Source organism: Pantoea sp. Fr+CA_20, from assembly GCF_024520835.1.
Taxonomy (GTDB): Bacteria; Pseudomonadota; Gammaproteobacteria; order Enterobacterales; family Enterobacteriaceae; genus Pantoea; species Pantoea allii.
This window is the reverse complement of the sequence record NZ_JALNPN010000003.1, coordinates 56,956-114,626: the sequence shown is the minus strand read 5'-3', so window position 1 is coordinate 114,626 and position 57,671 is coordinate 56,956. Positions and strand designations below refer to the sequence as shown.

50 protein-coding genes and 2 pseudogenes (1 of these 52 running past the window's edge) are annotated in these 57,671 nt (G+C 55.0%); 17 read left to right on the top strand and 35 right to left on the bottom strand.

Going from position 1 to position 57,671, the window contains the following annotated elements; all coding sequences use genetic code 11:
- A protein-coding gene (locus NR177_RS05385) for a dipeptide ABC transporter ATP-binding protein (RefSeq protein ID WP_372340330.1) crosses the window boundary here: on the bottom strand, positions 1 to 522 show its 5' end (the start). It extends 1,386 nt beyond the left edge of the window; 522 of the gene's 1,908 nt are visible here — the first part of the coding sequence; the start codon lies at positions 520 to 522; its stop codon lies off the left edge, out of view.
- Positions 485 to 1,444, bottom strand: coding sequence for an isoaspartyl peptidase/L-asparaginase family protein (locus tag NR177_RS05380; protein ID WP_256852430.1), 960 nt, complete (start codon positions 1,442 to 1,444; stop codon positions 485 to 487). The genes NR177_RS05385 and NR177_RS05380 overlap by 38 nt, the downstream gene beginning before the upstream one ends.
- Before the next feature lie 216 nt (positions 1,445 to 1,660).
- On the opposite strand from NR177_RS05380, the gene moeA reads away from it, so the two are divergent.
- Together moeA and moeB are read left to right on the top strand one after the other, a co-directional pair.
- A complete protein-coding gene (moeA, locus tag NR177_RS05375) occupies positions 1,661 to 2,896 on the top strand; it encodes a molybdopterin molybdotransferase MoeA (RefSeq protein ID WP_256852429.1) in 1,236 nt (411 codons plus the stop codon).
- Entirely contained in the window at positions 2,896 to 3,654 is a 759-nt protein-coding gene (gene moeB, locus NR177_RS05370; RefSeq protein ID WP_172897763.1) for a molybdopterin-synthase adenylyltransferase MoeB, read from the top strand. The genes moeA and moeB overlap by 1 nt, the downstream gene beginning before the upstream one ends.
- A 145-nt stretch (positions 3,655 to 3,799) precedes the next feature.
- Here the strand turns inward: moeB and NR177_RS05365 are convergent, their stop codons facing one another.
- From NR177_RS05365 to mntR, 7 genes are all read right to left on the bottom strand, one after another.
- On the bottom strand, positions 3,800 to 5,392 hold the full coding sequence (locus tag NR177_RS05365) for an ABC-F family ATPase (protein ID WP_063878894.1): 1,593 nt from the start codon (positions 5,390 to 5,392) through the stop codon (positions 3,800 to 3,802).
- A gap of 332 nt (positions 5,393 to 5,724) precedes the next feature.
- Positions 5,725 to 6,126: an H-NS family nucleoid-associated regulatory protein gene (locus NR177_RS05360; RefSeq protein WP_014606234.1), complete on the bottom strand. Its 402-nt coding sequence runs from the start codon at positions 6,124 to 6,126 to the stop codon at positions 5,725 to 5,727.
- A 709-nt stretch (positions 6,127 to 6,835) separates the two neighbouring features.
- Positions 6,836 to 8,362, bottom strand: a complete 1,527-nt coding sequence (locus NR177_RS05355) for an efflux transporter outer membrane subunit (RefSeq protein WP_096012191.1) — start codon at positions 8,360 to 8,362, stop codon at positions 6,836 to 6,838.
- 1 nt (position 8,363) lies between these two features.
- Entirely contained in the window at positions 8,364 to 9,932 is a 1,569-nt protein-coding gene (locus NR177_RS05350) for a DHA2 family efflux MFS transporter permease subunit (protein ID WP_063878891.1), read from the bottom strand.
- The gene (locus tag NR177_RS05345) at positions 9,929 to 11,074 is read right to left on the bottom strand and encodes an HlyD family secretion protein (protein ID WP_256852428.1); all 1,146 of its coding nucleotides are present in this window, start codon (positions 11,072 to 11,074) and stop codon (positions 9,929 to 9,931) included. The genes NR177_RS05350 and NR177_RS05345 overlap by 4 nt, the downstream gene beginning before the upstream one ends.
- Positions 11,075 to 11,216: 142 nt before the next feature.
- Complete coding sequence (locus NR177_RS05340) at positions 11,217 to 12,326, bottom strand: SLC13 family permease (protein ID WP_063878889.1); 1,110 nt, start codon at positions 12,324 to 12,326, stop codon at positions 11,217 to 11,219.
- 24 nt (positions 12,327 to 12,350) lie between these two features.
- A complete protein-coding gene (mntR, locus tag NR177_RS05335; RefSeq protein WP_013025174.1) occupies positions 12,351 to 12,809 on the bottom strand; it encodes a manganese-binding transcriptional regulator MntR in 459 nt (152 codons plus the stop codon).
- A gap of 219 nt (positions 12,810 to 13,028) precedes the next feature.
- Here mntR and NR177_RS05330 point away from each other — a divergent pair, with 219 nt between their 5' ends.
- Positions 13,029 to 13,217, top strand: coding sequence for a hypothetical protein (locus tag NR177_RS05330; RefSeq protein ID WP_063878888.1), 189 nt, complete (start codon positions 13,029 to 13,031; stop codon positions 13,215 to 13,217).
- 480 nt (positions 13,218 to 13,697) lie between these two features.
- On the opposite strand, the gene ompX is transcribed toward NR177_RS05330, so the two are convergent.
- Entirely contained in the window at positions 13,698 to 14,210 is a 513-nt protein-coding gene (gene ompX, locus NR177_RS05325) for an outer membrane protein OmpX (protein WP_033737684.1), read from the bottom strand.
- Between the two features lie 370 nt (positions 14,211 to 14,580).
- Between ompX and rhtA the strand changes: the two genes are divergently transcribed.
- From rhtA to glnQ, 5 genes are all read left to right on the top strand, one after another.
- On the top strand, positions 14,581 to 15,492 hold the full coding sequence (rhtA, locus tag NR177_RS05320) for a threonine/homoserine exporter RhtA (RefSeq protein ID WP_096012189.1): 912 nt from the start codon (positions 14,581 to 14,583) through the stop codon (positions 15,490 to 15,492).
- A gap of 322 nt (positions 15,493 to 15,814) precedes the next feature.
- Entirely contained in the window at positions 15,815 to 16,318 is a 504-nt protein-coding gene (gene dps, locus NR177_RS05315) for a DNA starvation/stationary phase protection protein Dps (RefSeq protein ID WP_063878886.1), read from the top strand.
- A 321-nt stretch (positions 16,319 to 16,639) separates the two neighbouring features.
- Entirely contained in the window at positions 16,640 to 17,386 is a 747-nt protein-coding gene (gene glnH, locus NR177_RS05310; protein WP_063878885.1) for a glutamine ABC transporter substrate-binding protein GlnH, read from the top strand.
- Between the two features lie 77 nt (positions 17,387 to 17,463).
- The gene (glnP, locus tag NR177_RS05305) at positions 17,464 to 18,123 is read left to right on the top strand and encodes a glutamine ABC transporter permease GlnP (RefSeq protein WP_014593272.1); all 660 of its coding nucleotides are present in this window, start codon (positions 17,464 to 17,466) and stop codon (positions 18,121 to 18,123) included.
- Entirely contained in the window at positions 18,120 to 18,842 is a 723-nt protein-coding gene (gene glnQ / locus NR177_RS05300; protein ID WP_096012188.1) for a glutamine ABC transporter ATP-binding protein GlnQ, read from the top strand. The genes glnP and glnQ overlap by 4 nt, the downstream gene beginning before the upstream one ends.
- A 35-nt stretch (positions 18,843 to 18,877) precedes the next feature.
- Here the strand turns inward: glnQ and rlmF are convergent, their stop codons facing one another.
- Together rlmF and NR177_RS05290 are read right to left on the bottom strand one after the other, a co-directional pair.
- The gene (rlmF, locus tag NR177_RS05295; protein ID WP_167385757.1) at positions 18,878 to 19,801 is read right to left on the bottom strand and encodes a 23S rRNA (adenine(1618)-N(6))-methyltransferase RlmF; all 924 of its coding nucleotides are present in this window, start codon (positions 19,799 to 19,801) and stop codon (positions 18,878 to 18,880) included.
- A 239-nt stretch (positions 19,802 to 20,040) separates the two neighbouring features.
- A complete protein-coding gene (locus NR177_RS05290; protein ID WP_109717210.1) occupies positions 20,041 to 21,147 on the bottom strand; it encodes an SDR family oxidoreductase in 1,107 nt (368 codons plus the stop codon).
- Between the two features lie 329 nt (positions 21,148 to 21,476).
- On the opposite strand from NR177_RS05290, the gene NR177_RS05285 reads away from it, so the two are divergent.
- On the top strand, positions 21,477 to 22,106 hold the full coding sequence (locus NR177_RS05285; RefSeq protein ID WP_256852427.1) for a flavin reductase family protein: 630 nt from the start codon (positions 21,477 to 21,479) through the stop codon (positions 22,104 to 22,106).
- Between the two features lie 3 nt (positions 22,107 to 22,109).
- Here NR177_RS05285 and hutH (NR177_RS05280) read toward each other — a convergent pair whose 3' ends face one another.
- The 8 genes from hutH (NR177_RS05280) to hutI form a co-directional block, all read right to left on the bottom strand.
- Positions 22,110 to 23,609: a histidine ammonia-lyase gene (hutH, locus tag NR177_RS05280; protein ID WP_256852426.1), complete on the bottom strand. Its 1,500-nt coding sequence runs from the start codon at positions 23,607 to 23,609 to the stop codon at positions 22,110 to 22,112.
- Positions 23,606 to 24,400, bottom strand: coding sequence for an ABC transporter ATP-binding protein (locus NR177_RS05275; RefSeq protein WP_256852425.1), 795 nt, complete (start codon positions 24,398 to 24,400; stop codon positions 23,606 to 23,608). Before NR177_RS05275 ends, hutH (NR177_RS05280) begins: the two co-directional genes overlap by 4 nt.
- Before the next feature lies 1 nt (position 24,401).
- Complete coding sequence (locus tag NR177_RS05270) at positions 24,402 to 25,133, bottom strand: ABC transporter permease (protein WP_063878880.1); 732 nt, start codon at positions 25,131 to 25,133, stop codon at positions 24,402 to 24,404.
- A gap of 11 nt (positions 25,134 to 25,144) precedes the next feature.
- Positions 25,145 to 25,864, bottom strand: coding sequence for an ABC transporter permease (locus tag NR177_RS05265; protein ID WP_109717208.1), 720 nt, complete (start codon positions 25,862 to 25,864; stop codon positions 25,145 to 25,147).
- A 12-nt stretch (positions 25,865 to 25,876) separates the two neighbouring features.
- Positions 25,877 to 26,725, bottom strand: coding sequence for a transporter substrate-binding domain-containing protein (locus NR177_RS05260; RefSeq protein WP_256852424.1), 849 nt, complete (start codon positions 26,723 to 26,725; stop codon positions 25,877 to 25,879).
- A 400-nt stretch (positions 26,726 to 27,125) separates the two neighbouring features.
- Positions 27,126 to 27,323: a hypothetical protein gene (locus tag NR177_RS05255; protein ID WP_256852423.1), complete on the bottom strand. Its 198-nt coding sequence runs from the start codon at positions 27,321 to 27,323 to the stop codon at positions 27,126 to 27,128.
- 67 nt (positions 27,324 to 27,390) lie between these two features.
- Complete coding sequence (hutG, locus tag NR177_RS05250; protein ID WP_256852422.1) at positions 27,391 to 28,182, bottom strand: N-formylglutamate deformylase; 792 nt, start codon at positions 28,180 to 28,182, stop codon at positions 27,391 to 27,393.
- Positions 28,179 to 29,396 carry an imidazolonepropionase gene (gene hutI / locus NR177_RS05245; protein WP_256852421.1) on the bottom strand — a complete coding sequence of 406 codons (1,218 nt, stop codon included), beginning with the start codon at positions 29,394 to 29,396 and terminating at the stop codon, positions 28,179 to 28,181. The genes hutG and hutI overlap by 4 nt, the downstream gene beginning before the upstream one ends.
- An 84-nt stretch (positions 29,397 to 29,480) precedes the next feature.
- On the opposite strand from hutI, the gene NR177_RS05240 reads away from it, so the two are divergent.
- Both NR177_RS05240 and NR177_RS05235 read left to right on the top strand, forming a co-directional pair.
- Positions 29,481 to 30,836, top strand: coding sequence for a formimidoylglutamate deiminase (locus NR177_RS05240; protein WP_256852420.1), 1,356 nt, complete (start codon positions 29,481 to 29,483; stop codon positions 30,834 to 30,836).
- The gene (locus NR177_RS05235) at positions 30,833 to 31,378 is read left to right on the top strand and encodes a HutD family protein (RefSeq protein ID WP_241536838.1); all 546 of its coding nucleotides are present in this window, start codon (positions 30,833 to 30,835) and stop codon (positions 31,376 to 31,378) included. Before NR177_RS05240 ends, NR177_RS05235 begins: the two co-directional genes overlap by 4 nt.
- On the opposite strand, the gene hutC is transcribed toward NR177_RS05235, so the two are convergent.
- A complete protein-coding gene (gene hutC / locus NR177_RS05230) occupies positions 31,362 to 32,117 on the bottom strand; it encodes a histidine utilization repressor (RefSeq protein ID WP_063878873.1) in 756 nt (251 codons plus the stop codon). The two genes, NR177_RS05235 and hutC, sit on opposite strands and share 17 nt — an antisense overlap.
- A 303-nt stretch (positions 32,118 to 32,420) precedes the next feature.
- Here hutC and hutH (NR177_RS05225) point away from each other — a divergent pair, with 303 nt between their 5' ends.
- Positions 32,421 to 33,977 carry a histidine ammonia-lyase gene (gene hutH, locus NR177_RS05225; RefSeq protein WP_256852419.1) on the top strand — a complete coding sequence of 519 codons (1,557 nt, stop codon included), beginning with the start codon at positions 32,421 to 32,423 and terminating at the stop codon, positions 33,975 to 33,977.
- Positions 33,978 to 33,987: 10 nt separating this feature from the next.
- Complete coding sequence (hutU, locus tag NR177_RS05220) at positions 33,988 to 35,670, top strand: urocanate hydratase (RefSeq protein ID WP_172897773.1); 1,683 nt, start codon at positions 33,988 to 33,990, stop codon at positions 35,668 to 35,670.
- 144 nt (positions 35,671 to 35,814) lie between these two features.
- Here the strand turns inward: hutU and NR177_RS05215 are convergent.
- A pseudogene (locus NR177_RS05215) lies at positions 35,815 to 35,982 on the bottom strand (MFS transporter); the annotation flags it as partial.
- Here NR177_RS05215 and NR177_RS05210 point away from each other — a divergent pair.
- Together NR177_RS05210 and NR177_RS05205 are read left to right on the top strand one after the other, a co-directional pair.
- Positions 35,953 to 36,114: pseudogene (locus NR177_RS05210) on the top strand (substrate-binding domain-containing protein); the annotation flags it as partial. The pseudogenes NR177_RS05215 and NR177_RS05210 sit on opposite strands and share 30 nt — an antisense overlap.
- 142 nt (positions 36,115 to 36,256) lie before the next feature.
- The gene (locus NR177_RS05205) at positions 36,257 to 37,420 is read left to right on the top strand and encodes a M20 aminoacylase family protein (protein ID WP_096012175.1); all 1,164 of its coding nucleotides are present in this window, start codon (positions 36,257 to 36,259) and stop codon (positions 37,418 to 37,420) included.
- Here NR177_RS05205 and ybiB read toward each other — a convergent pair.
- The 4 genes from ybiB to NR177_RS05185 all read right to left on the bottom strand — a co-directional run bounded on the left by ybiB (position 37,417) and on the right by NR177_RS05185 (position 41,855).
- Entirely contained in the window at positions 37,417 to 38,385 is a 969-nt protein-coding gene (gene ybiB / locus NR177_RS05200; RefSeq protein ID WP_256852418.1) for a DNA-binding protein YbiB, read from the bottom strand. The two genes, NR177_RS05205 and ybiB, sit on opposite strands and share 4 nt — an antisense overlap.
- A 27-nt stretch (positions 38,386 to 38,412) precedes the next feature.
- Complete coding sequence (gene dinG / locus NR177_RS05195) at positions 38,413 to 40,575, bottom strand: ATP-dependent DNA helicase DinG (protein WP_256852417.1); 2,163 nt, start codon at positions 40,573 to 40,575, stop codon at positions 38,413 to 38,415.
- A 201-nt stretch (positions 40,576 to 40,776) separates the two neighbouring features.
- Positions 40,777 to 41,295 carry a GNAT family N-acetyltransferase gene (locus tag NR177_RS05190; protein ID WP_256852416.1) on the bottom strand — a complete coding sequence of 173 codons (519 nt, stop codon included), beginning with the start codon at positions 41,293 to 41,295 and terminating at the stop codon, positions 40,777 to 40,779.
- On the bottom strand, positions 41,292 to 41,855 hold the full coding sequence (locus NR177_RS05185) for a helix-turn-helix domain-containing protein (RefSeq protein ID WP_256852415.1): 564 nt from the start codon (positions 41,853 to 41,855) through the stop codon (positions 41,292 to 41,294). The genes NR177_RS05190 and NR177_RS05185 overlap by 4 nt, the downstream gene beginning before the upstream one ends.
- 147 nt (positions 41,856 to 42,002) lie before the next feature.
- On the opposite strand from NR177_RS05185, the gene NR177_RS05180 reads away from it, so the two are divergent.
- A complete protein-coding gene (locus NR177_RS05180; protein WP_063881135.1) occupies positions 42,003 to 42,737 on the top strand; it encodes a MerR family transcriptional regulator in 735 nt (244 codons plus the stop codon).
- A gap of 172 nt (positions 42,738 to 42,909) precedes the next feature.
- Here NR177_RS05180 and NR177_RS05170 read toward each other — a convergent pair whose 3' ends face one another.
- The 8 genes from NR177_RS05170 to bglX all read right to left on the bottom strand — a co-directional run bounded on the left by NR177_RS05170 (position 42,910) and on the right by bglX (position 53,219).
- Positions 42,910 to 43,641, bottom strand: coding sequence for an ABC transporter permease (locus NR177_RS05170; protein ID WP_096012171.1), 732 nt, complete (start codon positions 43,639 to 43,641; stop codon positions 42,910 to 42,912).
- The gene (locus NR177_RS05165; RefSeq protein WP_063878863.1) at positions 43,641 to 44,576 is read right to left on the bottom strand and encodes an ABC transporter ATP-binding protein; all 936 of its coding nucleotides are present in this window, start codon (positions 44,574 to 44,576) and stop codon (positions 43,641 to 43,643) included. The genes NR177_RS05170 and NR177_RS05165 overlap by 1 nt, the downstream gene beginning before the upstream one ends.
- Positions 44,563 to 45,744 (bottom strand): ABC transporter permease, encoded by a 1,182-nt coding sequence (locus NR177_RS05160; RefSeq protein ID WP_256852414.1) that lies wholly within the window; start codon positions 45,742 to 45,744, stop codon positions 44,563 to 44,565. The genes NR177_RS05165 and NR177_RS05160 overlap by 14 nt, the downstream gene beginning before the upstream one ends.
- Positions 45,745 to 45,747: 3 nt before the next feature.
- Positions 45,748 to 46,650, bottom strand: coding sequence for an ABC transporter substrate-binding protein (locus NR177_RS05155; protein WP_256852525.1), 903 nt, complete (start codon positions 46,648 to 46,650; stop codon positions 45,748 to 45,750).
- 208 nt (positions 46,651 to 46,858) lie between these two features.
- A complete protein-coding gene (idi, locus tag NR177_RS05150) occupies positions 46,859 to 47,392 on the bottom strand; it encodes an isopentenyl-diphosphate Delta-isomerase (protein ID WP_256852413.1) in 534 nt (177 codons plus the stop codon).
- A gap of 148 nt (positions 47,393 to 47,540) precedes the next feature.
- The gene (locus tag NR177_RS05145) at positions 47,541 to 49,436 is read right to left on the bottom strand and encodes a methyl-accepting chemotaxis protein (protein WP_063878859.1); all 1,896 of its coding nucleotides are present in this window, start codon (positions 49,434 to 49,436) and stop codon (positions 47,541 to 47,543) included.
- A gap of 181 nt (positions 49,437 to 49,617) precedes the next feature.
- Entirely contained in the window at positions 49,618 to 50,724 is a 1,107-nt protein-coding gene (locus tag NR177_RS05140; protein WP_096012167.1) for a suppressor of fused domain protein, read from the bottom strand.
- A gap of 197 nt (positions 50,725 to 50,921) precedes the next feature.
- A complete protein-coding gene (bglX, locus tag NR177_RS05135; protein ID WP_256852412.1) occupies positions 50,922 to 53,219 on the bottom strand; it encodes a beta-glucosidase BglX in 2,298 nt (765 codons plus the stop codon).
- 151 nt (positions 53,220 to 53,370) lie between these two features.
- On the opposite strand from bglX, the gene dld reads away from it, so the two are divergent.
- Positions 53,371 to 55,074, top strand: a complete 1,704-nt coding sequence (gene dld, locus NR177_RS05130; protein ID WP_096012165.1) for a D-lactate dehydrogenase — start codon at positions 53,371 to 53,373, stop codon at positions 55,072 to 55,074.
- Positions 55,075 to 55,138: 64 nt separating this feature from the next.
- On the opposite strand, the gene NR177_RS05125 is transcribed toward dld, so the two are convergent.
- Positions 55,139 to 57,604, bottom strand: coding sequence for a DUF3772 domain-containing protein (locus NR177_RS05125; RefSeq protein WP_256852411.1), 2,466 nt, complete (start codon positions 57,602 to 57,604; stop codon positions 55,139 to 55,141).
- Positions 57,605 to 57,671: the final 67 nt, after the last annotated feature.

The following is a 57,671-nucleotide window of genomic DNA, read 5'->3' as shown; positions in this document are numbered from 1 at the left end:
GATGCGCACCCGATCAAGCATGCGCCGCGCTTCTGCCAGCGCCCCGGCGTGGGTTTGGCCTTGATGTAAACGAATGGATTCGGCGATCTGTTCACCCACCGAGAACACCGGATTCAGCGAGGTCATGGGTTCCTGAAAGATCATCGCCATATCGGCCCCGCGCACCTGGCGCATCTGGCCGCGTGGCAGACGCATCAGATCCCGTACCTCGCCGTTGCGGCGACGCAGCATAATCTCGCCACTCACCTCACCGCCGGCCTGCTCAATCAGGCGCATCAACGCCAGCGAGGTCACGGACTTGCCCGAGCCGGACTCTCCCACCAGAGCCAGTGTCTTTCCCCGGTAAACGTCGAGTGAAAGGTGGCGCACCGCCTCCGTCACGATGCCATCGTTCTGAAAACGCACGTTGAGATCGCGTACGGCCAGTACCTGATCGTCAGTTAACGGTGTTGCGCCGGGCGGCGTGTTCTGGACGGTCTCGCGGTCAGCTTTCACGGTAAATTGCCACCTCTGCGGCCTCATCTGCGCGGGCGAAAGCCCGGTACATGCCTTCACTGTTGAAGGGCAGCGCCACGTTGCCATCACGATCGATAGCAATCAACCCACCGCTGCCGCCCAACTCCAGCACACTGTCGTGAATAACATTCACGCTGGCCTGTTGTAACGAGCGCCCGCCATAACGCATTTGTGCCGCCACATCGTAGGCGGCCAGCGTGCGAATAAACACTTCACCGGTGCCGGTACAGGATACGGCCACGCTGTCGTTGCTGGCATAACAACCTGCACCGGGTAACGGCGAGTCGCCAATCCGGCCCACGTGTTTATTGGTCATACCGCCGGTTGAGGTGGCGGCGGCAAGGTTACCCTCATTGTCCAGGGCGACGGCTCCCACCGTGCCGAACTTACGATCCGGATCAAGCGGATCGCCACTTTGCGCCGCGCCATCATGATCCAGCAGCGCGGTGTCGCTGCCGAGCGCGCGCTGCAGCTGCTCCCAGCGTTCGGGCGTAGAAAAGAAATCAGGTTCAACCTGTTCAAGGCCTTGCGCGCGGGCAAAATCTTCAGCGCCCGTCCCCGTTAACAGGACATGAGGGCTGTTATCTAACAGCGCACGTGCCGCCAGTATTGGATTACGAATACGGGAAACGCCTGCGACGGCTCCGGCCTGTAACGTCCTGCCATCCATGATGCTGGCATCCAGCTCATGCGTCCCCTGCTGCGTAAACACCGCGCCTTTACCGGCATTGAATAATGGGCACTCTTCAAGCCGACGTACCGCCTCCGTCACCGTATCCAGCGCAGATGCGCCTTGAGCCAGCATGTTCTGCCCATGCGTTACAATCTCGTAAAGCGCCTGACGGTATGCCTGCTCTTTTTCTGCGCTCATCGCCGCACGGGTTATTGCCCCCGCACCACCATGAATGGCGATCGCTGCTTTAGCCATAGCGTTACCCTGTGGTTGCATCAGAAGGAAAAACACTGATTTTGAATGGTTTTAAGTCAATTTAGACCATTTTTGAATATAGAAAGCCCGCTAAAGGTTGTAAAGCGGAAACTGACATTGCGCTAATAACCTTTCGTTGTGGCTTATGCCGATGTGACTCTGAAAGGAAAAGTCACCATAATAGACAGCCATTGCAACAGACAGGCTAAGAATAGAATGGAAAGCTTTACTGCCGGACTGATTTCCCTTGAGGACGCGCAACATAAGATGCTGGCGCAGCTGACGCCCATCACAGAGTCGCTTGAGCTGACCCTGCCAGAAGCCGCCGGGCGCATCACAGCCTGCGCGATCACCTCACCGATAGACGTACCGCCCTTTAACAACGCCGCTATGGACGGTTACGCCGTCAGGCTGGCGGAGGTTGCCAGCGGACAGCCTTTGCGGGTGGCCGGTAAGGCTTTTGCCGGCGCGCCGTTTAGCGGAGAGTGGCCAGCGGAAAGCGTCATCAGAATTATGACAGGCGCGCCTGTTCCTGCCGGTTGTGACGCGGTCGTCATGCAGGAGGAAACCCGCCTGCAGGACAATAATATTGTCATCACCGCGCCGGTCAACGCCGGACAAAATATTCGACTGACGGGTGATGATATCCGTGCCGGTCATCAGGTTCTGGCGGCAGGCGTGCGCCTGGGCGCGGCCGAACTGCCCCTGCTGGCTTCGCTGGGCATCGCCACGGTAAAGGTTTTGCGTAAACTGCGCGTCGCTATTTTTTCAACTGGGGACGAGCTGCAACCTGTGGGCCAGCCCTTAGCGGCCGGGCAGATCTACGACACCAACCGCTTTGCGATTTCGCTGATGTTGCACAAGCTGGGATGCGAGGTCATCGATCTCGGCATTATTAAAGACGATCCCACTGCACTGCGTAGCGCCTTTACTGAAGCCGATCGCCAGGCTGATGTGGTCATCAGCACCGGCGGCGTCTCGGTGGGTGAAGCCGACTTTACCAAATCGATGCTGGAAGAGCTGGGGGTGATTAGCTTCTGGAAGCTGGCGATGAAACCCGGTAAACCTTTTGCTTTTGGTCGCCTGGCGAACAGTTGGTTCTGCGGCCTTCCCGGCAATCCGGTTTCTGCCGTCGTGACCTTTTATCAACTGGTGCAACCGCTGCTGGCCACCCTGACGGGGCAAACCGCCTCCGCTCTGCCCGCTCGCCTGCGCGTACGTACGGCAACCGCGTTGAAAAAATCGCCCGGTCGACTGGATTTTCAGCGCGGCGTTCTGCGTCAGAATAGCCAGGGTGAGCCAGAGGTGATCAGCACCGGTGCGCAGGGCTCCCACGTTTACAGTTCTTTTTCTCAGGCCAATTGCTTTATTGTACTGGAACGCGAGCGCGGCCCGGTTGCAGCAGGTGAATGGGTGGACGTCGAACCCTTTAACCCGCTGCTGGAGGGATAATGTTGCCCGAACTGAGCCACGACGAGATGCTGCGCTACAACCGACAGATTGTGTTGCGTGGTTTTGACTTTGACGGTCAGGAAACCTTAAAAGCCAGCCACGTGCTGGTCGTGGGGCTGGGCGGTTTAGGCTGTGCAGCCTCGCCCTATCTGGCAGCGGCGGGCGTAGGAAATCTTTCGCTACTGGACTTTGATACGGTATCACTCTCTAATTTGCAGCGACAGATTTTGCATCATGATGCGGATATTGGTCGCAACAAGGTGGAATCGGCCCGTGAAAGCCTGGCGGCCATTAATCCTCACTGTCAGTTGCATCCGGTGCACGGCCAACTGGACGATGAGGCACTCAAGGCGCTTATCGCCCAGCAGCAGGTGGTCGTGGACTGTACGGACAATGTGGTGGTGCGCGAGCAAATCAACCGGTTGTGTTATCAGTTGAAAGTGCCGCTGGTATCGGGTGCGGCAATCCGTATGGAAGGTCAGCTCAGCGTGTTTGACTGGCAACCCGGTGCGCCCTGTTACCGCTGCATCAGCCGTTTGTTTGGATCTCAGGTGCTGAGCTGTGTGGAAGCGGGCGTCATGGCGCCGCTGGTGGGCGTGGTGGGTGCGATGCAGGCGATGGAAACCCTCAAGCTGCTGACGCACTTCGGCTCTCCTGCTCGCTCACGTTTGCTGATGTACGATGCGTTGAGCGCTGAGTTTCGCACCATGAAGGTATCGCAGGACCCCGAGTGTGAAGTGTGCGGTCATCATGATTGAGCCGTTAATTGATAGAGTTCATGCGTAAAGCGGAGGGGGCTGCAGGTCAGGTAAAGAAAGGATGTTAAGCCGGATCGTCGCAGGCAATCCAACCTGACGCACAGACCCAAACGATAATGGGGTAGCTATCGCTACCCCATTATGTTTATACGATGCCCTGACTGCGCAGGTAATCTTCGTAATTACCGGTGAAGTCCACAATACGATCGGCTTTCATCTCTATCACGCGCGTCGCCAGTGAACTCACGAACTCACGGTCGTGAGAAACGAAAATCAACGTTCCTTCATACATTTCCAGCGCCATATTTAATGACTCAATGGATTCCATATCAAGGTGGTTGGTTGGTTCGTCCATAATCAGGATATTGGGCTTTTCCATCATCAGCTTGCCAAACAGCATGCGCCCTTTCTCACCCCCGGACAGCACTTTGGCGGGCTTTTTAATATCGTCCTGTGAAAACAACAGACGGCCAAGGATGCCACGTACGGCCTGCTCATCATCGCCCTGCTGTTTCCACTGGCTCATCCAGTCAAATACCGTCAGGTCGTCGGCAAAATCGTCTGCGTGATCCTGGGCGTAATAACCAATCTTGGCATTTTCAGACCATTTAACGCTGCCGCTTTCCGGCGTCAGTTCGCCGACCAGGGTTTTTAACAGGGTGGATTTACCAATACCGTTAGCCCCTAATATCGCCAGTTTTTCACCGACTTCCAGCAGCAGATTTAAATTTTTAAACAGTGGACCATTATCAAACCCTTTGGTGATCGCTTCGACTTCCAGCGCATTACGGAACAGTTTCTTGTCCTGCTCAAATCGAATAAAGGGGTTCTGACGACTGGAGGCTTTGACCTCTTCCAGCTTTATTTTGTCCATCTGTTTGGCACGTGATGTCGCCTGGCGCGATTTAGAGGCGTTAGCACTAAAACGGCTGACAAAGGATTGCAGATCGGCAATTTGTGCTTTTTTCTTGGCATTGTCCGATAACAGTCGCTCGCGCGCCTGGGTGGCAGCGGTCATATATTCATCATAATTACCGGAATAAACACGCAGCTCACCGTAGTCCAAATCGGCCATGTGGGTACAGACCATATTGAGGAAGTGACGGTCATGCGAAATGATAATCATGGTGCTGTCGCGTTCGTTTAACACCTGCTCCAGCCAACGAATAGTATCGATATCCAGGTTGTTGGTCGGTTCGTCCAGCAGCAAAATATCAGGATTAGAGAACAATGCCTGTGCCAGAAGAACACGTAATTTAAAGCCCGGTGCAATTTCGCTCATCGGGCCATAATGCTGCTCTACCGGAATACCCACACCAAGTAATAACTCACCCGCACGCGGTTCAGCACTGTAACCATCCATTTCACCATACAGGACTTCAAGGTCAGCGACTTTGTAGCCTTCCTCTTCCGTCATTTCGGGTAACGAATAAATACGGTCACGTTCCTGCTTCACTTCCCATAATTCATGGTGCCCCATGATTACCGTATCCAGCACGCTATATTCTTCGAAGGCAAACTGATCCTGGCGTAATTTACCGATACGTTCATTGGGATCGTAAGAGACATTGCCGCCCGATGGCACCAAATCGCCACCCAAAATCTTCATGAAGGTGGATTTTCCGCTGCCGTTCGCACCGATTAAACCGTAACGATTACCGCCGCCAAATTTTACGGAGATATTTTCGAACAGTGGCTTGCTGCCAAACTGCATGGTGATATTGCTGCTAACTAACACGGCATTGACCTTAGTGAAGAGAGTGGATGGAAAAACGGCGGCTATTATGCCAGATGTGATGTAGCGCACGCCAGCCTCCGGCAAGGATTGCCTGAATGCCCCTTGAAAACGCGACGCTTTTAATTATTGCCCCTGCCGATTTTCGCCTGCTCAGCACCGCGCAAACGCAAGCCGCGGTGGCATTCGCTAACGGCACGGCTTCTGCCTGACCCAACAGGCGATTAATTAACAGGCCGATGCCAGAAATAGTCAGAGAGTACAAAGGGGTTTTTTAAATAAAAAAAGCCGGAGACATAAATGTCTCCGGCTACCGCTTACAAGGATTGTGTCGATTAATCGATCAGGAAACTGTCCAGGCTTTTACCTTCATCCAGCGCTTTTTTAATTGCTGCTGGGGTACGGCCCTGGCCGGTCCATGATTTCTTCTCACCGTTTTCATCGGTATAAGAATATTTAGCCGGACGTGGCGCACGCTTAGTGCGTTTTTTACCCTGCTCCAGGGCACCTAATAATTCATTAGGATCGATGCCGTCAGCCAGCAGCATTTCGCGATATTTAGATAACTTCTCTTCTTTTTCACGATTCTGTTGTTCTTCAGCATGGGCTTCTTCACGGCGTTCAGTTACAACGACCGTCAATTTCTCAAGAATTTCTTCCAGATCGCTCAGTGGCAGTTCACGAGCCTGGGCACGTAATGTGCGAATGTTGTTTAGAACTTTAAATGCGTCACTCATCACAATATCCTTGATTAAGGGGGTTTAATTAAACTGTAGCGACAAGATTACCTAATTCAAATAAAAAAATAAATTAATTTATTACTACAGATAATTCCGATAGGTTTTTTAAATGCCCGTGAAGTATTCAGGATGCTTATGTGGAGAGATTATTAACCACGAATTAACACTAAATAGCGGCTATCCTCGCACAATGTAAACGATTTCATTGATTACGCTTACTGCATGAATCATGCCTCAGATTTTATAACGTTCTTGCCGGTTATTTTTATCATCCTCAACGAATTTGGATTAAATGCCTTGTCCGGCTGCCCGTTTTTCTTGCCGTCGCCAGAGTGAATTCCACTGAAATAGCCAGCGTGTAACGGGGGATTTATCCCGTGGCTTGCGGATAACAGCGGGGTTAATTTTTCTAACCACGTTGATTATGCCGCCCTTCTCTGGCGTGTAGCTGACGTAAAAGCACGCGGGCGCGTCAGAAAGAGGATAAAGGGCTGGCAGGCCTGGCACTCACACCCGCCGCGCATTTTTTTGCTGGGTAATGTTGGAAAGATAAATAGCAGAGGCTATTTCAGATGCGGGTTATCACGGGACTGCACAGGGAAGTTTGATGATTTTTATTTGACGATGTAACGCATAAATAATACATCGCGGGTATCAGTACGGTTTTTTCCGGCCGTGTCCCGTTACAGGGCCACGGCCAGACCGGTTAATTCACCTGCGTTGCCGGACCAAATACGTCGTACTGCGGCAGTTGCACGTTCTGGTAGGTTTCCCAGCCACCGCCTAAGGCTTTGTAGAGGGCGACAAGATCCAGTCCACTTTGCATGCGCGCCTGAGTAGCCTGTTCCTGCGCCTGCGCCAGTTGACGCTGGGCATCAAGTACTTCAAGGAAAGTCGATAATCCCTGGCGATAGCTGTCACTGGCGAGATCGAAGGTGCGTTGCAGCGCGCCAGTGGTTTCATCCAGTGCGGTGACGCGCTGCTGGTCGGCACGGTAACTGACCAAGGCATTTTCCACATCCTGCAGAGCCGTCAGCACCGTCTGACGATAGTTGAGTGCCGCGTTGGCCTGCTGAGCACGCGCCAGCTTCACGCTTGAAACCAATCTTCCACCCTGGAAAATGGGAATGGATAACGACGGCCCCACGCTGTAGAAATGGCTGCTCCAGTCGTCAAGGTAACTGACGTCAGTGTTACGGACACCCAACTGGCCGGTCAGCGACAGACTGGGGAACAGCTGGGCGACAGAAACGCCAATCTCGGCGGTTTGAGCATGAAGTGTGGCTTCTGCCTGACGAATATCGGGACGACGTCGTGCCAGCGTAGAGGGAATGCCGACAGAGACAAACGCGGGTAATGTGGGCAGCGCTTTCGGCTCACTCAGTTCGGCATCCAGCGCACCCGGCGTTTTACCCAGCAGTACAGCGAGACCGTTCATCGCCTGGCGCGTTTGGGCCTGATACTGCGGCAACTGCGCCTGCAGGCTGCTTAACTGCGCGCGGGCATTTTCCACATTGGTCACCGGTGCCAGGCCGTTACGCTGCTGGCTTTCCGTCAACTGCCAGGTCTGATCGGCCACGGCAATCTGTTGTTGCAGCGTATTTACCGTTGCCTGCGCGCCGCGCAGCTGAAGCCATGCGCGCACCACTTCCGCTTCGAGCGACACCAGTGCGTCGTTGCGCTGCTCAATAGCTGCCTGCTGCTGGGCATTGGCTGACTCCACCTGGCGCCGCACTTTGCCCCACAGATCCAGTTCCCAACTGGCGTCGAAACTGCCCTGATACAAGGTGACCGGTTGCGTCAGACCGTTCAGCTGGCTGGCAACGTTGCTGTCGAGCTGGTCGGCACCGTTCGCTTTCAGCAGCCCTTCCAGCCCCAGTTGCTGTCGCGTGACCTTGGCTGAACCGTTAAGGCTGGGAAATAATCCGCCCTGCGCCTGCGATAGTTGCTCACGCGCGCCGGCAATCCGCAATACCGTCTGTTGTAAGGACAGATTACCTTCGATAGCGCGTGCAATCAGGCTGTCGAGTTGCGGGTCCTTAAAGTTATGCCACCAGCGTGAATCCACCGCTGACGTTTGTGGCTTCGAATTTTCCTGCGAATCCAGGGCGTGATAGCTGCCCGGCATCTGGGGCTTAGGTGCCTGATAGTCCGGGCCGACGCTGCAGCCCGCCAGCGCTAACACCAGCATCAGGTTGAGCGGATTCAGGCGATGCGTACTCATAACTTTCATGTCAGTGTGCTCCTGCACTGCCTTCGCTTTTGACAGGCGACAGCAGCCAACAAAATGGAATCAAAATCAGGGCAACGATACTTAAGCCTGAAAAGACGTCGATATAAGCCAGAATGCGTGACTGGACAATCATCTCTTTATAGAGCTGACCGGTTGCCAACGTGACGGGATCGCCCACTGCAGAGGTGAAGTCGCGGATCGCCTGTGCCCAGTGCTGAACCGTAATATTGAACTGTTCATTCAGCGGCGTCATGTTGTGCACCATATGGGCCGAGCGCGCCTGCTCTCGCTCTGTAATCGCCGCCGTGGACAACGAGATGCCAATCGACCCCGCGACATTACGGAACATGGTAAACAGCGCCGAGGCGTCCGCATTTAACCGTTGGGGGATCGTAATAAAGGCAATGGTGGTCAGCGGCACAAACAGGAAACCCAGGCCAATGGATTGTGCACTGCGCATCAGCACCAGCGTGGTGAAGTCCACATTCGGCGTTAAGGATGCCGAATAGAAAAAGGCTAATGCCAGGCAGCTAAAACCAAAGGCAATAATATAGCGGGTCTGCACCACCGGCATCAGTTTCAAGACCAGCGGAATGGTCAGGACAATCAACACCGCGCCAGGGGACAGCACCAGTCCCGACCAGGTGGCGGTATAACCAAGATCCTGCTGTGCCAACTGCGGCAAGACCACCGAGCTGCCGTACAGTATCATCGCCATCCCGGCCATTAATAAGCCTGCGACCCAGAAATTGCGATCCTTCATCACCAGAATGTCGACCACGGGCTTACGGGCATACATCAACCAGTAAATAGCCCCGACGATGCCAACAAGCGCCAGCACGGCAAACAAAACGATAAAGTGCGAGGCGAACCAGTCTTCGTCTTCACCGCGATCCAGCATGACCTGCAAACAGCCCAGGCCCAGCGTAATCAGGCTGATGCCGATATAGTCGATCTTGAGTTTACCCTTGGCCCATTTACGCTCCCACGGCGGATCTTCCAGCAAAGGTAAAATGGCCATGATGGTCAGCACGCCGACCGGGATATTGATAAAGAAAACCCAGCGCCAGCTGTAATTATCCGTAATCCAGCCGCCCAGCGTCGGGCCAATAACCGGTGCCACGATGATGGCGATAGAGGAAAGGCCGAAGGCTTTGCCCCGATCTTCCGGTTTGAAATAGTCGAGCAGGACCGACTGTTGTACAGGCTGAAGGCCACCGCCAAAAAAGCCCTGCAGGATGCGAAACAGAATGATCTGCCAGAGTTCAGTGGCGATACCACACAGGAATGAACAGATGGTAAACATCACGATGCAGATTAAAAAAAACTGTTTACGGCCAAACAGACGGCTGAAAAAGGCAGAGATGGGCAGCACGATACCGTTCGCCACCAGATACGACGTCAACACCCAGGTCGATTCATCGTAACTGGAGGAGAGTGAACCCGCGATATGCGGCAGGGCCACGTTTACGATGGTGGTATCGAGGATTTCCATAAATACCGCCAGCGTGACCGTAATGGCCACTAGCCAGGGATTACTGGCGGGTTTCCAGCTCTGCGATTCGCTCATTCCACGGTTACCTTCGGTTCAACCGATAATCCCAGTGGCAGTGGCCGGTTTGGATCAAGTCCTTTATCAATCACGATTTTTACCGGTACGCGCTGAACAATTTTCACGTAGTTCCCGGTGGCATTCTCAGACGGGAAGGTTGAGAAACGCGATCCTGTGCCCATCTGAACGCTGTCGACGTGGCCTTCCAGCTTCATATCCGGCCAGGCATCAACGCTGATCGTCACTTTGTCACCCGGATTCATCCGCTCCAACTGCGACTCTTTAAAGTTGGCGGTAATCCAGATATCCGGAGAAACCAGCGAGAACAAGGCGCTGCCTGCCTGCACCAGGGTGCCCATCTGCACGTTGCGCTTCGTCACAAAGCCATCATAAGGCGCACGAACCTGGGTATAAGAGAGGTTTAGCTCCGCCACGTTGAGCTGGGCTTTTGCCTGCTCAACCTGTTCCTGACGTGCTTCAACATTGGTTTCCTGCTGGCGGATTTGCAGCGCAACCTGCGAGGCAACTTCCACCTGCGCTTTGGCACTTTGCAACTGGGCCTGCGCAGAACGCAACTGAGCAGAAGCAGCGTCAATATTGCGTTGGCTGGTAGCGCGAGGATCAACGCCACGCTGACGACGGTAGTCAGCCTGCGCATTCAGGTAATTTGCTTCGGCTTTCGCCTGGTCTGCCAGAGCCTGATCGCGCTGGGCCGGATACTGAACACGTGAGAGCGCGAGCTGCGCCTGGGCCTGGTGCAGTTGTGCCATTGCCAGACCAAGTTGAGCTTTAGCCTGGGCGCGCTGGGCTTCGTTGTCGCTGGGGTCGATTTCTACCAGTAAATCGCCCTTCTTCACCCGTTGGTTATCTTTCACCAGTAACTTGACGACATAGCCAGACGCTTTAGCGGCGATAGTTACCGCATTGCCTTCAGTGAAAGCATCGTCAGTGATTTCTTCGTTACGGGTGGTAAACCAAAAGAAAAAGGCCACGATCACCATCACCACCACGATAACGGCCAAAATAATTAACGGTTTTTTACCGGGGCGTTTACGCGGTTTTTCATCGTTATTACTCGGGTTATCGTGGGACTGGCTGTTGTTATCCGGCGCGTGTTCTGCGTCTTCCTGATGTGAATCGCGGTTGTTGTTCTCGCTCATAGTTTCCGTCGCTGGCTAAGGCCCTCTATCCTGGGCGTAGAAAGTCCACTAAACATTAGATCGAAAACTGACAAAATCCAGTACAACTTTACGTAACTTGAGAAAGGCAGCACATCCTGCACCGTGGCAGGATGTGTCTGGATCAGGCGACGAGTTTTAGCAACAGCCAGCCGGTGAGCATGGACCAGGCGAGTAACGGAACGGAGAACAGGTGGAAACGCCACCAGATGGCGCGATCTTTGGCCATACGTAACGCAATAAGGTTAGCAAGTGAGCCGGGTAACAAACCGAACCCACCGATATTAACTGCCCAGGCGAGCGCTTCCGTTGGCGGCACTTTTTGCAACAGCAGGATCGTCGCAGGGACATTACTGATGATCTGCGACAAGCCGATAGCCAGCAGATAGAGTTCCCCTTTGCCAAGATGGGTAATGGCATCGAAATGTGCCTGCATCACCGGTAAACGCGTCAGCAGGAAGACATCCAGGAACATCACGATGAAGACCACCAGCAGGCTCCAGTCGATATTCAGCAATACCTGACGTGCCATAATCAGGAAACACACCAGAATCAGCAACAGCGCCCAGCCGGTGACATGCCATTCCAGCGCGGCAATAAACAGCAGATACAACACCACACTCACGGCAAACAGGGGTTTATGCCAGCTGTGCTGTTCACTGTTGTCATGCTTTTCAATGGTGCGTTTGGCAAAGCTGAACCAGGTGACGACCAGCAGGCTCAGCAGAAGCCACACCGCCAGCGGTGTCATTTGCAAAATAAAACCGCCCACGCTCAGTGAGCCGTGGCTCCACAACAGAATATTTTGTGGATTGCCCACCGGCGTCAGCAGCGATCCGGCGTTTACCGCCAGGGCTTCAAAGATAATCAAGCGCGAGATAGGTAAATGCGAAAATTTGCGTAACGTCAACGTGAGTGGCACCAGAATAAACAGCGCCACATCGTTGGTTAAAAAGGTCGACAGCAGGGCCGCCGCCAGCACCATAAACAGCGCCAGCGTACGTTCATGCTTGAAGCCCGCAATTAATCGGCCACCCAACACATCAAAATAACCGCTGGTTTCCAACCCCTTCGTCAGGATAAGTAATCCACTCAGGGTAATGATGGTATGCCAGTCCACCGCGGCGGGAAGATCCGGCCAGCGATAATCAGCAAGAAACAGCAGAACAACCCCAACAACGACTAACAAGTGCAATATATGGTCATGCAAAAATGAGCGAAGCACGATGGGCATGATGTCCGGCGCCTTAACTGAGGGTTAATTGTTTTCGTAAAATTTCTGGAATACAGCCAGCGTTTCATCACTCACGTGATGTTCAATGCCTTCTGAATCGCGACGGGCCGTTTCCGGACTGATACCAAGCGCTAACAGGAAGGTTTCAACAATATGATGGCGGGCACGGCTCTCTTCAGCCAGCTTTTCCCCCTCACGTGTTAAAAAGACACCACGATAAGGCACCTGCTCAACCAGTCCGGCAGTACCTAATCGCTTTAACATTTTTGCTACGGTAGGTTGCGAAACACCTAAACGTGCGGCCATGTCGACCTGACGTGCTTCACCAAATTCACCAATTAAATCAGAGATTAGCTCAACATAGTCATCAATTAGCTCACGACGATGCGCCTCGCGCACCTGCCGAAAACCTTCGACATGCTCTTCAATATCTTTCAGTGGTCCTTGCGGGGCAGAAACCACGCTTTTGGCACGACGACTCATTCAGCTTCCTCTTTATTTTTTCCACACCAGGCCTGCCATGTGGTTTTAGCTGCGCTCATTGTAAACCAGGCGCAAATAAGCTCAAATTTTTCGTCGTTAGCCTTGGCTAAATGATATAGCCAATGCTATATTTGTCGATAATGTAAACAGAGTGATGCATTAAAGCACGATTAAGCCGCTCTGCTTACCGTTGCGTTAAATTTATTGGGAGGTGATGTTATGAGCACCCTGAAAAGCTGTGTTGACTGCAGCAAATGCTTCCAGGCAGAAAAATCAACATCAGGTATGAAATCCTGGTGGTGCCTGCTGACCCGTTCCCCTTTTACACTGCGCCTGATGTTGATAAACAAACTTCTGGGTAATGAACCGGAAGAACGTCACTGTCAAAAACTGATCTGGCGCGGCTGATAGCTGATATCGCCTTTTGGCTGACCGCCTGAAGGCGCGGGCTTCTTCTGTTGCCGCGCTGACCACGCCTGCCGTTTATCTGTGCTCCCCATGTACGTCTGTACTGCTTCCGTCCCCTGAATCATCACTTATCTGCGCCCTTTATAACAGGCAGAGACCGTCGCCTGCGGTAGCGCGCCCTTCTCTGGCATCGGCGAAGTCCAGTTGCGGATGACGGTTGCGCCAGCGGCAGATTTCTCCGACGGGGCAGCACTCATGGGCAGGCAATCAGCCACTATGATGCTGTGGCATCTGCGCGCAGGTCTTTACGCCATATTCGTGCCCTAAGGCTACTGTGGTGCTGTAGCATCTGCACTCAGCTCTTCACACCCGATCTGGCATTGCCCTAAGGCCACCCAAATGCTGTATGACGAGTTATTTTTCGTTACCAATAAAAACGGCCCTGAAAAGGGCCGTTTTTTAAAACTCGACTACGCTAACTTAGAAGCTGTAACCTACGCCAGCGATCCAGGTGCCAACGTCAACGCTACGGATGCGGCTCTGCTCATAGCCAACGTCCAGTGCAACGTTTTCCATTGGGTTGAACTGCATACCCGCGCCGTAAGAGAAACCGTAATCGCTGGTGTCTGCTTTGTCGCGTGACGTGGTGTCGTTAGCCTGGTATTTACCGTAGCCAACACCAACCACACCGTAGATGCTTGCCCAGTCATTCAGACGGAATGCTGGACCACCGGTGATACCGTAGTACTGGCCTTTATTGTAGATGCCATCTTCGGTACGATCTTTCTCGGTGTAGGTGAATGAGCCGATCCAACCCAGTGGGTTAGAACCGTCTTCATAACGATATTTCAGGTTGAAGCCGTTTGCTTTGTTAGCAACGCCCTGGTAGTCGCTCTGTGCGTAGCCACCGGTTACGGTGCTCTGTGCCATGGCGGAACCTGTTGCTACTGCTAACACACAGGCTAATGCTGAAAGACATGCAATTTTTTTCATAACCACCTCAAATGTGAAAGTACTTCTCTCCTGACAACGCTGAAAATATAACAAAAAATAGCGAGAAACTCTGCCCGCATTTTGTTGTCTAACACATAGTTTGGTGTAACAGGAAGTTAATGAAGTATCCTATGTCATTCTTTTTTCTTATAAAATACGTCATATGATTGCAACAAACCTCTTAAACAAATTTTCATGCTTTAAGTTAATTCCTAAAAAATCCTGACATTAATTTACTTATCTGCCCGTAATTTTGCTCAAAAACCAACCAAACAGAAAAAATTAAAATCACTTTGCGCCCTCTTTTTGACCTGCATTTCCATTACACTGGTCATCTTGTTAGCTAAATTGATCGGGAAGCGCCTACAGGATGTCAGCCACTTCGTTAAAGTCATTTACGCCAGTCTTCATTCCTGTCGTCGTTCTGCTCATCTCTATGCTGTCACTCCAGGGCGGCGCTTCACTGGCGAAAACCCTGTTTCCCACTGTCGGTGCCACCGGCATTACTGCCCTGCGTCTGGGATTTGGCACGCTCATCCTGTGCGTCATATTTAAACCCTGGCGGTTGCGTTTTAGCCGGGAACAACGCACGCCACTCATTATTTATGGCTTGTCGCTGGGTGCAATGAACTTCCTGTTTTATCTCTCTATCCGCACCGTCCCGCTGGGCATTGCCGTGGGGCTGGAGTTTGTTGGTCCATTGACGCTGGCGCTGCTCGGCTCACGCCGTGCGCTGGACTTTATCTGGGTCATCCTTGCCGTGGCAGGACTCTGGTTTTTGCTGCCGTTTAGTACCGGCATTGCCTCCGTTGATCCGGTGGGCGCGCTGTTTGCGCTGGGTGCGGGTGCCTGTTGGGCGTGCTATATCTTATCGGGACAGCGGGCAGGCGCAGAGCACGGTGCTGCCACCGTTGCCATCGGCTCCTTGATTGCCTCCCTGGTGTTTGTCCCCGTCGGGTTGACGTTTGCGGCAAGTGGCATCTGGCAGTGGAGCGTCATTCCCGTCGCGGTTCTGGTGGCGTTTCTTTCCACGGCGCTGCCCTATTCGCTGGAGATGATTGCGCTAACGCGCCTGCCAGCGCGGATCTTTGGCACGCTGATGAGCCTTGAACCCGCAGTGGCGGCCCTGTCGGGCATGATGTATTTGAACGAGAGTCTGTCGGGAACGCAGTGCCTGGCGTTACTGGCAATTATCCTGGCGTCTGCAGGTGCAACCCTGACGATGCGTCCCAGAAAGAGCCAGCTGAATGAGATTGCAGTGGCGGATAACGCCAAGAAATAATGCGCGCCAGCCTGTTGAAAAACAGGCTAAATAACACTAAAAATCATCCTGATAATTATTTTCATCTAAAATGTAATAGAAAGTTAATATTTAGAACATCTACAACCTGCTCATTGAATAATTATTTAACCTTATGATTTTATAATACTTTTACTTGCTGGTGAATTTAACACCTTATTAACTCATTTACACACTGTCTGACCGTTGCAAAGGCGAATACTATTTCAGCCATTGATTAAGCCAATCCTGCAAAGCCCTGAATCACTGCTATACTCAATCTCGTACTTGATTAGGACAACCATTGAAAGAGAGGACCGAAACAATGAGTACCGCTAAACTGGTTAAAACAAAATCTTCTGATCTACTTTACACCCGTAATGACGTGGCAGATGACGAAAAGAGAGCCACCATTGAGGTGCTCAATCGCCTGGTAGTGGAGTTCATTGATCTGTCACTGATCACTAAGCAAGCCCACTGGAACATGCGTGGCGCAAACTTTATCGGTGTGCACGAAATGCTGGACGGCTTCCGCACCGCGATTACCGATCACCAGGATACCATCGCAGAGCGCGTGGTACAGCTGGGTGGCGTCGCACTGGGTACAACCCAGGTGGTGAACGACAAGACGCCACTGAAAAGCTATCCGCTGAATATTCACAGCGTTCAGGATCACCTGAAAGCGCTGGCCGATCGCTACAGCGTTGTCGCTAACGACACGCGCAAAGCCATTTCTGAAGTGAAAGATGAAGATACCGCAGATATTTTCACTGCCGCATCGCGTGATCTTGATAAATTCCTGTGGTTTATCGAGTCCAATATTGAATAATGTCAGACAGTAGACTGTAAACAGGCGGGGAAACCCGCCTTTTTTACGTCTGTGTTATTATAATTTTATGACTTTGTTAACAGTTTTCACTTCCTGCTCTTCCTGTTTTTCCCTTCTGATGCACACTACCTCTGCACCACCGTAGCACTATGCACCACCATGAAGCACCCAATTAGTGCAAACTCACTTCCCCGTGCAGAATCGTGTCAGCGATTTTGTGTCAGGCAGTCGATTTTATGTATTTTGCAAAGTTGGCATATTTTTTTCATATGATAGCTCGCAAACCTGGGCCTTGACGCCTGGTCGTAATAAGGAAAAATGATGAAATCGTTGTTTAACATCTCTGTGGCCGCGCTGGCGCTGGCCTTCTCCCTCTCTGCTACCGCCGCCGAAAAGAAACTCATCGTCGCCACCGATACTGCATTTGTCCCTTTTGAATTTAAACAGGGTGATAAGTATGTTGGTTTTGATGTGGATTTGTGGGATGCAATCGCAAAACAATTGAAACTGGATTATACCCTGAAACCGATGGACTTCAGTGGCATCATCCCTGCACTACAAACGCGCAACGTTGACCTGGCGTTAGCCGGTATCACCATTACGGATGAGCGTAAAAAAGCGATCGAATTTTCTGATGGCTACTATAAAAGTGGTCTGCTGGTAATGGTTCGCAACAATGAAAATGACATCAAAAGCATTAACGACCTGAATGGTAAAGTGGTCGCAGTGAAGAGCGGTACGGGTTCAGTGGATTACGCTAAGAGCCACATCAAAACGAAAGACCTGCGTCAGTTCCCTAATATTGATAACGCCTATATGGAACTGGGTACCAACCGTGCTGACGCGGTACTGCATGATACGCCAAACATCCTTTACTTCATTAATACTGCCGGTAAAGGCCGCTTCAAAGCGGTAGGCGAATCGATTGAAGCACAACAGTACGGTATTGCCTTCCCGAAAGGCAGTGACGAACTGCGTGAAAAAGTAAACGGCGCGCTGAAAACACTGAAAGAAAACGGAACCTACAACACGCTTTATAAAAAGTGGTTTGGCACCGATCCTAAATAATAACTGAGTCTGCGTTCATTTTTCAGCAGGGAATATTTCCCTGCTTTTTTCCATCGCAACACAAGTGGAGTTTCACCATGGAGTTTGACTGGAGCGTCATTTGGCCAGCCATGCCAGCGCTGCTCGAAGGCGCGAAAATGACCTTAATTATTTCCATCATTGGCCTGGTGGGCGGGTTAATTATCGGTCTGGTCGCGGGTTTTGCGCGCGCGTACGGCGGCTGGATAAGCAATCATATTGCCCTAGTCTTTATTGAAATTATTCGCGGCACGCCTATCGTTGTGCAGGTGATGTTTATTTACTTCGCCCTGCCAATGGCCTTCCCGGATTTGCGTATCGATCCTTTCACCGCCGCCGTGGTGACCATCATGATTAACTCTGGCGCTTATATTGCCGAAATTACGCGCGGTGCGGTGCTGTCGATCAATAAAGGTTTTCGCGAAGCCGGACTGGCGCTGGGCCTGTCGAGCCGTGAAACCCTGCGCTATGTGATTATGCCCTTAGCGCTGCGCCGTATGCTGCCCCCGCTTGGCAACCAGTGGATTGTCAGTATTAAAGATACGTCCCTGTTCATTGTGATTGGTGTGGCCGAACTGACGCGTCAGGGCCAGGAAATTATTGCCGGTAACTTCCGTGCACTGGAAATCTGGAGTGCGGTCGCGATTATTTATCTTGTGATTACGCTGGTGTTGAGCTTTGTGCTGCGCCGCATTGAGAAAAGGGTGAAAATCCTGTGATTGAATTTAAAGACGTCTCAAAGCATTTTGGCAAAACCCAGGTGCTACACAATATCGACCTGAATATTAAGCAGGGCGAAGTGGTGGTGATTATTGGTCCATCCGGTTCCGGTAAGTCTACCCTGCTGCGCTGTATCAATAAATTAGAAGAGATTACCAGCGGCGAGCTGATTGTTGATGGATTGAAAGTTAACGATCCTAAAGTCGACGACCGTCTGATTCGTCAGGAAGCAGGCATGGTGTTCCAGCAGTTTCACCTCTTCCCACAGATGAGTGCCCTGGATAACGTTGCATTCGGCCCGATTCGGGTGCGCGGTGCCAGCAAAGAAGAGGCGCATAAACTGGCGCAGAGCCTGCTGGCTAAAGTAGGCCTGGCCGAGCGCGCCCATCACTTTCCTTCAGAGCTATCCGGCGGCCAACAGCAGCGTGTGGCGATCGCGCGCGCGCTGGCGGTTAAGCCCAAAATGATGCTGTTCGATGAGCCGACCTCGGCACTGGACCCGGAACTTCGTCATGAAGTATTGAAAGTGATGCAGGACCTGGCTGAAGAAGGCATGACGATGGTTATCGTCACGCATGAAGTCGGCTTTGCGCAGAAAGTGGCATCACGGCTGATCTTTATCGATAAAGGCCGTATTGCCGAAGACGGTGATCCTGACAGCCTGATCAGTCACCCTCCCAGCGAACGTCTGCGCGAATTTTTACAGCACGTCTCCTGAGTGATTAACACAGCAGCCCGTTGCGGGCTGCTGTGTTAGCGAGACAGCCGTTGTGCGCGCTGGGCGGCGGGCATAAAGCTCCACGCCAGAAAACGGCTCTGCTTCTGCCCCTGCGCCATATTCACCACGCGCACGACTTCGGTGTCCAGTGCTTTTAGTTGTTTTTCCAGGGCAGGCAAATGCTCTTTACGCGACACCAGCGAGGTAAACCACACCACCTGGTTCGCCATGCCGGCGCTTTCCGCAATCATTTTCCCCACGAAGGCTTTTTCACCGCCTTCACACCACAGCTCATTGTGCTGACCGCCAAAGTTAAGCGGTGCGGCAGGCTGTAAACCCAGATTACGCGATTTGCGCTGTGAACCTGCCGCCGCCTCTTCGGCCGACGCATGAAACGGCGGGTTACAGATGACCGCATGGAAAAACGCATCTTTATTCACCACGCCATTCAGCACCGCCTGCGGATTTTTTTGTCGGCGTAAGCGGATCAGGCGCTGCATACCGGCGTTGGCGGCAACAATTTTACCGGCAGCTTTCAGCGCGGCTTCATCAATTTCGGTCCCGGTAAAACGCCAGCCATATTCAGCAGCCCCAATCAGCGGATAAATGCAGTTTGCCCCGCACCCAATATCCAACACGTCCGCCGAAGGGATCTTGCCTTGGTTATCCAGTGCCAGTAAATCTGCCAGATAATGCAGGTAGTCAGCACGTCCCGGCACGGGTGGACAAAGCGATCCCGGGGCCAGTTGCCAGTCAAGTCCGTAGAAAAGTTTGAGCAGCGCCTGGTTCAGCAACATCACCGCCTCAGGATCGGCAAAATCAACCGACATCACGCCGTAACCATTAGGCCGGACTTTTGCGGCCAGCGGCGGATGTGCCGCCGTGAGGGCAGCAAAATCATATTCACCTTGATGGCGGTTTCGGGCGTGGAATAGCGACGGGCTGGCTGACTTTTTCATACGTTCTCTCATGTTTTCAGGCGCGCGTACAATACGCTGTGGCTGGCAGAAAATAAACAGCATTCTCGGCTGCATGAAGACAGGGTGGCGGATAAGCCAATGTGCCCTGTGCGGTATAACCCCCTGTTTGCGGTATTAATGAGGGAATAAAAGCGCAGGCGAAGGAGAAAGACGTTAGCTTAGCAATAAAAAATGCGCCACCAGCAAACGTGCTGGCGGCGCATCATAAGCCTGCGGGATTATTTAAAATCGACGCGCATTAAATCCTGGATTGGCATGCCTTTCGTGGTTTCTACGCAACGATCGATATAACTGGTAAAGCCTGGCGGTGAACTCATACCCAGGCGCAGCAATTTGTCGTTAGAGAACACCACATTCAGGCGGGCGAACTCACCGTACAGGCGCATTGCGCGCAGCATCAGGCGTTCATTACAAGGCCCGTAAATCTTTTTGAAGTTCTTGCGCTCTTTAACGATCTCGCTGAAATCAACCTGCAGATAGTTAGGTGCCAGCGGTGCACTTTTTTCTGCTGTGGCAAACGCCGAATCAATTTCAGAGAAGGTATTGCTGCTGCGCTCACCGGCAGAAATGTGATAAACCATCTCTTTGGTACAGCCATGATCCAGCAGGAAAACCAATGATTTAGCACAGTAGTCCACGGGGATCACATCGACGCGGTCGTCGAGTGAGCAGAGGAATTTTTCCAGCTTCATCACCATCTTGAATACCCAGAAAATACTGCCTGACGGCGTACAACCTTCCTGAGAATGACCAACCACGATGGATGGACGGGCAATGACCAGCGGCAGGTGAGGCAGTTCCTGCTTGATCTTGTTTTCAATGTAGGATTTGGAATAGGTGTAATCGACAATGTGATCTTCACGGGAAGACAGCACCAGATCCTCTTTTACGATTTCACCCTGATCCGGCGCGGAAGACATGGCCGTACCAACGTGGACAAATTTCACGAACGCAGGCAGTGCTGCCATTCTGGCGGCCAGTTTGAAGGTTCCTTCAACGTTAACCCGCCAGATATCGTTATTTTCACCAAATGACGCAATCGCCGCGCAGTTAATGACGTGGCTGACCTGATCGATGCGCGCATCATCCAGAAACAGTTCAGGCGCCAGGAGATCGCCGACCAGAATCTGATCTACGGTCAGGCGCTGAATAGCCTGTGCCGAACATGAAAACTTAGATAAATTATCTTTAACCCTCTCCAGTCCCTGGGTAGCATCGCTGGCTCTGATAAGCAGCAGCAACTCAACATCCTGGCGCATCAGCAATTCTGCCACGACTGCACCACCAACGAATCCAGAAGATCCTGTAACAAGAATTTTTTTCATATCGACCACGAGAACAATTGATGAGGTTGTATATTGCGCTATTTTCGTTAAACAAATACGAAACCTTTGCTAGCACGAAATGTATAAAATGTACTCGTTTACTTTTCGTTTACTTTTCGTTTACTTTTGCACCACCTGTTTTCAGTAGCAAAATCGGTAAATAACATTTAACTAACTGATATAAATAAAAATTCACCCGTTAGCACAGAAAGTAACGGCTGTTATTATTCAGGAATAATCCGGTGCCTGATCGAGGCCTTTTTACAGGTTTGCCACGGCAACAGCCATTTACCCACTACGCTTGAATCAGCTTTTACAGGGAGACAACCATGAACAAACGTTATTCTTATCAGCCTCGCGCCGGACATGGGCTGCCGCACGATCCACTCAACGCCATTATCGGCCCACGTCCCATTGGCTGGATTAGCTCCATCAGCGCCAAAGGCATCCGCAATCTTGCGCCTTACAGTTTTTTTAACTGTTTCAATTACCAGCCACCCATTATTGGTTTCGCCAGTAGCGGCTGGAAAGACAGTGTGCAAAATATTGCTGAAACCAAAGCGTTTGTCTGGAATCTGGCAACCCGGCCGCTGGCCGACGCCATGAACGAAAGTTCCATTTCTGCACCCGCCGATCAGGATGAGTTTGCCCTTGCCGGTTTAACGCCCCTTGCCGCCTCGCAGGTTGAAGCCAGTCTGGTGCAGGAAAGTCCGGTGAATTTTGAGTGTAAACTGACGCAGCTTATTCAGTTGCAGGATGCGCAGGGCAACGCCCTCGACAGCTGGCTGGTGCTGGGTGAAGCCGTCGCCATCCACATTGATGAAACGCTACTGGAAAACGGCATTTATCAGACGGCGAAAGCCGAACCGATTTTACGCGCTGGCGGCCCCAGCGCTTATTACGGTATCAGTGAGGCGCAGCGCTTTGATTTGGTGCGCCCGGATGCGCGTCGGGGGTAAGCATCAGAGTGCATCCGCGGGATGCGCGCGGATGACATTTACTGCGCGGGCAATCTCTGGTGCCAGCCAGCGATCGTCCTGCCAGCTCGGCACCACCTGACGCAGTTGGCACCAGGCCTGAAGGGTTCTGCGTGCCAGCTGTGCTTCACCATGAAACTCCAGCGCCTGGGCGGCCAGCAGGTATTCAATCGCCAGAATTTGATAAACGTTATTCACGGTCTTGAGCAATTTCAGTGCCGCACCGGTCCCCAGACTCAGGTGATCTTCCTGTAGCCCGGACGTAATGTAGTTATCCAGCACGGCGGGCTGCGCCAGCTGGCGGTTCTCAGCACAGAGCGAGGCTGCCACGTATTGCGCAATCATCATGCCGGAGTTGACGCCGGGTTGGGCAACCAGAAAAGGCGGTAAGCCGCTGACCAGTGGATTCACCAGACGGTCCAGACGTCGCTCCGCAATACTGCCCAGCTCCGCCAGCGCAATCGCCAGCAGATCGCAGGCCATGGCAACGGATTCGCCATGTGGATTGGCTTGTGAGACCACGCGCCAGGCCTGCGGTGTGCCCAGTACCAGTGGATTATCGGTGCAGGCGTTCAGTTCGGTTTCTATCTGACGCTCTGCATGTGCAAACTGATCGCGACAGGCACCGTGTACCTGCGGCATGGATCGCAGGCTGAGTGCATCCTGCGTCCGAATGCCACTGCTTACCTTTAACAGCGGGCTGTCGCCCAGTAACCGCCGTAACCGCTCGCCGCTGCGCTGGATACCCGGGCTGGCTTTCAGGGACAGCACCTCTTCGTCAAAAGCCACCAGTTGCCCTCTTAACGCTTCAAAACTCATGGCGCCCGTGACATCGGCCCAGTCCAGCAAACGCCGCGCATCGTCCAGCGCCAGGCAGGCCAGTCCGGTCATGCACGGCGTACCATTTACCAGGCTGAGTCCCTCTTTTGCTCCGGGTCGATAAGGCGTAAGTCCGGCGCGCGTCAGGGCCTCGCTGGCGGGCAGGATCTGCCCTTCGCATTCCGCCTCACCAACGCCAATCAGCGTCAGGCTAATGTGTGCCATATGGGTCAAATACCCCACCGACCCCTGTGAGGGCACCTGAGGAGTAATGTGCTGGTTCAGCAACGCCAACAGCCGTCGCACCAGTTTAACCGACACGCCGGATTTCCCGTGACTGTAATTCGCTATCGCGGCGCATACGATAGCGCGGACTTCCTGCTTCGCCAGCAGCGGCCCGACGCCGCAGGCATGACTTAATAAGGTATTGCGCGACAGCTGACTTAATTCTTCTTCCGCCAGCATGATATTGCACAGCGCACCCAGCCCTGTGTTAATGCCGTAGGCTATCTGACCACTCGCGACAATGTGTGTCACAATCTCCCGGCCCTGGGCAATGCGCTGCCAGGCATGCTCGCTCAGCACCAGTTCGGCATCATGGCGGGCCACCGCGACCACCTCCTGCCAGGTTACGGGTGCATCCCCCCAGGTAACAACGCGACTCATAACACAGACTCCGGTGTATGGTGGCTGGAGATAAACTGCCTGAAGCGCGCCGAGCCGCCCTCGCCGAACATCTCATCTGGCGTGCCCTGGCAGTCAATGGTGCCCTGATGCATAAACACCACACGGTTAGACACGTGACGGGCAAACCCCATTTCATGCGTCACCACTAACATGGTGCGCCCCTCTTCTGCCAGACTGCGCATAACCTTCAGCACTTCCCCCACCAGCTCCGGGTCAAGCGCCGAGGTCGGCTCATCAAACAGCATCACTTCCGGGTCCATGGCTAGCGCGCGGGCAATGGCGACGCGCTGCTGTTGCCCGCCTGACAGTTGGGCCGGATAAAAGCCTTTGCGATTAAGCAGGCCGACGCGATCCAGTAATTGCTCGGCCTGAGCGATGCAGGTTTTCTTATCGCGTTTCAGGACATAGTGCGGCCCTTCAATCACATTTTGCAGCACGGTCATATGCGACCAGAGATTGAAGCTCTGAAACACCATGCCAATGCGTGAGCGCAAACGTTCGACCTGTTTGGGATTAGCGGCCAGTTGATGCCCGCGCGCATGGCGCTTCATTTCAATGGTTTCCCCGCCGACGCTTACCACGCCGGAATCGGGCGTTTCCAACAGGTTAATGCAGCGCAGCAAGGTGCTTTTTCCCGATCCACTGGCCCCGAGAATAGAAATCACATCACCTTTATGGGCCTGTAATGAAATCCCTTTCAGCACCTCCATGGTGCCGAATGATTTATGAATATCGCTGGCGGACAGCGTAACGGTGGATGAATCCTGCATCTCATTCCCCTCCAGTGATGGGCTTAACGGCCGCTAACGGCTTCTTTGCGGGCTGATGAACCGGCGTCAGACGACGCTCCAGCAGGGCATACAGCTGCACGATAATAAAATTAAGGATCAGATAAATCGCGGCGGCACACAGGAACACTTCCATCGTGCGGTAGGTGCGCTGAATAATCTGCTGTGCCACCCCGGTGACATCCCACACGGTGACCAGGCTGGCAAGTGCGGTGGATTTGACCAGCAGAATGGCTTCCGTCGAATAGGCGGGCAAGGCATAGCGCAACATGACCGGTGCAATAATGCGCCTCAGTAGCAGCCAGCGCGACATACCACATGCCATACCGGCTTCCACCTGCCCGGCTGGCACCGCCAGCAACGCACCACGCAATATTTCTGCCGTATACGCTGCGGTACAAAGCGATAGCGCCAGCACGGCACAGCTGAACGGCTCTCGTAAAAATGGCCAGACAAAACTGTGCCGAATCACGCCAAACTGCCCCAGGCCGTAATAGATTAAAAACAGCTGGATCATTAAGGGCGAGCCCCGAAATACCAAAATATAGCCACGGGCAAAACCGCTCAGGATACGCCAGCGGCTCATCCGCAGTGCCAGAATGCCCACCGCCAGCACGCCGCCGCACAGGAATGAACTGATAAACAGGCCGAGCGTGACCGGCAGTGCGGCGCTTAACCTAAGAAAGGTATCAGCAAGAAAGGCAAAATCGATCATGGTGCAGTTCCTTAATGCTGTGCCGCTGTACGGCTTTGCCAGGCACGGCCCAGCCGGGCTTCCGCGCGCAGAAAAGCCCGATTCGACAGTATGGTTAACAACAGATAGCATCCCCCGCCGATCAGGTAAAAGGTGAAGTAGTCACGCGTCGACCCGGCCGCTATCTGACTGGCGCGCATCAGTTCCACGATGCCGGTCACCGAGACCAACGCAGAGTCTTTCAGGCTCATTTGCCAGACATTGGATAAGCCCGGCAGCGCATAGCGCGCCACCTGAGGCAGCAGGATGCGCTGGCGAAGACGCCAGCGCGACATGCCTATCGCCAGCGCCGCTTCCACTTCACCGTGGGAGAGCGCCAGCCGAGCCGCACGATAGACTTCTGCCTGATAGGAGCCTGAAATAAGCCCGATCGCCAGGGCACCAATCAGAAACGGCGGCGCTTCAATAAACCCTTCCGCACCGAATAACTGACCGATCTGCGTGATCAGGCCCGATCCACCGAAGTAGAACAGGTAGATCACTAACAGCTCCGGGATGCCGCGAAAAATCACCGAATAGCCCTCGCCTAACCAGCGTAAAGGGCGATGAGACGACAGTTTCGCGGCGGCGATGGCTGAGCCCACGATGGCACCGACCATTAGCGCGACCAGCGACAACAGCAACGTGGTAAGCGTTGCGCTGACAATCAGCCATCCCCAGCCCTCTGCGCCAAAACCCAGCAGGTTCATCATGCTCGACCTCACTTATGGCGTAACGTCAGTTTTAAACCATTTTTCGCTAAGTTCTTTTACCGTGCCGTCAGCCAGCGCAGCCTTAATCGCGTCGTCCAGTTTGGTCTTCAGGTCGTTGTCCGCCATGCGCACACCCATGGCTTCGCCTTCACCCCAGATGGGACCGCCGAGCTGTGGACCGCTGAAGGTCAGGTTGCTGTTGTCTTTGCGTGTCAGCATCGATTTGGCAAAGGTCACGTCATCAAACACCGCGTCAATACGTCCGGCCTGCAAATCCAGAATGGCATCGGCGGAGGTGGTGTACTCGCGTATGTCAGCCACGCCCTTGAAATATTTGTCGATAAAAGGCGTATATACCGTGCCGGAAGCAATACCGATGGTTTTGCCTTTCAGCGCGGCTTTTAACGGTGCCAGCGCAGCTTCAATCTCTTTCTCATCGTCGTGCAACTTCGTCACGCCCTTGCCCGGCGGCAACAGCGTGCCTTTGACGGTAATAAAGGTCGCGGGAGTGGAGGCGTAAGGCAGGGTGAAGTTGACCACTTTTTTACGATCCGGCGTGATCACGATGGCATCCATGATGACGTCATATTTGCCGGCATTCAGCCCGGCAATCATGCCATCCCAGTTCTGAACCACCAGCTTGCACTCGATGCCCATACGTTTGCACAGGTTGGCCATCAGCTCAGGCTCAAAACCCCCAAGTTTGCCGCCGGGCAGCGTCAGGTTCCAGGGTTCATAGCTGCCTTCCGTGGCTATCGTGATCGATTTCAACTCTTTAGCCTGCACCGCAACGGTGCTGAGCAGCAGGCTGGAAAACAGGGTCGTGAGGCAAAAACGGCGAAACGCTACGTGGTGCTTCATACGGCTTCTCCTGGATGAAAAAGGTTTTAACAGCATCGATGTTGTTTTAACAAAAAACTCACAAGATGATGAGTCATGTATATACAAGTTAACGTTATCGAGTTCATTGTCGGCTTGATGTTTTTGTGAGCCAGACACGATAAATAACAACGGGGTTTCGTTCAGAGGTTACTTGTACATACAAGCTAGCAAAGGCCGTGCCATATTGGTCGTTATTCTCCCCAGCAGCACAAGGGTTGTGTGTTGCAACAGCCGACAGAGGGATGCACAACAAACGTGCAAAGGCTGCACAAATTTAGCGCAAAAACCGTCTGGCGGCAGGTTGTGGGTTCATGTTAAGTGGCGCGGATAAGCACCCTGGGTTTCTGTCAGCACTTCTTAGGTTTTTTGGGGAACCGTCTCAGGGTTTAACCTGCCCGCTCAGGCCACCCGCCACCTGCGGACAGCACCTGAACGGGCGGTATCCCACGTGCAGCACGCTGTGCTGAGCGTCATCGTTCCGCGTTATCGGGAAAGGCGTAAAAAGCGGCTGCCGGTAGGCGCGCGTCACGCCCGGCGAGGCAATGCCATGACAATGGGACTGGCGTGACAGACACACATCACGCCCATTTGTCTCATGTCGCCGAAACAACCCGCCTGGCTGTTTCGGTTGATCGGATTACGTCTCAGCCCATTTTTCCCTGTTCGAGAAAGCTATGCAGCAGCGGCTTTAACACCTTCTTCAGCTGCGCAGCGCGCGCTTCATGCCAGGTAAACGGCGGGCTTTCATCCATATAGTTGATTTGCGACAGCTCCAGTTGCACAGCATGAACCTGCTGCTGTGGCTGGCCGTAGGCGCGCGTGATATAGCCACCTTTGAAACGGCCGTTCACCACCCAACTGAACTGATCCTGCGCGCTGCACACCGAGGTCAGTCCGTTAATAACGGCGCTGCTGCAGCTGGCCCCGTCGTTCGTGCCGATATTGAGATCCGGCAGTCGGCCCTCAAACAGACGCTGGATTTCACTGGCAATGGAATGCGCATCAAACAGTAAGGCGTAACCAAACTGCGCTTTCATTTGCGCCAGCGTCTGCTGGATCTGCTGATGGTAAGGCTGCCAGATAGTCTGAACGTAGCCCTGGCGCTGCGCCTGCGTGGGGGTTTTACCTTCAGCAAAGGTGGGCGTACCGTCGAACAGGGTTTCGGGAAAGAGCCCGGTCGTGGCGGTGGTATAGAGCGGTTGATTATCGGACGGGCGATTGAGGTCGATAACAAATCGTGAGTAGCGGCCAATGATAATACTTGCCCCCATATCACGGACAAAATCATAAAGTTGAGGTATGTGCCAGTCGGTGTCAGGTAAACTGCGGGCAGCCTCGCTCAGTCCGTTCTCAACGTCCGGCGTCAACAGCGTACCGGCATGGGGAATGCTGACCAGTAAGGGAATGCTGCCCTGCGTGAAATGAAAAGGGGTCATTGTGTTTCTCCGCGATAGATGACGGTACAAGGCAGTTCGCCGCCCAGCCAGTAAACGAGTTCCGCCGGACGTGCCAGCGGCCAGTGGACAAAACTGGCCACTTTGCCCGCTTCGAGCGAGCCGTGACTCGCCTCCAGTCCCAGTGCCTTCGCCCCCCACAAGGTGACGCCTGCCAGCGCCTCTTCCGGTGTCATGCCAAACAGGGTGCAGCCCATATTCAGCATTAAACGCAGCGACAAGGCCGGAGAGGTACCCGGATTGGCATCACTCGCCAGCGCCATGGGCACGCCATAGTGTCGAAACAGCGCCACAGGCGGACGCTGCGTTTCCCGCAACAGGTAAAATGCACCGGGCAACAGCACCGCGACAGTATCCTGTTCAGCCATCGCCTGAACATCCTCTTCGGTGGCATATTCCAGATGATCGGCTGAGAGTGCGCCATAGCGCGCGGCCAGCGCCGCACCACCCAGTGCAGACAACTGCTCCGCGTGAAGTTTTACCGGTATCCCCAATGCCTTAGCCCGCTCAAACACCTGCGCAACCTGCTGAGGTGAAAAAGCCAGATGTTCGCAAAAAGCATCCACCGCATCAGCCAGGCCTTCGGCTTTGACCTGAGGCAGAAGGCGTTCGCAGATAATCGCGATCCAGCCATCAGGATTCTGTTTAAATTCCGGCGGGAAAGCGTGCGCGGCAAGGCAGGTTGCCTGCACATCTGCGGCCACCGTGTTACGCAACTGACGAATAGCGCGCAGCATGCGTAATTCACTCTCTTCATCCAGACCGTAGCCGGATTTGATTTCGACGGTGGTCACGCCCTCGGCCAGTAAGCGATTCAGCCGCCAGCGGGCCGATGTGACCAGTTCCGCTTCACTGGCTGCGCGCGTGGCCCGAACGGTAGAGAGAATCCCTCCGCCCTGTGCCGCAATGTCCGCATAACTGACTCCGTTGAGACGTTGTTCAAATTCCTGACTGCGGTCCCCACCAAAAACCAGGTGAGTATGGCAATCGACCAGTCCCGGTGTGATGATACCGCCCGCCAGCCGGTGATGTTTTTGCGCGATAAAGGCAGGCATATCGGCTGCGGCCCCTACCCACACCAGCTTGTCTGCCTTCACCGCCAGCGCGCCCTGTTCAATAATCGCGTAGCGGCCGCCGCGCATGGTCACCACATCGGCACCGGTCCACACACTGTCTACCTGGAGTTCTTCTGCCATTCCTGCCTCTCGTTGCTCTCGCCGTTTACAGTCTGTTTTAAAGTATGTATATGTATATACAACTACATCCCTTGAGGATCAACTATGGCAATTTTTTTTGCGCCCCGCGCACTGCTGGCGGATGGCTGGCATAAACAGGTCCGCATCAGCGTCAGTCCCGCTGGATTAATTGATGCCATCACGCCCGACAGTGATGACAGCCAGGCAACACGTCTGGACGGCGAGGTGATCCCCGCTATCGCGAATCTGCACTCCCATGCGTTTCAGCGCGCCATGGCCGGGCTGGCGGAAGTGGCGGGCGATCTGCAGGACAGCTTCTGGACCTGGCGTGACCTAATGTATCGCATGGTACAGCGCCTGACGCCACAACAGGTCGGCGATATTGCCGCCCTGCTGTACATCGATATGTTAAAAGGTGGCTACTGCCAGGTCGCAGAGTTTCACTACCTGCATCACGACGTTAACGGCCAGCCCTATGCGGATGATGCGATGCTGCAGCACCTGATTGCCGCCGCCGATATCGCAGGGATTGGTCAGACGCTACTTCCGGTGCTTTACAGCTACAGCGGTTTTGGCGCGCAGCCTCCTGTGGCGGGACAGAAACGCTTTATTCAGCAGACCGACCGCTACCTGCAACAGCAGTCGCGCCTGCAGGCATGGGTGAAAGACAAGCCGCTGCACAACGTGGGCCTCTGTTTCCACTCGCTGCGGGCAGTGAGCGAGGCGCAAATGCACGAGGTGTTAACCGCCAGCGATCGCTCGCTACCGGTTCACATTCACATTGCCGAGCAGGAAAAAGAGGTGAACGACAGCCTGGCCTGGAGCGGCGAGCGTCCGGTGAGCTGGCTGATGAATCGTTTTGAGGTCGATGCACGCTGGTGCCTGATTCACGCCACGCATCTTGATGACAGCGAAGTCACGCGCCTCGCTGACAGCGGTGCGGTAGCCGGGTTGTGCCCGACCACCGAAGCCAATCTTGGCGACGGTATTTTCCCGGCGGTGGACTATATCGCCCAGGGCGGCCGCTGGGGAATTGGCTCTGACAGCCATGTTTCGCTCAGCGTCCAGGAGGAGCTGCGCTGGCTTGAATACGCACAGCGTCTGCGCGACCGCCGCCGCAACCGCATTACGCTGGCAAACCAGCCCTCGGTTGGCGATCTGCTGTGGCAGCAGGCGGCGGCGGGCGGCGCTCAGGCCTGCGGGATTAAGAGTGGTTCCCTGGCCGTCGGGCAGCGCGCCGACTGGCTGGTATTACGTGATGCGGCCTGGCTGGGCAGCGTGGATGAACGCGCCCTGCTCAACCGATGGTTGTTTGCGGGCCAGCGCGATCAGATTCGCGACGTGTATGTGGCGGGCAACCGGGTGATTAGCGACGGGCATCATGCTGCAGAAGACGCCTGCGCGGCTCGTTTCGCCCAGGCAATGGCGGCCCTGCGATGAGACATGTTTTTTCCCTGCAAAGTTTACCCGTTAGCCGCTGGCGCAACGGCGGGGGCGAAACACGCGAAATTATCCGCTTTCCCCCTGATGCCGCCGACTTCGCCTGGCGAGCCAGTATCGCGACCATTGCCTGCGACGGCCCGTTTTCGACGTTCAACGGGGTGGATCGCACTATTACGCTGCTAAACGGCAGCCCGGTCCTGCTTCACGGCGCGACATGCGAGCACCGCTTGCTGCCTGAAGCCCCTTGGGCTTTCGCGGGTGAATGGGCGCTGGAGGCCAGTCTGCAAGGCAACGAGCCGAGTCAGGATTTTAACGTGATGACGCGGCGGGGTGAATGGCGGGCGCAGGCCGACGTCGTGACGGAAGCCGTGGTGAGCGAGCACGGCGTGGCATGGGTTTTAGCCGGAAAATGGCACATCGCAGGTGACACGCGGTTAGACGCACAGCAGGGTGCATGGTGGGTGGATCACACCACCCTGTTACAACCCGACAGCAGCGATGCCAGGCTGTTGTTCGTACGCCTTACCCGTGTGCTTTGAAGCGCCCAAGCAGCTTGTAACGCGAGCCTGGATAAAGCAAGCGCGCGTAGGTCACAATCTTATTGTCGCTCCAGGTCTGGCGACGGATCAGGAGGCACGGCTCATGCTCATCAATCGCCAGGTGTTTACGTTGACGCGCATCTGGCATCACCGCCTCAACAATGTGTTCGCCTGCCGTTAACGGTGCAGCCCGCATGAGGTAGGTATAAGGCGTGAGCGTATGGTAATCCTGGGCCAGATAGTCCGGGGCCAGCTGTGGATTGACCAGACGGTCCTCTAACTGCACCGGCAACTCGTTTTCGTAATGCACGATGAGCGAATGAAACAGCGTCTGCCCGGTGGTCAGCCCCAGCAAAGAGGCCTGCTCAGGATCGGCTTTGTTCTGGCCCATCGTCAGGATTTTGCAACTGTGCTGATGGCCGCGCTGGGCAATTTCATCGGCGATGTTGTGGACTTCGAGCATCGCCGTATAGCCTTTCATTTCGGCGACAAACGTCCCCACGCCCTGCATACGCACCAAAAACCCTTCGCTGGTCAGCTCACGTAAAGCACGATTAATGGTCATTCGGCTTACGCCAAGCTCATTGACCAACTCGCTTTCGGAGGGGACCCGCTGATTGGCTTTCCAGTGTCCTTCACGAATCTGGCTGACGATGGCCTGCTTGACCCGCTGATAAATGGGCGCCGGTTCATCGCTCATGGCGGCCGCCAGTTGTGCAATTGCCGTATGCTCGGCCATAACGTCTTCCTTTCACTGATAATGCTCAGAGTTTACTGCCTGAAGGGCTGGATGTATATACATCCAGGCGCGTCATCAGCACTTTATCCGTGCACCTGTTGCCTGATAAAGGTGCAGGAATAACGGTGATCGTTTGTCCTCCCCAGAACTGACGCCCGATCATTTTTGTGATCGGTTTGGCACGCCGCTTGCAACTTGTATAGACAAGAATAGACAGTTATGTTTCACTCGCTTTATTCAGTTGATCAGGGTCAATAAAGATGCCCTGTGGCAACCCAACCCTTGTATAGACAGGAGCAGGTTATGTCAGGTTCGACTCAGGTATTACACCTGGTTCCAGGTAACGTCGATCTCGCGACGTTACGCGCAATTTATCAGGGCAACGTCACCCTCAGCCTTGACGATGATGCCCGCCGCGCCATTGCCGAGGCGCACCGTACCGTCGAAGCGATCGTTGCCTCCGGCAGTGTGGTTTACGGCATTAATACCGGTTTTGGCAAACTGGCACAGACACAAATCCCTGCGGCTCGTCTTGCAGACCTGCAACGTAACCTGGTGCTGTCTCACAGCGTGGGGTTAGGGAATTTACTGCCCGATAGTGTGACGCGGCTGGTTGTGGCCAGTAAAATTATCAGCCTTTCGCGGGGCCATTCCGGCGTGCGCATTGAACTGGTCGACGCCCTGTTGGCTCTGTTTAATGCCGGCATCATGCCCTGCATTCCGGAAAAGGGCTCGGTGGGCGCCTCGGGCGATCTCGCGCCGCTGGCACATATGTCGCTGATGTTGCTTGGTGAAGGTCAGGTGCGGGTCAAGGGCGAACTGATCCCCGCCACAGAGGGCCTGGCCAGCGTCGGCCTGACGCCTTTTGTACTTGGCCCTAAAGAAGGCCTGGCATTGCTTAATGGCACCCAGGTTTCTACGGCCCTGGCGCTGCGTGGCCTGTTTGAAGCCGAGAACCTGTTTGCCGCAGGCTTAATGGCGGGCGCGCTATCGTTAGAAGCCATCAAGGGGTCGTTAAAGCCTTTCGATGCGCGTATCCATCAGGCGCGCGGCCAGCAAGGCCAGATTGCCGTCGCCGCCGCGGTCACCCACCTGATTGAAGGAAGTGAGATCCTGGGATCACATACACACTGTGGCCGCGTACAGGACCCCTACTCTATCCGCTGCGTACCGCAGGTGATGGGCGCCTGCCTGGATAATCTCACGCATGCCGCCCGCGTCCTGCAAATTGAAGCCAATGCCGCCTCTGATAATCCGCTGGTTTTCAGCGAAACCGGCGAGGTGATCTCCGGTGGCAACTTCCATGCTGAACCGGTGGCGTTTGCGGCTGACATTATTGCGTTAGCCATTGCCGAGGTTGGGGCGATTTCTGAACGTCGGCTGGCCCTGCTGCTGGATACTGGCCTGTCCGGGCTGCCGCCTTTCCTGGTGCGCGACGGAGGAGTCAACTCCGGCTTTATGATTGCCCAGGTTACCGCAGCGGCGCTGGCATCCGAAAACAAATCACTGGCCCATCCCGGCAGCGTAGACAGCTTACCGACCTCGGCCAACCAGGAAGATCACGTTTCCATGGCGACCTATGCCGCTCGCCGTCTGGGCGAGATGTGCTTTAACAGCGCCGCCGTGGTGGGCATTGAAGCGATGGCGGCCGCACAGGGCATTGAGTTTCATCGTCCCTTGCAAAGTTCTGCCCTGATAGAGCAGGCCATCGACAGCATCCGCGAACGCGTGGCCTTCCTTGAGGAAGACCGCCTGCTGGCTCCGGACATCGAGGCGATGCGTCAGTGGGCAAGCCGCTGCGACTGGCCGCAGGCACTCACCGCATTGTTACCCAGCATGGGCACACATTCAGTTAAATAAGGAATCCGTAATGAGCGAAACCCTGACAAAAGCGGTGGCACGCGAGATTCGTGCGCCGCATGGAAATGAACTGCACTGCGCCAACTGGTTAATTGAAGCGGCTTACCGCATGATCCAGAACAACCTGGACCCCGACGTGGCAGAACGCCCGGAAGACCTGGTGGTGTACGGCGGTATCGGAAAAGCCGCGCGCAACTGGGAATGTTTTGAGCAAATTTTACGCTCGCTCCAGCTGCTGCAGCCGGACGAAACCCTGTTGATCCAGTCGGGCAAACCCGTGGGTGTATTCCGTACCCATGCCGATGCGCCCCGCGTCCTGCTGGCCAACTCCAATCTGGTTCCCCACTGGGCCAACTGGGATCACTTCCATGAGCTGGATAAAGCCGGGCTGATGATGTACGGCCAGATGACCGCAGGCTCCTGGATTTACATCGGTGCCCAGGGAATTGTTCAGGGTACTTATGAGACCTTTGTCGAGGCAGGACGTCAGCATTACAACAATGATTTAAGCGGACGCTGGATCCTGACCGCCGGTTTAGGCGGCATGGGCGGCGCACAACCCCTGGCAGGCGTGCTGGCGGGTGCCTGCGTGCTGGCGATAGAGTGCCAGGAGTCGCGTATCGATTTCCGTTTACGTACGCGTTACGTCGATCATAAAGCCACCTCGCTGGATGAGGCGCTGGCCCTGATTGACGCCGCCACCCAAGCGAAAAAAGCGATCTCCGTTGGCCTGCTGGGCAACGCCGCAGAGATTCTGCCAGAACTGGTGAAACGCGCGAAAGCTGGCGGACCTAAGCCCGATATCGTCACCGACCAAACTTCGGCCCACGATCCCATCAATGGCTACCTGCCACTGGGCTGGGACGTTGCACGCTGGCAGCAGGAGCGGGAAACCCATCCCAAAGCCGTAGAAAAGGCTGCTCGCGCGTCCATGGCGGTACATGTACAGGCGATGCTCGACTTTTGTCATATGGGCATTCCTACTGTGGATTACGGCAATAACATTCGCCAGGTCGCGCTGGATGAAGGCGTCAGCAACGCGTTTGACTTCCCCGGCTTTGTGCCTGCCTATATCCGCCCTCTGTTTTGCGAAGGCAAAGGGCCGTTCCGCTGGGTGGCGCTGTCTGGCGATCCTGAAGATATCTACAAAACGGATGCCAAACTCAAAGAACTCTTTCCTGAGCATAAGACGCTGCATCGCTGGCTGGATATGGCGCAGGAACGCATCGCCTTTCAGGGCTTACCGGCTCGCATCTGCTGGCTGGGGCTGGGTGAGCGCCATCTTGCCGCGCTGGCGTTTAATGAAATGGTACGCACTGGCGAGCTGAAAGCGCCGATCGTGATTGGTCGCGATCACCTGGACTGTGGCTCCGTCGCTTCGCCAAACCGTGAAACCGAGGCCATGAAAGATGGGTCGGATGCGGTGTCAGACTGGCCGCTGCTCAACGCTCTGCTCAATACGGCGGGCGGCGCGACCTGGGTGAGCCTGCATCATGGTGGTGGCGTGGGCATGGGATTCTCACAGCACTCCGGTGTGGTCATTGTGTGCGACGGTACGGAAGCGGCTGATGCCCGCCTTGGCCGCGTACTGTGGAACGATCCCGCGACTGGCGTGATGCGTCATGCCGACGCGGGCTACGAGCTGGCACAGAATTGTGCGACAAAACATGGTCTGAACTTACCCATGCAATAAACCACAACGCCGGTATTTTTAGATACCGTTAAGCTGAAAAACGCTGTTCCGGGGCATGCATGTCCGGAACAGCGGAGTAAAACGCATGAACAGGTTTACTCAGACTTAGCGGAGTTCAGCGTAATACGATCTAAAGGCCCGACAATAAAGGTAGGTGGGGAACCAGGTCAGAAAGAACCCGGTAAGTGAGGTTACGCAGAACGGCCCAATATCACCCCCTATCATCATGCGGTTGACACAAACGTTTTTGAACTGGGCCAGCGTGATTTTCTCTGAGACTTTTTTGCCGCCAGCAACCGGCCTGCCATCACCACCATTAGCGTCGATCCGATGGCTATGGGTCAACGCGCCGCGACTCTACTGGCTGACCGTATCGAGCAGCGCCCGGTTGAAGAGAGCATTATTGATATCGGCTTTCATTTAATAAAACGCGCGTCGGCATAAAATCTGCCACGCCTGCACGCTTGTTTATTACTTATTCCTTTTTGATTTAGCGCATTGTCCATTTTATCGCTTCTGGCGATAGACGCGCTGTCGCGCGGCCTCTAAAGTGAAGCTTCCTGAATGATATGGAGCGCGATACTGCATGACTCTTTCCTCTGCCCTACTCGATGATGCGCTGCGCTGGCGCCACCAGTTTCACCGCGAACCCGAACTGGGCTATCAGGAACATCAGACCAGCGACAAAGTTGCTCATGAACTTGAGCAGGCGGGCTTACAGGTGTTTCGCGGTCTTGCGGGTACGGGTGTGATTGGCACGCTGGAAAATGGCACCGGGCCGGTTATCGGCCTGCGGGCGGATATGGACGCACTGCCGATTAACGAAAAAGGCGATACCGCCTGGCGCTCCAGTAAACCCGGCGTGATGCATGCCTGCGGGCATGATGGTCACACCGCCATTTTGCTGGCGGCGGCGAAACAACTGGCTGCCACGCGCCAGTTTAGCGGCACGGTTCATTTTATCTTTCAGCCAGCGGAAGAGAACCTTGGCGGTGCCCGCAAGATGGTTGAAGAGGGGTTGTTCACACGTTTCCCTATGGATGCCGTTTACGCCATGCACAACTGGCCGGGCTTACCGCTGGGTTCGCTGGCGGTGAACGCCGGTGCGATGATGGCCTCGCTGGACGCCTTTGAAATTACCCTGAGTGGTAAAAGTTGCCATGCTGCTATGCCGGAAAGCGGTGCCGATCCGATGGTGGTAGCAGCTGAGCTGATCCTGGCCCTGCAAACCATTCCGTCACGTCGCCTGTCGCCCCTGTCTTCTGCCGTGGTGAGCGTCACCCAGATTCACGGCGGCGAAGCGATTAACGTCATTCCAGAACAGATTGTTCTGCGCGGCACCGTGCGTTGTTTGCAAGACGATGTACGCAATCGGGTTCATACGCTTATCGATGATTTTGTGACGACGCTACCGAAACCCTTTGGCGTTTGCGGGGCGATTCGCTGGCTGCCTGGCTATCCGGTGACCACCAATCATGCCGGCCCGGCTCAGCAGGTGCATGACGTCGCCGTCAGGACTTTGGGCGAAGAACAGGCACGCTGGCAGGTGAATCCCTCTATGGCTTCGGAAGATTTTGCCTGCATGCTGGAGGCCTGCCCCGGTGCCTATTTCTGGCTTGGCGCAGATGGTGCCACCCCATCCGCACCGCTACACAATGCCCACTACGATTTCAACGATGCGCTGATTCCCACCGGTATTCGCTTTTGGCAAAACCTGGTGGAACACGCACTGCCGCAGGATCGCGGTTAAAAACCGGCCGCCGTCAGTCTTTCCAGACCCGCGTCCAGCGACGCACACTGAGCGCTGGCGCGCAGGCAGCAGGCAATTTGCAGTCGGAGAGCCTCAGGAAGAGGACGCTGATGATTCAGCACCTCTTGCGTCCAGCGGGCCGTTTCGGCTGCGGATTTGTCAGTTGGCAACGACACGGCGACTTCCGGCTGTCTCTCCACCCAGACTTCGGCCTGCTGCCCGTCGCCACCCACATAGCTGATGGCCGGGCAGCGCTGCGGATTAGCATAAACCTCGCCTTCTGTCCCGTTCAGCAGAATCGCCGGGGCATCAATCGCGCTAAAAAAGGTTGCGACGCGCGGTACATACTCCGGGTGAGACACGCTCGACAGGCGCAGTGCCTCGCGTTCAGCAAACGGCGTTGCCAGCTTCGCCAGCGTATGGGCGCTGTTACGTACGCCCATCCGCCAACGTAACGACAGCTGTTTTGCCATGGGCGGACAGAGGTTATCGATGGTGATAAAGACCAGCTCACCGTTGTCGAGTTTTGACTGGGCCTGCCCGGCCGTGGCGACCGGCGCGATGCCCAGCGCCGCAAAGACGGCTTCACTGGTGACACGCGTTGCATCCTCACTCACACCGTGAACCAGCACGGGAAAACCGAGCCTGTTCAGCACCAGCGCCAGTAATGGCGTCAAGTTGCCCTGACGCCGCGCGCCGTTATAGCTGGGGATGACGATGGGCATCGGCCGACCGGCTGGCGCATGCAGGCGCATCACCCGCGACTGCATCGCCTGATAAAACCCGCGCATTTCCGCTTCGCCTTCGCCCTTGATTCGCAGAGCGATTAAAATGCTGCCCATTTCAAGATCCGGCACTTCGCCGTCCAGCATCGCGCCGTAGAGTGCCACAGCACTGTCGAAATCAATATCACGGGCGTGATTCTTACCCCGCCCCACTTCTTTGATAATTTTATTCAGTTCCATCACGCATTTCCGGTCAGTGGCAACGACTTAACGCCGCTTCGCACGCGGTTTACGCGTGCCGGTATGGGGTTTGGTGCTTATGGCCTCGGGTTCGGGCGTTACCGGCTGCTCAATCGAAAACACCGGCAGCGCCGCTAACAGTCGGCTCCCGTAAGCTTTACTCAACAGGCGGCGATCGTAAATAACGATCTCACCGAAACACTGATGGCTGCGGATCAAACGTCCTACCTGCTGAATCAACGTAAAAGAGGCGCTGGGTAAACTTTGCACCTCAAACGGATAACGCTTTAGGCTCTTCAGCCATTCACCCTCGGTTAAAATTACCGGACTGTCTATGGGTGGAAAAGCAATTTTATGAATATGGACCTGGCTAAGCAGCTCGCCTTTTAAATCCAGCCCTTCTGCAAACGACTGCAGGCCGATCAAGATGCTGGTATCGCCCTGTTCTACCCGTTTACGGTGCAGGGCTATCAGGCGACTGCGCGGCTGATCGCCCTGTACCAGCATCGTCAGACGGAATTCCGGTAGCGCCTCGACAAACTGCTGCATGGCGCGTCCGCTGGCAAACAGCACCAGCACTCCTTTATGCTTTTCAGCCTGCATTTGCTGGCGAAAAAAAGCCGCCATTTCCGCGATATGTTCCGCTTCATTTGCCATCAGAGGTTCGTAGCGCATCTGCGGGATCACCAGCTTGCCTTGATCGACATGGCTAAACGGCGACTCCAGCGCCACAAAACGGTCGCCCGCCTTTTCATTTAGCCCGGACATCTCCTGCAGACGGCTAAAGCTGTTTAATGAGCGCAGCGTGGCGGAGGTCACGACGACGTGGGGGATTTTACGCCAGAGCATTTTTTCCAGCTGATCGCAGACGCGAATCCCCGCGCAGTGGAACAACAGATGTGCCTGACCGTCACGCAGTTCCCGGGTAATCCATTTTGAAACTGGCGCACCAGAGGCTTTTTCCATGGCGGCCAGCCGCCACAGTTTGCTGATGGACTCAAACCAGCCAAAGTGGCGATTAAGCTGTAATAAATTGCGGTGTAAACGCACCAGATCGACGCTCCCGGTTTGTTCACTCAGGGCGTTAATCAGCCCTTCACTCAGCCCGCGTAGTCCGTCGCTCAGCTTGAACAGCCGCGCACACAGCGCCAGCAGCTCGTCAGGTAATGCGCCCAGGACAAAGCGAAATTCGCCCGGTTGATTGTGCGGCGGGAGTAACGGGTTTAACGCCTCACCGATGGTGGCTAACAGTTCGCGGAGTTCATCGCAATGGGCTTTAAGACGTTCGGGGTTGGCCAGCGGTGGTGGCGATTTAGGCCGCATCTGGCTCATTATCGCCTCCACCAGCTTCACAAACAGATCAAGCTGCAGGCTGGTCCAGCCCGGCGTGATATCTGCGCTCATCTCCAGCGCATCACGCGCCACTTCCGGCAGATGGTGCCCTTCATCCAGGACCAGCATCAGGTTTTTGGCCGGGGGTAGCACCGACTCGTTTTCCATGGCCGCCATCACCAGCGCGTGGTTGGCGACCACCACATCGACCTGCTCGACTTCCCGACGCGCAATGAAGAACGGGCATTCGCGATACCAGCGGCAGTGCACGCCAAGACAGCTGGCTTTGTCAGTGGACAGACGTTGCCACAGGCTGTCACTGACGTTTTCCTCGCTGTGATCGCGCAGGCCGTCCCACTGGTAGCGGTCCAGTGACTTTTGCAGCCGTCCGCACTGGATCTGTTCTTCTTTGGTGCTGCTGATCGCCTCATCATCCAGGTAGAAAAGCAGGTCGGCCTGCTGATTATCGTCTGCCACCAGCGCAGCCAGATTGCGCGGGCAGACATAGCGCCCGCGCCCAAAGGCCGCAGTAAAGGTTAAATCCGGAATGATTTTCTTGAGCAGCGGCAGATCTTTGCTGAAGATTTGATCCTGCAACGCCACGTTTGCCGTGCTGATCACCAGCCGCTTCTCTTCTGCGCGGCTGACGGCGATGCCGGGAATAAGATACGAAAGGGTTTTGCCCACGCCCGTTGGCGCTTCTACTGCCAGATGGCGGCCGTCATCACCCGACAGGCATTTCGCGACCTCCGCGATCATCTGCCGCTGGGCCGGGCGAGTAATAAAGTCTGGCACCTGTTGCTGCAGCGCTTTATACCACTGTGCTATCTGGCTTTTTAATGCTGCTGTCAGGGCCATGTTAAGATTACCGCTTTACTAAATGGCCTGTATTTTTACACAGTATCGCAGTGCCGTCAGCTTTCAGGTCTGTTTTTTCGTGCTGGCTTCCGAAACGACCGCGCATGTTGTTGGCTAAATGCCTGGTTGCACACCGCCGGTGAGCGTTGCCCAGGGCTTCAGACTGCATGAGGCTGACGCACCCGTTCCGCGCGCAGGCTTTTATTGCAGCAGCTTAAACATCACCGTTGTCGCGTCCAGTTCGCCATGAATGGACTGTGCATAGGATGGAATCGACCCCGCGACCTGCCAGTGCAGGGCACGATAAAGATCGCTGGCGACATCGCCCGTTCGCGTATCCAGTACCAGTAAATTTTTCCCCTGCTGGCGTGCCCGTTGTTCGGCCTGCTGCATTAGCCTGCGCGCAATCCCCTGCCGTCGCGCCTGTGGGTGCACCAGCAGCTTGCTGACTTCGGCCCGATGGCCCCCATTGGGCATGGCGCTGTAGTTGATCATAACGGTCGCCACGACGCGGTCATGCTGGCGGGCGACCAGCAATTCACTTTGGCCTTTTTCCAGCCCATCAAGCTGTCTCTGCCAGAAAAGCTGCATGGCCGCAGTGTCGTCAGGATCGATAAAACCCACGCTGGCCCCGTCGGCGACACAGGCCTGTAAAACCTGCACCAGTTCGGGTAAGACCTGCAGTGCTTCACCGGCACTGAGTTGCTGATATGTCATCATGATTTACACACCACCAGTAAGTAGCGAGCACCTTCGGTAAGATGCGCCTGAAAAGCAGACGCGTCGGTCAGATGGAAGCGCAGGCTGTCGCCCGGCCCCAGTAACCAGCTCTGGGCACCCATCGTTATGGTCAGTTGCCCCTGACGCATCCAGATATGTTGCTCCATGCCTTGCAGCGGTGGGGCATCATATTCGATGCGCGCGCCGGGCCGCAGCGTGCCTTCTATAAGTTCACAGCGAAAATTATGGGCGGGCGGTGAAACGTTGCGGCGGCTAAATCCTGTCGCTTCATCGTTCCATACCGGCTGATGTTCACGGGGGATCAGCAGATCGCTGCCCTCTTCGACTTCGCTCAGCAGGCGCGACATCGTCAGGCTATAGGCAACGCACAACCGGTTAAGCAGTGCGGCCGTTGGGCTGGTTTCCCCGCGCTCGATACGCGATAATGTTGGCCGGCTAATGCCCGTGGCGGTAGAGAGTTCATCCAGTGACCAGCCCTGTTTGAGACGCAATTCTGCCAGGCGAGCCGCTAACCGCTGTTCCGTATTATCAAAAGACATTCTTATCTCACTTATGAAAATAAAATCTCATAATTGAGATAGAACAACATTTAAGCGCAGCCGTCAAGTTGTACACCTAAAAATTGGTTGTACAACTTAACAGGCTTCGTTATGGTGGTCTCACTCAGGTCAGTGAAAGAGGTAAATATGACCGTATACAGTATCGGCGATGTCGCCGAGCGCTGTGGCATAAACCCGGTTACCTTACGCGCCTGGCAACGACGTTATGGGCTCTTGAAGCCACAACGCACCGAAGGCGGTCATCGACAGTTCGATGAAGAAGATGTTCAGCGTATTCAGGAAATTATGCGCTGGATTGAAAGTGGAGTACCAGTGGGCAAAGTCAAAGCGCTACTGGAAGGTGGAGATGTTGACGCCCATGATGGCTGGACGGCCATGCAGGACGAACTCATCAGCATACTGCGCCATGTAAGGCCGGCTAAGCTACGCAATAAAATCGCCTTAATTGGTCGCGAATATGCGGTCGATGCCCTAATCGATCATGTTTTTATGCCCATAAGGCAGAAGCTCAGTCTTGATCAAAATACCGCACGCACCATGTGCAGCCTGCTGGATGGCATTTTGATCGACTATGTGGCGTTTTGTCTGGCTTGCAATCGTAAAAAAGCCGGTCAGGAAGCGCTGATTATTGGCTGGGGCATTGAAGATCGTACGCGCATCTGGCTGGAAGGCTGGCGTTTATCCCAGCATGGCTGGCGCATTGATGTGCTCGCAGAACCCCTCGACGTTCCCCGTCCGGAGCTGTTCCCGGGGCTGAATATGTTTGTTTTTACGGGTAAAAGACTGACGCGCCGCCAGCAGGAACAGTTGGCACACTGGCAGGAACAGGGATTCTCTGTGCGTTTGCACGACGTACACTGAGACAAAAACGCACGCTCGGCACTATGACGGCTGCCTTGCGCGCGCTATCATCCCCGCCTCGACGTCATCACCCTCAGGTTATTTATGAACTGGAAAAAAACCTTTTTTGCCACGCTGTTCGCCATTATGGCTATCGGCGGCACCAGTGGACTTATGCTGGTTGGCTATTCACTTATCGTTCATTCACGCTAAAACGGCGCTGGAGCCGCTCAAAAAGCCGATCGCTAACGATGGCCAGCAGCGCCACCAGCAACGCTCCCTGAATTACGTAGGCCGTATTAAAACCACTTAAACCGATGATGATGGGCGAGCCCAGGCTTTTTGCCCCGACCGTGGAGGCAATCGCGGCCGTGCCAATGTTGATAATGACGGCGTTGCGTATCCCCGCAATAATCACCGGCGCCGCCAGCGCAAGTTCCACCTGCCACAAACGCTGCCAACTGCTCATGCCCACACCGACCGCGATCTCACGGCTGCTGGCTGGGACACCATCAAGTCCCGCTAAGGTTCCCTGCAAAATCGGCAGTAACCCATAAAGCAGCAATGCCACAATAGCAGGCCATGCGCCAAACCCCATGACGGGCACGGCAATCGCCAGCACCGCGACCGGCGGGATCGTCTGTCCGGCAGCGGCAAGGGTTTCCAGCAGCGGCCGGAAAGCCCGCCCCGCATGGCGAGTCACCAGTACGCCACTTCCCACGCCGAGCATAATGGCCATCAGGCTGGCGGTCACCACAAGAAACAGGTGCGCCAGGGTGAGCTGCCAGAAGCTGTCCTGCTGATAGAGCGGACGGGCAAGATCGGGAAACCAGGCGGCAAACAGCGGGCCGCTGTAAGGCATTGCCGCCAGCAACCCCAGATAGAGCAGCACCAGCCACAGCAGAGGATCGGCTAACCGTCGCATCACTGGCCCTCTGAGTGATGAAGCAGGTCGCTAAAGTAGAGAACGCCCAAGGGTTGCTGATGCGCATCCACCACCGGCAGTTTATCCGTGCCGCGGCTGATAAATTGCGATAGCGCCTCACGTAGCGTCAGTTCAGCGGTGACCGGCTCGGCCTCCAGCCATTCCCCACGGCGCACCGCACTTCCCACTTGCCCAAGCGCCAGCCGCCGCAGCCCCATTTCACTGCGCCCCAGAAAATCACGCACAAAGTCATTGCCTGGCTGGGTCAGCAGTTCTATCGGTTTGCCCTGCTGTACAATCTCACCGTCGTGCATAAGCACGATGTTATCGGCCAGGATCAGGGCCTCATCGATGTCATGCGTGACCAGCACGATAGTGCACCCTGAGAGATGGTGAATGCGCAGCATCTCCTGTTGCAGCGCACTGCGCGTCACCGGGTCCAGTGCGCCAAAAGGCTCATCCATCAGTAGCACCTCCGGATCGGCCGCCAGCGCCCGCGCGACACCAACGCGCTGCTGCTGTCCACCTGAAAGCTGATGCGGATAGCGGCTGAGTAAGGCAGGATCTAAATTCAGTAGTGCGATCAGCTCGGCAATGCGTTCACGCCGCCGTGCTTTTGACCAGCCCAGCAAAGCGGGCACGGTGGCAATATTCTTTTCAATCGTCCAGTGTGGAAACAGACCAATCGACTGAATGGCATAGCCCATACGACGGCGCAATGCCTGCGCATCCAGTTGGCGAATCGACTGGCCCGCAAAACGGATGTCTCCCTGGTCATACTCCACCAGGCGGTTAATCATTTTCAGTGTGGTCGACTTACCGGAGCCTGAGGTGCCCAACAGCACGCTAAAGGTGCCCTGTTCGACGGTCAGCGACAGGTTTTTCACCGCGGCTTTACCGGCAAAAAACGTGGTGACGTTATCAAACTGAATCATCTTTTCTCTCCAGCAGGGAAATCAACAGTCGAAATAACGCATCCAGCGTCACCGCCATCGCGATAACCGGTATCACGCCCAGCAGCACTAAATCCAGCGCGTTGCTCAGCAGCCCCTGGAAGATAATCGCGCCGAATCCGCCGGCACCGATAAGGGCTGCCACCACCGCCATGCCCAGCGTCTGCACCACCACCACTCGCACACCTGCCAGCCATACCGGCAGGGCCAGCGGCACATCCACCGCGAAAAACTGTTGTCTGCCAGTCAGCCCCATGCCGCGCGCACTTTCGCGCACCTCCGGCGGCACCTGTTGCAGTCCGGTGACTACGCTGCGTACCAGCGGCAACAGCGCATACAGCACCAGCGCAATCAGCGCGGGCGCCATGCCAATGCCGCTGATTCCCCACGTGCCTGTCCATGGAAAGCGTTTTGCCAGCCCCGCCAGCGGGGCGATTAATAAACCAAACAGCGCCACGGAGGGCACCGTCTGAACCACATTCAGCACGCCGAATACGCTGCTTTGCCAGCCAGGATAGCGGTAAAGTGCACTCCCCAGCGGGAAGGCGATCAGCAAAGCAGGCAGCACGGTCGCGGCTAATAGCGTCAGATGACGCAGTAAGGCCGCATCAAACACCGCCTGGCGATTGGCATACTCTTTCAGTAAGGAAAGATGGGCCAGCTGGCCGCTGAACAGCAGCCAGAGGGGAAGAAGCCATACCAGGAGATTCAGTAACAGCTGCCACACTTTATGACGGGTTAACGCCCGTGCGGTATCCGTGATCAGCAACAACGTGACGGCACTGGCGCACCACATGCCGCTTGCAAAACGGGTGCGCGCTAACTGGCTGCCCTGTTCGGCCAGTATCCTGGCCTGATCGCCGCTGAGCCAGATCATCGCGGCCAGCAGCAGGGCTGCGCTCATTAACTGCAGCGCAAAACGGACACGCGTTGGTCTGGCCCACACCAGCAACCACAGCAAAGCCAGCAGGGGCAGAATCACCATGCCATGCGCCGTTTGCCAGAACATCAGCGGCTGCCCTGCCACCAGACGATTGGCGGCAAAACTGACAAACGGCAGGCAGCTCAGCATCAGGCTCAGTAACAGAACCAGCACCAGGGCCACCGGCTGTCGCTTTGACCGGTTTAGCACCTCCCTCGACAGCAACATTGGCTACAGCAGCTTGTTCTGAACTAACCACGCTTTCGCCACGCTGTTGGCATCCTGGCCCTCGACTGCGATTTTGGCGTTCAACTGCTGCAATGTTTTTTCATCCAGCGCGCTGAAAACGGGCTTTAGCCACGCGTCCATTTGGGGGTAAGCCTTGAGGACCGCTTCACGCACGACCGGTGTGGGAGCATAAATGGGCTGAACGCCTTTAGGATCGCTCAGGGTTTTCAGACCCAGCGCGGCAACCGGGCCATCGGTACCGTAAGCCATGGCGGCGTTGACGCCGGAGGTTTGCTGCGCGGCGGCGCCAATAGTGACGGCGGTATCGCCTCCCGCCAGCGACAGCAACTGATCCTGCTTAAGCGTAAAGCCATAGGCTTTTTCGAATGCGGGCAGTGCATCGCCGCGTTCGATAAATTCCGCAGAAGCCGCCAGCTTAAAGGAGCCGCCTTTTTTTAAATAGGCGCTGAGATCGTCCAGGGAGTTAAGCTGGTTTTTCTCGGCTACATCATTGCGCACCGCGATGGTCCAGGTGTTGTTAGCCGGTGCGGGCGTCAGCCACACCAGATGGTTTTTCTCGGCATCCAGTTTTTTGACTTTTTCATAGCCTTCCCGGGCATTTTTCCAGGCACTGTCTTTTTCGTCGTTAAAAAAGAAGGCGCCGTTGCCGGTGTATTCCGGATAGATATCCAGCTCTCCTGCGGTAATTGCCCCCCGCACCACCTGAGTGGCACCGAGCTGGATTTTATTGACGGTTTTGACGCCGTGCTTCTCCAGCACCAGCAGAATGACATTGCCCAGCAGGGAACCTTCCGTATCAATCTTGGAGCCCACCCGTACCGGATCGGCAGCGTGCGCCATCCCCAGACTAAGCAGTAAAACGCTGATGCCGACCAAACCGCGCATGTTTGCCATGTTACTTTCCTTATTAAATCATTCACCTGGAGTAGCGGTTGGCCGTGTGAATACCGTAACAGGCGCGCCCACCATTTTATTCGCTGCAATATTTTATTCGCTGCAATAAAAGCGTAGCCTGGCAATCGCATTGCGCGACCTGTTTTGTCCTGAAATCCGATGCCGCTAAGCCCTGACCGCACTGGTCAGGGTGCGCAGGTTAGGCCGGGAAGTTGAAACGGTCGAGATAGGCAGGAATACGGGGAAACGTATGGAGGAACCAGGGCGTAAACTGCTGCGGCTGCTGCTGCATTTGCTGTGCAATGTCCTGCATCGAGCGATAATCAAATGCGTCCGCCTCTTGCGGATTAAGCTGTGGCAGATCGTCGCTGACCGCGAAAAACACATGACCGTACTCATGCTCTGTCAGCCCGTTACTGAGCGGCAGGTTATAGCTCAGCTCAAAGATGGGGGAAAGCGACAGCGTCATCCCCATTTCTTCACGCAGGCGGCGTTCGGCCGCATCTTTGGTGGATTCATGAGGATAAGGATGTCCACAGCAGGTATTACTCCACAATCCGCCGCAGTGATATTTATCACTGGCGCGACGCTGAAGCAGTAGCTCTTGCCGGGCGTTAAAAACGTACACCGTTACCGCGCGATGCAGTAATCCTTTTTCATGCACTTCCAGCTTTTCCATTTTGCCGGTGGGACGATCAAGATGGTCGACGAGGATAACTTCAATAGCAGACATGAGGATTCCTTGAGTTTATTCCTCATTATTCTGGCACAAGATCGGAGGGGTTGAGGGGATAAAATTGTGCTGTTTATGCACAAATCTGTCAGAGGACGGCCCTGACGGCAGAAAACGTCAGGCCAGCGGAGGCTGGCCTGACTGTCGATTACAGTTTGAAACTCTGTACGACCTGTTCCAGTTGAAGACTCTGCGCTTCCATCGCCTGAGCGGCAGAAGACACCTCTTCCACTAACACGGCGTTCTGCTGAGTGGTCCCATCAAGCTGAGTGATCGCGACGTTAACCTGCTCGATGCCCATGCTCTGCTCACGGCTGGCGGCCATGATCTCGCTCATCAGCGTTGTCACGCTGCTTACGCCCTGCACCAGTTCGTCCATGGTCTGGCCTGCCTGTTCAACCAGTTGACTGCCTGCATCGATATTAGCGACTGACTCTTCAATCAGTTTTTTAATTTCGCGGGCCGAGTTGGCTGAGCGCTGCGCCAGGTTGCGCACTTCCGATGCGACCACGGCAAAACCCCGGCCTTGTTCGCCAGCACGTGCCGCTTCAACAGCGGCGTTCAGGGCCAGGATATTGGTCTGGAAGGCGATGCTGTCGATGACGCTGATGATATCGACCACCTTACGCGAAGAGTGGTGAATCTCGCCCATGGTCGTTACCACCTGACGGACAACCTCCGTTCCGCGCGCCGCAACCTTCGAAGCCTCACCGGCCAGCTGGTTAGCATGGGTAGCATTGTCGGCGTTCTGGCGGACGGTGCCGGTCAGCTGCTCCATTGAGGCCGCCGTTTCAACAATCGAACTGGCCTGATCTTCCGTTCGTGACGAAAGGTTGGTGTTGCCGCTGGCAATTTCACGCGATGCTGCGGATATGGCCAGCGCGCTGCTGCCCACCTGCTGCATTAACCCCTGTAGGTAACTGATAAAATGGTTAAAGCTCTGCGCTACCGCGTTAAACTCCGGGCTGTTACTGGCTGGCAGGCGCTGGGTTAAATCGGCACCGCCGGTCGACAAGGCTTCGATATTTTGGTTGAGCATGCTCAAACGCTTCATCATTGCGCGCATAAAACCCAACAGCACCAGCAACAGAATAATGGCCAGTGGGATCTGCACCAGACCCAGGCGCATCAGCATATTGTGAGACTGGGCTTTCAGCAGGCTGGACGATACGCTACTGGCCAGATACCACGGGCTGCCCGGAATGGCCTGCAGAAACAGCGTTTGCTCGCCGTCATTGCCGCTGTAAGTGGATTCCGTTGACTGCGTGCCTGCACTGGCAAGCAGCGCTTTGAGTGGTGCAGCCATGGGGTTTTGCAGGTCGCTCAGGTTTTCGAGTTTTGGCGTGCCGTTAACCAGCGCCGCATTTCCCACGACTTTGCCGTCGGCCTCAACGATCAGTACGTCTCCATGAATCGCCTCGCCCATTTTTTTAGCCAGTTGGTTGAAGAAACCCAGCGTAACGTCGATGGTTGAAACGCCCCAGACGGAGCCGTCGCGGTAGATTGCCATGGCGCAGTTGGTACGCGGCTGTGGGCTGGCGGCGTCCTGATAGGCTTTAGCCCAGGCGCATTGCCCTTTTGGTGCCGCCATACCGTCTTTATACCAGGGCTGCTCCCAGTATTTGTCGGCTGCATCAGAGTTCCAGTAGGTATTAACCTGCAGCTTGTTACTGGTATCGCGTGCAAAAAAGCTGCTGTCTTTCTCTTTACCCGCCTCCCGACGGTTGGGTAAAGGCCAGATCCCGCCGCCGAAGACGTTACTGTCCTGATACTGGTTGACCAATGCTGGTAATAAGGTGTCGATGGCGGCGCTGTCGATCACCGACGCGGCCTCAGTGATGGCACGTTGCTGTGCCTGCACACGGTTCATTTGCTCAACAATGCCCGTTGCCAGGGAATCCACCTGATAGCGAATCAGGCGGCTTTCATTGTCGACCAGTTGCGGTGCGACAAACTGGTTGATCACCCAAACAGTGATTAACACTAGCGCAACAAAAAAGCCGATGAGTGTTGCTGTGAAGCGGGATTGCGTGGTCTTTAACATCATTGTTCCCCTGGACCTTTCGTGGCGCTATTGCCTGATCGGGGTTAACGGCACGGCAAAGGGGAACTTGAGTAGACCAGATCACAAATTTAACAAGTCATTTAACAATAAAGAAATTTAATTACGCCAGGTCAGTAACTTTTTTTTAAGCCAGGCGGTATCACCGCCCTGTCTGCGGTGATTATTCTGTCTTCACGACCTGCTCGCGCGGGCGGAATATATGCGTATTCCCGCTGGCGGATAGCCGCTCACGCAGGTGCTGCCCGCCCTGGGCTTCGCTCTGGGCAAACTGGCGTTCCGCTTCGGTGACAGGCGTGGCCCACAGCAGCGTTGGCCGGTCACCCTCGCGCCGCGGCAACGAAAACTGGGCACTTTCCGGGGCCAGTTCGTTCGCTAACAGGTAACTTTCAAACCCCACCGGTGCCACCTCGGACGCCAGCGTATGTCCCTCACCCAGCCAGGTCAGTCGCGCCCAGGGCAGATGCACAAATTCCGCCAGTGCACTGGCCATCTGTACCGCATTGCTTTCTGTCATCACCTCGCCATCGACCGCCATCGCCAGCTCTGCGCGGCGATACTGTGGCGCCAGCTCATCAAACAGAAAATCGACCTGCGGCATGGGACGAATGCTCATACCCAGCGTCAGGAAATACCAGATGCCCTGGTGATAGTGCTGAGACAGGGCCATGGGCGGCCAGTTACCCTGATCGATAGCATAGTATTTTACCGACTCACCAAACTGCGCCTGATAGCAGGCCAGTAAATCCTGTTGCACCTTGTCCCATTCACTTCCGTCGTGCCATTCACGCCAGAACTGGCGCTGCTGTTCGGCAAGCGCATAGTAATGATTGGTGGAGGCAGAGCCGAGCGGTGCGGTAAGGCGGTTCTTTTTGATACAGCCCGCTGAAAAGCTGACCTGTTTATCCTGATACAGGCTCCAGCCTGGGATCACCGCCAGCAGTTGCCCGTAGTACCACAGTGCCGCACCCGCATCGCCCGGTTCCCAGAGTATTTGCAGGCCCGCCGCATCCAGTGGCGGTTCAGCGTCCAGATTACGGCAGTATTCCGCACTCAGCAGAGGGGCAATGCCCTGCTCCATGGCCTGATGATCTTCCTCGACAGGGGCAGGTAGCAGGTTACGTAACCAGCAGCCACGCACCGCAAACTGGCTACGAAACAGATCGGTGGGCCAGATATAGAAATAAGCAGTACGCGCATCCTGTTCGACAATGGCCGTCAGGGTGCGCTGCTGATTGTGGACTTCAGCAATCAGTGATTGATACGTCATAGCGCCTCGACAATACTTGAGGAATCCATTTTCCCCGAGGTTAGAGCAGGATCACGTCTGTCGCTATGACAGGCAAGGGTAAAACTCTCAAAGTGGATGTGTTCAGGCAGGATGAGAAGCAGAGGGGTAAGAACCGCTCCCCGAAGGGGAAACGGTTCTTACACCTGCAAGGCCAGGGAGGCTGGCCGTGCTGAGGATTACTGGTAGGTAAACTGGGTGTTTTGCGTACGGACAGAGTCCAGACCAATCATCACGTTGAATTTGCCCGGCTCGGCAACCTGCTTCATCTGCTGATTCCAGAACTTGAGCGCATCAACGTCAATCTTGAAGGTGACCTGCTGGGATTCACCCGCTTTCAGCATAATGCGTTTAAAGCCGTGCAACTCTTTTACCGGACGGCTGATGCTGGCAACCGGATCGTTCAGGTAAAGCTGAACTACGGTTGCACCATCCACTTTTCCGCTGTTAGTCACGGTGACGCTGGCATCAATGCTGCCGTTGTGCGCCATCGTTTCGGATGACAGCGTGACCGGCGATACGGTGAACGTGGTGTAGCTCAGACCATAACCAAACGGATAAAGCGGGCCGTTTTCCGCATCATAATAGTGTGATGTGTACTTGTTCGGCTTGGCAAAGTTGTAAGGACGACCGGTTGGTAAATGGTTGTAATAGATCGGAATCTGCCCCACTGAACGGGGGAAGGACATCGGCAGTTTACCCGACGGGTTGTAATCGCCAAACAGCACATCCGCGATAGCATTGCCCCCTTCCGTGCCGCTGAACCAGGTTTCCAGCATGGCATCGGCCATTCTGTCTTCATCAACCAGCGTCAATGGGCGACCATTCATCAGCACAATCACCAGTGGCTTGCCTGTGGCTTTCAATGCGGCTAACAGCTTCTGTTGCGAAGGTGGGATCATCAGATTACTGCGGCTGGACGCCTCGTGCGCCATGCCCTGCGCTTCCCCTACCGCCGCCACGATCACATCAGCCTGCTTCGCCTTTTCGACGGCCTCATCAATCATGGCCTGCGGCGAACGCGGATCGACGGCTACGGCCGGTTCATACATGTTGAGGAAGTCCTGAATGCCTTTGTTATCTGACACATTGGCACCTTTGGCATACAGCAACGTGGCTTTGCCTTCCGTCGCGTTTTGCATGCCCTGCAGCAGCGAAACTGACTGTTTGGCGACGCCCGCCGCCGACCAGCTTCCCATCACGTCACGCTGGCTGTCGGCAAGCGGTCCGATTAAGGCAATGGTGCCGGATTTCTTCAGCGGTAAGGTATCAAGGCGGTTTTTCAGCAGCACCATACTTTTGCGCGCCACGTCACGGGCTTCAGCACGGTGTAAACGGCTTTCCGCGTTAGTGTCCTGCGGATCGCTCTCTTTCGGGCCAAGGTGACTGTAGGGATCGTTAAATAATCCCATATCGTATTTCACGTTTAATACGTGCCGTGCCGCATCATCGATTTCGGCTTTGCTGACGACGCCACGCTTCACTAAGTCGGGCAAATACTGGCTGTAGTATTCATCGCTCATACTCATATCGACGCCAGATTTAATGGCGATACGTACCGCGTCCTGCGGATCGCTGGCCACACCATGCTTGATCAACTCTTTGATTGCACCGTGGTCGCTGATGGTGATCCCTTTGAATTTCCATTCATGACGCAGCAGATCTTTTAGCAGCCAGCTGTCGGCCGTGGCGGGCACGCCATTAATTGAATTCAGCGCGACCATCACGCCGCCGCTGCCGGCATCCAGCGAGGCTTTATACGGCGGCAGGTAATCCTGGAACATGCGCTGCGGGCTCATATCCACGGTGTTGTAATCCCGTCCGCCTTCCACCGCGCCGTAGAGCGCAAAGTGTTTCACGCTGGTCATGATGTTGTAGCGGTCCGCAGGGCTTTTGCCCTGCATCGCCTGCACCATGGTGCGTCCCATGGCAGAGGTTAAATAGGTATCCTCACCGAAGCCTTCTGAAACCCGGCCCCAGCGTGGTTCCCGGCTGACGTCAACCATCGGTGCCCAGGTCATGTTTAACCCATCGTCCGCCGCTTCATAGGCGGAGATACGGCCCACATCGTGCACGGCGTCGAGATCCCAGCTTGATGCCAGTGCCAGCGGGATAGGGAAAATCGTTCGCTGCCCGTGTACCACGTCATAAGCAAAAAACAGAGGGATTTTCAGGCGACTCAGCTGCATGACCTGATCCTGCATCGCGCGAATATCCTGACGCGTTACGGTATTAAAAATGGCGCCAACCTGACCTTTATGGATCATCTCACGCACGGCTTCTTTTGGCGTATCCGGCCCCACGCTGATTAACCGTAGCTGGCCGATTTTCTCGTCCAGGGTCATTTTTTTCAGCAGGTTGTTCACGTAGGCATCACGCGCCTTTTCAGTCATGGGATGGTGAGCGGTGGGCTCCCCGGCAAATGCAGGTTGCATAGCAAGGGAAACAGCGAGGCTAACAGAGCAAATCCATTTCATCAGGTTGGGTTCTCTTAAGTAACTGCGCAATATCGACTAAATGCAGGATGCCATCTTCAGAGCATAGCATGTAGCCTGCCGCTATCACACTGCGCCCAATTCAACTCACGTGCTACAGTAATGACGCATGCATAAGACAAGGGAATTGCCCATGATGACACCTTCTGCCCTGATCGCCGATCTCCGCCGCCTGGTCGGCTCTGGTAACCTACTTACCGAGGCTGCTCACACCGCCCGCTATCGCAAAGGCTTCCGTTCTGGTGACGGAGATGCTCTGGCCGTGGTCTTTCCTGCGACGCTGCTGGAACTGTGGCGCGTACTGCAAACGCTGGTTAATGCGGATGCCATTATTCTGATGCAGGCAGCCAATACCGGCCTGACTGAAGGATCGACGCCGCAGGGGAACGACTACGACCGCCCGCTGGTGATTATCAGTACTCTGAGGCTGGATAAGCTACAGCTGATCGATAAGGGCAAACAGGTGCTGGCTTTTCCGGGCAGTACGCTGTATCAGCTGGAAAAAATGCTTGCGCCGCTGGGCCGTGAACCGCATTCCGTGATTGGATCATCCTGCATTGGCGCGTCGGTGCTGGGCGGCATCTGCAACAACTCCGGCGGTTCGCTGATCAAGCGCGGCCCGGCGTACAGTGAGATGGCGTTGTTTGCCCAAATTGATGCCCAGGGACGGCTGAAGTTAGTCAACCATCTCGGTATCGATCTGGGTACCTCGCCGGAAGAAATTCTGGGACGGCTGGACGATGACCGCTGGCAACCGAACGACGTTTTGCATGACGGCCGCCATGCGTCCGACCACGACTATGCCGAACGCGTGCGCGACGTCCATGCCGATACGCCCGCCCGCTTTAACGCCGATGCCCGCCGCCTGTTTGAGGCGTCCGGCTGCGCAGGTAAGCTGGCGGTGTTTGCGGTGCGCCTGGATACTTTTGCGCGCGAACCCCAGCAGCAGGTGTTTTATATCGGCACCAATGATGCCAGCGTACTGGGCGATCTGCGCTGTCATATGCTGGCGAATTTTAAAAACCTGCCCGTCGCCGCTGAATATATGCATCGGGATATTTACGACATCGCCGAAGTGTATGGCAAAGACACCTTCCTGATGATTGATAAGCTCGGCACCGACAAGATGCCGCTGTTTTTCACGCTCAAAGGCCGGGTTGACGGCTGGTTAAGTAAAGTATCGTTTATCAAACCCCATTTAAGCGATCGACTGCTGCAACGCCTCAGCCGTCTCTTTCCTGCCCATCTTCCCAGGCGCATGAAACAGTACCGTGATAAATACCAACATCATTTGATGCTGAAAATGTCGGGCGACGGCATTGCGGAAGCACGCGACTACCTGCGTGAGTTTTTTCGCGAGGGCGGTGGCGAGTTTTTCGAATGTGAGGGCAAAGAAGGGGCGCACGCCTTCCTGCATCGGTTTGCCGCAGCAGGCGCGGCGGTGCGTTATCACGCGGTTCATGCTGATGAGGTGGAAGATATTCTGGCGCTGGATATTGCTCTGCGTCGTAACGATAAAGCGTGGTTTGAAAACCTGCCTGATGAGATTACCCAGTCATTAAGCCATCGCCTCTATTACGGGCACTTCTTCTGTCATGTCTTCCATCAGGATTACATTGTGAAAAAAGGCGTTGACGTGCATGCGTTAAAAGAAAAGATGTTGGCCATTTTGCATACTCGCGGCGCGGAATATCCGGCAGAGCATAACGTCGGGCATCTTTATGAAGCCCAGCCGCAGCTGGCCTCGTTTTATCGCAAGCTCGATCCGACAAACAGCTTTAATCCGGGAATTGGTAAAACCAGTAAACTGAAAGGCTGGGCGGTAAAGCAGCCCTGATTGCGCAAAAAGCATATCGACACAGAGAAATACGGGCGGCTGGCAAAAACGGCCGCCCGTTTATTTAGCGAGGCTGCTCGTCTGGCGTCAGGTCAGAAGCCGCGTCAGCAGCAACCAGCTGGCGGCGCTCAATAATCATGGTTTGCGGCGTAGACAGGACAATGCCCTCTTTGCGTAAACGGGTCAGAATATCGAACAACAGATCGCTCTTTGCCCCGGCGATCTGGCGCTGACTGGCGACGTTGCCGGTGACGCTCAGCACAATGCCCTGGGACGTAAGATCTTTGAAAGACACCGAGGGTTCCGGGTTCTCCAGGATGCGCTCGTTTTCCTCATACACTTCCAGCAGGATCTCCCGTACCCGCACCGGATCAATATCCAGCGGGAACGTGAGCGTAATGGTCACTACGCCCTGGGCATTGCCCATGGTGGCGTTACGCACGTTTTGAGAGATGAACTGCGAGTTAGGTACGATCACCGTCGATTTATCCCCTAACTGAATTTCGGTGGCACGCACGTTGATGCGGCGAATATCCCCCTCAACCCCGCTGATCGTCACCAAATCCCCGACTTTGACCGGACGTTCGGTCAGCAAAATCAGACCGGAAATAAAGTTTTTAACGATTTCCTGTAGACCGAAACCAATACCTACCGACAGGGCACTGACGATCCAGGCCAGTTTGTTCCACTGTAGCCCCATGATTGACAGCGTCAGCAAAATAATCAGGACATAGCCTACGTTGCTGAACAGCGTCACCAATGACATGCGCATGCCGCTGTCCATCGTGGTCTTTGGCAGGAAGTCGTTATCAAGCCAGCGACGTACCGAGCGCAGGATGTAAATACCGACGATCAGGCACAGCAGCGCGTTAACCAGGTGCGCCGGGACAATATTCAGCGACTCAAGGCCCTTACCGCCCCAAAACTCAATCGCCTTTTGCAGCAGCTCAATCGGGGTTGAGGAGGCAAAGGTGCCGTTCAGCAATGCCAGGGCCACGAACAAGATCAGGAAGGTTTTGCCGATCGCCGCAAGAATGATGGCAACCTGCTGCAGGTGGCGCTCATCAATATTCAGTGAGCCCTGAATGCGCTTGCCCGTGGTGTTATTGACTGAGAACAGGCTTTCACAACCGTCGTTAATCAGGTGACTGAGTATGTAAAACGAACCAAACAAAATGCCACACCACACCAGCTCGTAGCTTAAAAACCGCGCCAGCGTGACGTAACCAATCACCAGCGACCCCAGAATCGTCAGGGAGGTCAGCGTCAGGGCCATCTGAATCAGCCCGACCAGCGTAGAACGCGCTTCCGGCGGCGTTCCTTCCTGCGCCAGACGCCGACGTACGCGCTTGGTGCGCATGCTGATTGCCAGCGCCGTGCTGCCGATGAGCAAGGCAGTCAGGCCATTGGCAAAAATACTGGTATTCAGGCTGGTGCCGGCGGTGTAGTTAAAGGACTCCACCGTCTGGAAAATAAACACCAACAGTGCGGTGATCGGCGGGAAAGGTTTCAGGGCCAGCGCCACCTCATTGGAAATGGTGGGTAAACGCCAGCTTGGACGACGCGTGGACAGGAAGGCACGCCCCAGCCCGGCAATCAAACCGCTATAAACGCTTAATTCGACCAGGCGGTAGATAAAATCCTGCACGTCGCTGGACACTTCATCACGGCGGGTAAAGGCCTGGGACACAAACGCAAAGGTCAGTACCACCGCCGCCAGGCTGGTCAGGGCCACGGCGGTCGCTAAAAAGCTACGGCGCAGGCGTCCTTCCGGCAATTTGTTGATGCTGACCCAGGCTAAAAACTCTTCACCATAGCGGCGTCCCAGCGTCATCACCAGCACGGCGGCCAGCAACCAGCCAATCGTGCCAAGACGCCAGCCCGATTCCCATGACAGCGCAGCGGTAGCCTTGAGCTCACTTAAGAAGTCGCCAATTTTTTCATCGTCAAGATCCTGGCTGCTAAATACCGGCGACCAGAAACGCGGCCCAAAAATGCTGCCGGAGTTAAGCGCCAGTTTGTTTTTTAGCTGATCGCGACGCAGGTTGACGATTTGCGATGACAGCATCAAGGCACTGTTTTTAATGCCTTCCGCCTGCTTAATCTGATCGTCGAGCTTACTTTTCTGACTTTCCAGCGCGCTGCGTTTGCGCGTGACGTCTGCCGTCTCTTTTACGCCACTCTCCGGCTTGGGTGCCGGACCAAGCACCGCCAGCTGAGCTTCGAGCTGCTGACGATCGGGCTGCAAAGCCTGAGCAAGCGTATCGGTATTGCCTGACAGCTCCAGCGCCATTTCATTAAGTCGGCTGAGCTTGTTCTCGTCACTTTCAACGGACACCTGGCTCTTAATTTTGTCGAGGATTTTCTGCATTTTGGGCAGATCGACTGACGCGTTGACCTTGGGCTTGTCATCGGGCTGCTGCGTCGCGGGGGTCGCCTGAGCCGGATCATCCGCGGCAACGCTTAACGCAGGCGCAAGGGTGAACGACGCTAAAAATATCAGAACAATAAACGATCGTAACGTAAGCATATGAATGAGATTCCGGCACAGTAATCAGGCGAATCACCCTCGCCATTTGCGGGTAGTTTAGGTGGTC

Excerpts from the sequence above, each read along its gene's own strand:
- NR177_RS05380 (WP_256852430.1), bottom strand. The coding sequence starts at position 1,444 with ATGGCTAAAGCAGCGATCGCCATTCATGGTGGTGCGGGGGCAATAACC.
- moeA (WP_256852429.1), top strand. The coding sequence starts at position 1,661 with ATGGAAAGCTTTACTGCCGGACTGATTTCCCTTGAGGACGCGCAACAT.
- moeB (WP_172897763.1), top strand. The coding sequence starts at position 2,896 with ATGTTGCCCGAACTGAGCCACGACGAGATGCTGCGCTACAACCGACAG.
- NR177_RS05360 (WP_014606234.1), bottom strand. The coding sequence starts at position 6,126 with ATGAGTGACGCATTTAAAGTTCTAAACAACATTCGCACATTACGTGCC.
- NR177_RS05355 (WP_096012191.1), bottom strand. The coding sequence starts at position 8,362 with ATGAAAGTTATGAGTACGCATCGCCTGAATCCGCTCAACCTGATGCTG.
- NR177_RS05350 (WP_063878891.1), bottom strand. The coding sequence starts at position 9,932 with ATGAGCGAATCGCAGAGCTGGAAACCCGCCAGTAATCCCTGGCTAGTG.
- NR177_RS05345 (WP_256852428.1), bottom strand. The coding sequence starts at position 11,074 with ATGAGCGAGAACAACAACCGCGATTCACATCAGGAAGACGCAGAACAC.
- NR177_RS05340 (WP_063878889.1), bottom strand. The coding sequence starts at position 12,326 with ATGCCCATCGTGCTTCGCTCATTTTTGCATGACCATATATTGCACTTG.
- mntR (WP_013025174.1), bottom strand. The coding sequence starts at position 12,809 with ATGAGTCGTCGTGCCAAAAGCGTGGTTTCTGCCCCGCAAGGACCACTG.
- NR177_RS05330 (WP_063878888.1), top strand. The coding sequence starts at position 13,029 with ATGAGCACCCTGAAAAGCTGTGTTGACTGCAGCAAATGCTTCCAGGCA.
- ompX (WP_033737684.1), bottom strand. The coding sequence starts at position 14,210 with ATGAAAAAAATTGCATGTCTTTCAGCATTAGCCTGTGTGTTAGCAGTA.
- rhtA (WP_096012189.1), top strand. The coding sequence starts at position 14,581 with ATGTCAGCCACTTCGTTAAAGTCATTTACGCCAGTCTTCATTCCTGTC.
- dps (WP_063878886.1), top strand. The coding sequence starts at position 15,815 with ATGAGTACCGCTAAACTGGTTAAAACAAAATCTTCTGATCTACTTTAC.
- glnH (WP_063878885.1), top strand. The coding sequence starts at position 16,640 with ATGAAATCGTTGTTTAACATCTCTGTGGCCGCGCTGGCGCTGGCCTTC.
- glnP (WP_014593272.1), top strand. The coding sequence starts at position 17,464 with ATGGAGTTTGACTGGAGCGTCATTTGGCCAGCCATGCCAGCGCTGCTC.
- rlmF (WP_167385757.1), bottom strand. The coding sequence starts at position 19,801 with ATGAAAAAGTCAGCCAGCCCGTCGCTATTCCACGCCCGAAACCGCCAT.
- NR177_RS05290 (WP_109717210.1), bottom strand. The coding sequence starts at position 21,147 with ATGAAAAAAATTCTTGTTACAGGATCTTCTGGATTCGTTGGTGGTGCA.
- NR177_RS05285 (WP_256852427.1), top strand. The coding sequence starts at position 21,477 with ATGAACAAACGTTATTCTTATCAGCCTCGCGCCGGACATGGGCTGCCG.
- hutH (WP_256852426.1), bottom strand. The coding sequence starts at position 23,609 with ATGAGTCGCGTTGTTACCTGGGGGGATGCACCCGTAACCTGGCAGGAG.
- NR177_RS05275 (WP_256852425.1), bottom strand. The coding sequence starts at position 24,400 with ATGCAGGATTCATCCACCGTTACGCTGTCCGCCAGCGATATTCATAAA.
- NR177_RS05270 (WP_063878880.1), bottom strand. The coding sequence starts at position 25,133 with ATGATCGATTTTGCCTTTCTTGCTGATACCTTTCTTAGGTTAAGCGCC.
- NR177_RS05265 (WP_109717208.1), bottom strand. The coding sequence starts at position 25,864 with ATGATGAACCTGCTGGGTTTTGGCGCAGAGGGCTGGGGATGGCTGATT.
- NR177_RS05260 (WP_256852424.1), bottom strand. The coding sequence starts at position 26,725 with ATGAAGCACCACGTAGCGTTTCGCCGTTTTTGCCTCACGACCCTGTTT.
- hutG (WP_256852422.1), bottom strand. The coding sequence starts at position 28,182 with ATGACCCCTTTTCATTTCACGCAGGGCAGCATTCCCTTACTGGTCAGC.
- hutI (WP_256852421.1), bottom strand. The coding sequence starts at position 29,396 with ATGGCAGAAGAACTCCAGGTAGACAGTGTGTGGACCGGTGCCGATGTG.
- NR177_RS05240 (WP_256852420.1), top strand. The coding sequence starts at position 29,481 with ATGGCAATTTTTTTTGCGCCCCGCGCACTGCTGGCGGATGGCTGGCAT.
- NR177_RS05235 (WP_241536838.1), top strand. The coding sequence starts at position 30,833 with ATGAGACATGTTTTTTCCCTGCAAAGTTTACCCGTTAGCCGCTGGCGC.
- hutC (WP_063878873.1), bottom strand. The coding sequence starts at position 32,117 with ATGGCCGAGCATACGGCAATTGCACAACTGGCGGCCGCCATGAGCGAT.
- hutH (WP_256852419.1), top strand. The coding sequence starts at position 32,421 with ATGTCAGGTTCGACTCAGGTATTACACCTGGTTCCAGGTAACGTCGAT.
- hutU (WP_172897773.1), top strand. The coding sequence starts at position 33,988 with ATGAGCGAAACCCTGACAAAAGCGGTGGCACGCGAGATTCGTGCGCCG.
- NR177_RS05205 (WP_096012175.1), top strand. The coding sequence starts at position 36,257 with ATGACTCTTTCCTCTGCCCTACTCGATGATGCGCTGCGCTGGCGCCAC.
- ybiB (WP_256852418.1), bottom strand. The coding sequence starts at position 38,385 with ATGGAACTGAATAAAATTATCAAAGAAGTGGGGCGGGGTAAGAATCAC.
- dinG (WP_256852417.1), bottom strand. The coding sequence starts at position 40,575 with ATGGCCCTGACAGCAGCATTAAAAAGCCAGATAGCACAGTGGTATAAA.
- NR177_RS05190 (WP_256852416.1), bottom strand. The coding sequence starts at position 41,295 with ATGATGACATATCAGCAACTCAGTGCCGGTGAAGCACTGCAGGTCTTA.
- NR177_RS05185 (WP_256852415.1), bottom strand. The coding sequence starts at position 41,855 with ATGTCTTTTGATAATACGGAACAGCGGTTAGCGGCTCGCCTGGCAGAA.
- NR177_RS05180 (WP_063881135.1), top strand. The coding sequence starts at position 42,003 with ATGACCGTATACAGTATCGGCGATGTCGCCGAGCGCTGTGGCATAAAC.
- NR177_RS05170 (WP_096012171.1), bottom strand. The coding sequence starts at position 43,641 with ATGCGACGGTTAGCCGATCCTCTGCTGTGGCTGGTGCTGCTCTATCTG.
- NR177_RS05165 (WP_063878863.1), bottom strand. The coding sequence starts at position 44,576 with ATGATTCAGTTTGATAACGTCACCACGTTTTTTGCCGGTAAAGCCGCG.
- NR177_RS05160 (WP_256852414.1), bottom strand. The coding sequence starts at position 45,744 with ATGTTGCTGTCGAGGGAGGTGCTAAACCGGTCAAAGCGACAGCCGGTG.
- NR177_RS05155 (WP_256852525.1), bottom strand. The coding sequence starts at position 46,650 with ATGCGCGGTTTGGTCGGCATCAGCGTTTTACTGCTTAGTCTGGGGATG.
- idi (WP_256852413.1), bottom strand. The coding sequence starts at position 47,392 with ATGTCTGCTATTGAAGTTATCCTCGTCGACCATCTTGATCGTCCCACC.
- NR177_RS05145 (WP_063878859.1), bottom strand. The coding sequence starts at position 49,436 with ATGTTAAAGACCACGCAATCCCGCTTCACAGCAACACTCATCGGCTTT.
- NR177_RS05140 (WP_096012167.1), bottom strand. The coding sequence starts at position 50,724 with ATGACGTATCAATCACTGATTGCTGAAGTCCACAATCAGCAGCGCACC.
- bglX (WP_256852412.1), bottom strand. The coding sequence starts at position 53,219 with ATGAAATGGATTTGCTCTGTTAGCCTCGCTGTTTCCCTTGCTATGCAA.
- dld (WP_096012165.1), top strand. The coding sequence starts at position 53,371 with ATGATGACACCTTCTGCCCTGATCGCCGATCTCCGCCGCCTGGTCGGC.
- NR177_RS05125 (WP_256852411.1), bottom strand. The coding sequence starts at position 57,604 with ATGCTTACGTTACGATCGTTTATTGTTCTGATATTTTTAGCGTCGTTC.